56 protein-coding genes, 3 tRNA genes, 1 other RNA gene and 1 other annotated feature are annotated in these 57,252 nt (G+C 53.3%); of the genes, 34 read left to right on the top strand and 26 right to left on the bottom strand.

Annotated elements, in window-relative coordinates; all coding sequences use genetic code 11:
* The first annotated feature begins 107 nt into the window (after positions 1-107).
* Positions 108-233: a sequence feature (Phe leader region), on the top strand.
* The 11 genes from pheM (at position 113) to VH86_RS22925 (ending at position 10,089) form a co-directional block, all read left to right on the top strand.
* Complete coding sequence (pheM, locus tag VH86_RS25815) at positions 113-157, top strand: pheST operon leader peptide PheM (RefSeq protein ID WP_121626058.1); 45 nt, start codon at positions 113-115, stop codon at positions 155-157. Its footprint overlaps the feature before it by 45 nt.
* A 71-nt stretch (positions 234-304) precedes the next feature.
* Complete coding sequence (gene pheS / locus VH86_RS22970; protein WP_038647337.1) at positions 305-1,288, top strand: phenylalanine--tRNA ligase subunit alpha; 984 nt, start codon at positions 305-307, stop codon at positions 1,286-1,288.
* Between the two features lie 14 nt (positions 1,289-1,302).
* Positions 1,303-3,690 (top strand): phenylalanine--tRNA ligase subunit beta, encoded by a 2,388-nt coding sequence (gene pheT / locus VH86_RS22965; RefSeq protein WP_045834217.1) that lies wholly within the window; start codon positions 1,303-1,305, stop codon positions 3,688-3,690.
* Positions 3,691-3,694: 4 nt separating this feature from the next.
* The gene (gene ihfA / locus VH86_RS22960; RefSeq protein ID WP_007892687.1) at positions 3,695-3,997 is read left to right on the top strand and encodes an integration host factor subunit alpha; all 303 of its coding nucleotides are present in this window, start codon (positions 3,695-3,697) and stop codon (positions 3,995-3,997) included.
* Positions 3,998-4,188: 191 nt separating this feature from the next.
* The gene (locus VH86_RS22955; RefSeq protein WP_045813965.1) at positions 4,189-4,560 is read left to right on the top strand and encodes a DUF2502 domain-containing protein; all 372 of its coding nucleotides are present in this window, start codon (positions 4,189-4,191) and stop codon (positions 4,558-4,560) included.
* Between the two features lie 90 nt (positions 4,561-4,650).
* Positions 4,651-5,634, top strand: a complete 984-nt coding sequence (gene btuC, locus VH86_RS22950) for a vitamin B12 ABC transporter permease BtuC (RefSeq protein ID WP_045834216.1) — start codon at positions 4,651-4,653, stop codon at positions 5,632-5,634.
* A gap of 39 nt (positions 5,635-5,673) precedes the next feature.
* On the top strand, positions 5,674-6,219 hold the full coding sequence (locus VH86_RS22945) for a glutathione peroxidase (protein WP_038647329.1): 546 nt from the start codon (positions 5,674-5,676) through the stop codon (positions 6,217-6,219).
* Positions 6,220-6,966, top strand: coding sequence for a vitamin B12 ABC transporter ATP-binding protein BtuD (btuD, locus tag VH86_RS22940; RefSeq protein WP_045834215.1), 747 nt, complete (start codon positions 6,220-6,222; stop codon positions 6,964-6,966).
* A 68-nt stretch (positions 6,967-7,034) separates the two neighbouring features.
* Positions 7,035-7,496, top strand: coding sequence for an NlpC/P60 family protein (locus tag VH86_RS22935; RefSeq protein WP_045813968.1), 462 nt, complete (start codon positions 7,035-7,037; stop codon positions 7,494-7,496).
* Between the two features lie 312 nt (positions 7,497-7,808).
* Complete coding sequence (locus VH86_RS22930; RefSeq protein WP_045834256.1) at positions 7,809-8,552, top strand: EAL domain-containing protein; 744 nt, start codon at positions 7,809-7,811, stop codon at positions 8,550-8,552.
* 97 nt (positions 8,553-8,649) lie between these two features.
* Positions 8,650-10,089, top strand: coding sequence for a protein adenylyltransferase SelO (locus tag VH86_RS22925; RefSeq protein WP_045834214.1), 1,440 nt, complete (start codon positions 8,650-8,652; stop codon positions 10,087-10,089).
* A 5-nt stretch (positions 10,090-10,094) separates the two neighbouring features.
* Here the strand turns inward: VH86_RS22925 and VH86_RS22920 are convergent, their stop codons facing one another.
* Together VH86_RS22920 and VH86_RS22915 are read right to left on the bottom strand one after the other, a co-directional pair.
* Positions 10,095-11,141, bottom strand: a complete 1,047-nt coding sequence (locus VH86_RS22920) for a 3-deoxy-7-phosphoheptulonate synthase (RefSeq protein ID WP_045834213.1) — start codon at positions 11,139-11,141, stop codon at positions 10,095-10,097.
* A 148-nt stretch (positions 11,142-11,289) separates the two neighbouring features.
* Positions 11,290-12,117: a pyruvate, water dikinase regulatory protein gene (locus VH86_RS22915; protein WP_045834212.1), complete on the bottom strand. Its 828-nt coding sequence runs from the start codon at positions 12,115-12,117 to the stop codon at positions 11,290-11,292.
* 449 nt (positions 12,118-12,566) lie between these two features.
* Here VH86_RS22915 and ppsA point away from each other — a divergent pair, with 449 nt between their 5' ends.
* Entirely contained in the window at positions 12,567-14,954 is a 2,388-nt protein-coding gene (gene ppsA, locus VH86_RS22910; protein ID WP_045813971.1) for a phosphoenolpyruvate synthase, read from the top strand.
* A gap of 99 nt (positions 14,955-15,053) precedes the next feature.
* Here ppsA and rprA read toward each other — a convergent pair.
* Positions 15,054-15,161, bottom strand: an RNA gene (gene rprA, locus VH86_RS25325) — antisense sRNA RprA.
* Between the two features lie 316 nt (positions 15,162-15,477).
* Positions 15,478-16,590: an AI-2E family transporter YdiK gene (ydiK, locus tag VH86_RS22905; protein ID WP_034821692.1), complete on the bottom strand. Its 1,113-nt coding sequence runs from the start codon at positions 16,588-16,590 to the stop codon at positions 15,478-15,480.
* A 207-nt stretch (positions 16,591-16,797) separates the two neighbouring features.
* Between ydiK and VH86_RS22900 the strand changes: the two genes are divergently transcribed.
* The gene (locus VH86_RS22900; RefSeq protein ID WP_045834211.1) at positions 16,798-19,851 is read left to right on the top strand and encodes an FAD-binding and (Fe-S)-binding domain-containing protein; all 3,054 of its coding nucleotides are present in this window, start codon (positions 16,798-16,800) and stop codon (positions 19,849-19,851) included.
* 30 nt (positions 19,852-19,881) lie between these two features.
* Here the strand turns inward: VH86_RS22900 and VH86_RS22895 are convergent, their stop codons facing one another.
* Positions 19,882-20,286: a hypothetical protein gene (locus VH86_RS22895; protein WP_045813973.1), complete on the bottom strand. Its 405-nt coding sequence runs from the start codon at positions 20,284-20,286 to the stop codon at positions 19,882-19,884.
* Between the two features lie 390 nt (positions 20,287-20,676).
* Between VH86_RS22895 and sufA the strand changes: the two genes are divergently transcribed.
* From sufA to VH86_RS22860, 7 genes are all read left to right on the top strand, one after another.
* Positions 20,677-21,051: a Fe-S cluster assembly scaffold SufA gene (sufA, locus tag VH86_RS22890; protein WP_038647312.1), complete on the top strand. Its 375-nt coding sequence runs from the start codon at positions 20,677-20,679 to the stop codon at positions 21,049-21,051.
* 5 nt (positions 21,052-21,056) lie between these two features.
* The gene (sufB, locus tag VH86_RS22885; RefSeq protein ID WP_038647310.1) at positions 21,057-22,550 is read left to right on the top strand and encodes a Fe-S cluster assembly protein SufB; all 1,494 of its coding nucleotides are present in this window, start codon (positions 21,057-21,059) and stop codon (positions 22,548-22,550) included.
* A gap of 39 nt (positions 22,551-22,589) precedes the next feature.
* Complete coding sequence (sufC, locus tag VH86_RS22880) at positions 22,590-23,336, top strand: Fe-S cluster assembly ATPase SufC (RefSeq protein WP_034821684.1); 747 nt, start codon at positions 22,590-22,592, stop codon at positions 23,334-23,336.
* Positions 23,311-24,588: a Fe-S cluster assembly protein SufD gene (gene sufD, locus VH86_RS22875; protein ID WP_045834210.1), complete on the top strand. Its 1,278-nt coding sequence runs from the start codon at positions 23,311-23,313 to the stop codon at positions 24,586-24,588. The genes sufC and sufD overlap by 26 nt, the downstream gene beginning before the upstream one ends.
* Complete coding sequence (gene sufS / locus VH86_RS22870) at positions 24,585-25,808, top strand: cysteine desulfurase SufS (protein WP_038647306.1); 1,224 nt, start codon at positions 24,585-24,587, stop codon at positions 25,806-25,808. The genes sufD and sufS overlap by 4 nt, the downstream gene beginning before the upstream one ends.
* A gap of 20 nt (positions 25,809-25,828) precedes the next feature.
* The gene (gene sufE, locus VH86_RS22865; protein WP_038647304.1) at positions 25,829-26,245 is read left to right on the top strand and encodes a cysteine desulfuration protein SufE; all 417 of its coding nucleotides are present in this window, start codon (positions 25,829-25,831) and stop codon (positions 26,243-26,245) included.
* Positions 26,246-26,306: 61 nt separating this feature from the next.
* Positions 26,307-27,344, top strand: a complete 1,038-nt coding sequence (locus VH86_RS22860; protein WP_045834209.1) for a L,D-transpeptidase family protein — start codon at positions 26,307-26,309, stop codon at positions 27,342-27,344.
* Positions 27,345-27,409: 65 nt separating this feature from the next.
* Here VH86_RS22860 and VH86_RS22855 read toward each other — a convergent pair whose 3' ends face one another.
* The 6 genes from VH86_RS22855 to VH86_RS22830 all read right to left on the bottom strand — a co-directional run bounded on the left by VH86_RS22855 (position 27,410) and on the right by VH86_RS22830 (position 31,482).
* A complete protein-coding gene (locus VH86_RS22855; protein ID WP_007374746.1) occupies positions 27,410-27,646 on the bottom strand; it encodes a major outer membrane lipoprotein in 237 nt (78 codons plus the stop codon).
* A gap of 305 nt (positions 27,647-27,951) precedes the next feature.
* Positions 27,952-29,364, bottom strand: coding sequence for a pyruvate kinase PykF (gene pykF, locus VH86_RS22850; protein ID WP_038647298.1), 1,413 nt, complete (start codon positions 29,362-29,364; stop codon positions 27,952-27,954).
* Positions 29,365-29,708: 344 nt separating this feature from the next.
* Positions 29,709-29,785, bottom strand: a tRNA-Val gene (locus VH86_RS22845).
* Positions 29,786-29,797: 12 nt separating this feature from the next.
* Positions 29,798-29,874, bottom strand: a tRNA-Val gene (locus tag VH86_RS22840).
* Positions 29,875-29,877: 3 nt separating this feature from the next.
* Positions 29,878-29,954, bottom strand: a tRNA-Val gene (locus VH86_RS22835).
* 154 nt (positions 29,955-30,108) lie between these two features.
* Entirely contained in the window at positions 30,109-31,482 is a 1,374-nt protein-coding gene (locus VH86_RS22830; RefSeq protein WP_045834208.1) for an MATE family efflux transporter, read from the bottom strand.
* A gap of 198 nt (positions 31,483-31,680) precedes the next feature.
* On the opposite strand from VH86_RS22830, the gene VH86_RS22825 reads away from it, so the two are divergent.
* Positions 31,681-32,331: a riboflavin synthase gene (locus VH86_RS22825; RefSeq protein ID WP_034821656.1), complete on the top strand. Its 651-nt coding sequence runs from the start codon at positions 31,681-31,683 to the stop codon at positions 32,329-32,331.
* 46 nt (positions 32,332-32,377) lie between these two features.
* Here the strand turns inward: VH86_RS22825 and cfa are convergent, their stop codons facing one another.
* Together cfa and punC are read right to left on the bottom strand one after the other, a co-directional pair.
* Positions 32,378-33,526: a cyclopropane fatty acyl phospholipid synthase gene (cfa, locus tag VH86_RS22820; protein ID WP_045834207.1), complete on the bottom strand. Its 1,149-nt coding sequence runs from the start codon at positions 33,524-33,526 to the stop codon at positions 32,378-32,380.
* Between the two features lie 309 nt (positions 33,527-33,835).
* Complete coding sequence (gene punC, locus VH86_RS22815) at positions 33,836-35,038, bottom strand: purine nucleoside transporter PunC (RefSeq protein WP_045834206.1); 1,203 nt, start codon at positions 35,036-35,038, stop codon at positions 33,836-33,838.
* 108 nt (positions 35,039-35,146) lie between these two features.
* Between punC and punR the strand changes: the two genes are divergently transcribed.
* Positions 35,147-36,058, top strand: a complete 912-nt coding sequence (gene punR / locus VH86_RS22810) for a DNA-binding transcriptional activator PunR (protein WP_045834205.1) — start codon at positions 35,147-35,149, stop codon at positions 36,056-36,058.
* On the opposite strand, the gene purR is transcribed toward punR, so the two are convergent.
* Positions 36,055-37,080 carry an HTH-type transcriptional repressor PurR gene (gene purR, locus VH86_RS22805; protein ID WP_038647288.1) on the bottom strand — a complete coding sequence of 342 codons (1,026 nt, stop codon included), beginning with the start codon at positions 37,078-37,080 and terminating at the stop codon, positions 36,055-36,057. The genes punR and purR overlap by 4 nt on opposite strands.
* A 273-nt stretch (positions 37,081-37,353) precedes the next feature.
* Here purR and VH86_RS25810 point away from each other — a divergent pair, with 273 nt between their 5' ends.
* Positions 37,354-37,443 (top strand): YnhF family membrane protein, encoded by a 90-nt coding sequence (locus VH86_RS25810; RefSeq protein ID WP_097119278.1) that lies wholly within the window; start codon positions 37,354-37,356, stop codon positions 37,441-37,443.
* Positions 37,444-37,531: 88 nt separating this feature from the next.
* Here VH86_RS25810 and VH86_RS22800 read toward each other — a convergent pair whose 3' ends face one another.
* The gene (locus VH86_RS22800; protein WP_045834204.1) at positions 37,532-38,317 is read right to left on the bottom strand and encodes a C40 family peptidase; all 786 of its coding nucleotides are present in this window, start codon (positions 38,315-38,317) and stop codon (positions 37,532-37,534) included.
* A gap of 364 nt (positions 38,318-38,681) precedes the next feature.
* Between VH86_RS22800 and VH86_RS22795 the strand changes: the two genes are divergently transcribed.
* The gene (locus VH86_RS22795) at positions 38,682-39,017 is read left to right on the top strand and encodes a Grx4 family monothiol glutaredoxin (RefSeq protein ID WP_197079559.1); all 336 of its coding nucleotides are present in this window, start codon (positions 38,682-38,684) and stop codon (positions 39,015-39,017) included.
* 107 nt (positions 39,018-39,124) lie between these two features.
* Here the strand turns inward: VH86_RS22795 and rnt are convergent, their stop codons facing one another.
* From rnt to eptA, 5 genes are all read right to left on the bottom strand, one after another.
* The gene (rnt, locus tag VH86_RS22790) at positions 39,125-39,793 is read right to left on the bottom strand and encodes a ribonuclease T (RefSeq protein WP_045813980.1); all 669 of its coding nucleotides are present in this window, start codon (positions 39,791-39,793) and stop codon (positions 39,125-39,127) included.
* A 108-nt stretch (positions 39,794-39,901) separates the two neighbouring features.
* Positions 39,902-40,309 (bottom strand): lactoylglutathione lyase, encoded by a 408-nt coding sequence (gloA, locus tag VH86_RS22785; protein ID WP_034821634.1) that lies wholly within the window; start codon positions 40,307-40,309, stop codon positions 39,902-39,904.
* Positions 40,310-40,418: 109 nt separating this feature from the next.
* Positions 40,419-41,516 carry an alkene reductase gene (locus tag VH86_RS22780; protein WP_038647280.1) on the bottom strand — a complete coding sequence of 366 codons (1,098 nt, stop codon included), beginning with the start codon at positions 41,514-41,516 and terminating at the stop codon, positions 40,419-40,421.
* A gap of 50 nt (positions 41,517-41,566) precedes the next feature.
* The gene (locus VH86_RS22775; RefSeq protein ID WP_038647277.1) at positions 41,567-42,163 is read right to left on the bottom strand and encodes a TetR/AcrR family transcriptional regulator; all 597 of its coding nucleotides are present in this window, start codon (positions 42,161-42,163) and stop codon (positions 41,567-41,569) included.
* Positions 42,164-42,202: 39 nt separating this feature from the next.
* Positions 42,203-43,840 carry a phosphoethanolamine transferase EptA gene (gene eptA / locus VH86_RS22770; RefSeq protein WP_045834203.1) on the bottom strand — a complete coding sequence of 546 codons (1,638 nt, stop codon included), beginning with the start codon at positions 43,838-43,840 and terminating at the stop codon, positions 42,203-42,205.
* Positions 43,841-44,067: 227 nt separating this feature from the next.
* On the opposite strand from eptA, the gene VH86_RS22765 reads away from it, so the two are divergent.
* The 4 genes from VH86_RS22765 to VH86_RS22750 all read left to right on the top strand — a co-directional run bounded on the left by VH86_RS22765 (position 44,068) and on the right by VH86_RS22750 (position 46,471).
* Positions 44,068-44,307 carry a DUF1289 domain-containing protein gene (locus VH86_RS22765; RefSeq protein WP_034821614.1) on the top strand — a complete coding sequence of 80 codons (240 nt, stop codon included), beginning with the start codon at positions 44,068-44,070 and terminating at the stop codon, positions 44,305-44,307.
* A gap of 65 nt (positions 44,308-44,372) precedes the next feature.
* Positions 44,373-45,269, top strand: a complete 897-nt coding sequence (locus VH86_RS22760) for an aldo/keto reductase family oxidoreductase (RefSeq protein WP_045834202.1) — start codon at positions 44,373-44,375, stop codon at positions 45,267-45,269.
* Positions 45,270-45,350: 81 nt separating this feature from the next.
* Positions 45,351-45,869 (top strand): superoxide dismutase family protein, encoded by a 519-nt coding sequence (sodC, locus tag VH86_RS22755; protein WP_045834201.1) that lies wholly within the window; start codon positions 45,351-45,353, stop codon positions 45,867-45,869.
* Between the two features lie 134 nt (positions 45,870-46,003).
* Positions 46,004-46,471: a hypothetical protein gene (locus VH86_RS22750; protein WP_038647270.1), complete on the top strand. Its 468-nt coding sequence runs from the start codon at positions 46,004-46,006 to the stop codon at positions 46,469-46,471.
* Here the strand turns inward: VH86_RS22750 and VH86_RS22745 are convergent, their stop codons facing one another.
* The 3 genes from VH86_RS22745 to VH86_RS22735 are packed head-to-tail and all read right to left on the bottom strand — an operon-like array spanning position 46,472 to position 49,580.
* Positions 46,472-48,472 carry an FUSC family protein gene (locus tag VH86_RS22745; protein WP_045834200.1) on the bottom strand — a complete coding sequence of 667 codons (2,001 nt, stop codon included), beginning with the start codon at positions 48,470-48,472 and terminating at the stop codon, positions 46,472-46,474.
* A 7-nt stretch (positions 48,473-48,479) separates the two neighbouring features.
* Positions 48,480-49,337 (bottom strand): HlyD family secretion protein, encoded by an 858-nt coding sequence (locus tag VH86_RS22740; protein ID WP_038647266.1) that lies wholly within the window; start codon positions 49,335-49,337, stop codon positions 48,480-48,482.
* Between the two features lie 6 nt (positions 49,338-49,343).
* The gene (locus tag VH86_RS22735; RefSeq protein WP_038647264.1) at positions 49,344-49,580 is read right to left on the bottom strand and encodes a DUF1656 domain-containing protein; all 237 of its coding nucleotides are present in this window, start codon (positions 49,578-49,580) and stop codon (positions 49,344-49,346) included.
* Positions 49,581-49,732: 152 nt separating this feature from the next.
* On the opposite strand from VH86_RS22735, the gene slyA reads away from it, so the two are divergent.
* On the top strand, positions 49,733-50,170 hold the full coding sequence (gene slyA / locus VH86_RS22730) for a transcriptional regulator SlyA (RefSeq protein WP_034821588.1): 438 nt from the start codon (positions 49,733-49,735) through the stop codon (positions 50,168-50,170).
* Positions 50,171-50,211: 41 nt separating this feature from the next.
* On the opposite strand, the gene slyB is transcribed toward slyA, so the two are convergent.
* On the bottom strand, positions 50,212-50,679 hold the full coding sequence (slyB, locus tag VH86_RS22725; protein ID WP_034821586.1) for an outer membrane lipoprotein SlyB: 468 nt from the start codon (positions 50,677-50,679) through the stop codon (positions 50,212-50,214).
* Positions 50,680-50,964: 285 nt separating this feature from the next.
* Here slyB and anmK point away from each other — a divergent pair, with 285 nt between their 5' ends.
* The 5 genes from anmK (at position 50,965) to pdxY (ending at position 55,426) form a co-directional block, all read left to right on the top strand.
* Entirely contained in the window at positions 50,965-52,086 is a 1,122-nt protein-coding gene (anmK, locus tag VH86_RS22720) for an anhydro-N-acetylmuramic acid kinase (protein ID WP_045834199.1), read from the top strand.
* Positions 52,087-52,096: 10 nt separating this feature from the next.
* Positions 52,097-52,426 carry an MliC family protein gene (locus VH86_RS22715; RefSeq protein ID WP_038647260.1) on the top strand — a complete coding sequence of 110 codons (330 nt, stop codon included), beginning with the start codon at positions 52,097-52,099 and terminating at the stop codon, positions 52,424-52,426.
* Between the two features lie 14 nt (positions 52,427-52,440).
* The gene (gene pdxH, locus VH86_RS22710; RefSeq protein ID WP_045834198.1) at positions 52,441-53,097 is read left to right on the top strand and encodes a pyridoxamine 5'-phosphate oxidase; all 657 of its coding nucleotides are present in this window, start codon (positions 52,441-52,443) and stop codon (positions 53,095-53,097) included.
* A gap of 139 nt (positions 53,098-53,236) precedes the next feature.
* Positions 53,237-54,511 carry a tyrosine--tRNA ligase gene (gene tyrS, locus VH86_RS22705; RefSeq protein WP_045813988.1) on the top strand — a complete coding sequence of 425 codons (1,275 nt, stop codon included), beginning with the start codon at positions 53,237-53,239 and terminating at the stop codon, positions 54,509-54,511.
* A 54-nt stretch (positions 54,512-54,565) separates the two neighbouring features.
* Positions 54,566-55,426, top strand: a complete 861-nt coding sequence (gene pdxY, locus VH86_RS22700) for a pyridoxal kinase PdxY (protein WP_045834197.1) — start codon at positions 54,566-54,568, stop codon at positions 55,424-55,426.
* Between the two features lie 88 nt (positions 55,427-55,514).
* On the opposite strand, the gene gstA is transcribed toward pdxY, so the two are convergent.
* Positions 55,515-56,120 carry a glutathione transferase GstA gene (gene gstA, locus VH86_RS22695; protein ID WP_197079560.1) on the bottom strand — a complete coding sequence of 202 codons (606 nt, stop codon included), beginning with the start codon at positions 56,118-56,120 and terminating at the stop codon, positions 55,515-55,517.
* A gap of 74 nt (positions 56,121-56,194) precedes the next feature.
* Positions 56,195-57,103, bottom strand: coding sequence for a LysR family transcriptional regulator (locus tag VH86_RS22690; RefSeq protein WP_045834196.1), 909 nt, complete (start codon positions 57,101-57,103; stop codon positions 56,195-56,197).
* Between the last annotated feature and the right edge of the window lie 149 nt (positions 57,104-57,252).

Genomic DNA, 57,252 nt, shown 5'->3' with positions numbered 1-57,252 from the left:
AAAAAGGGAGCTTGCTCCCTTTTTTATTGCCTGCAACTCACGCAAAAGATTGACATTTTAACCGCTGGGCTTTTCAATAGTGCGGTTTCTATCAAGACAAGGTAACGCAAGCATGCACGCTGCTATTTTCCGTTTCTTTTTTTACTTTAGCGCCTGACAATCGGGGGCTTTTGCGCATAAGAAAAGAAACGAAAAATCGCGCTGAAAGCCTCCCTCGTGGAGGCTTTTTTGTTTCTGGCGACACTTAATCGGATCTCACGGTCCTTACAAGAACTGACCAGCCCGGCTGGAAGAAGAGGAAATCATGTCCCAACTCGCAGACCTGGTGGCCCGTGCCACGGCCGCTATCGACGAGGCGTCGGATATCGCCGCCCTGGACGCCGTGCGCGTCGAATTCCTGGGTAAGAAAGGGCACCTGACGCTGCAAATGACCACCCTGCGTGAACTGCCAGCGGAAGACCGTCCGGCAGCAGGCGCGGTGATTAACGAAGCGAAGCAGCAGGTACAAGACCGCCTTACCGAGCGTAAAAACACCCTGGAAAGCGCTGAACTGAATGCGCGCCTCGCCGCAGAGACCATCGATGTCTCGCTGCCTGGTCGTCGCGTTGAGAACGGTGGATTGCACCCGGTGACCCGCACCATCGACCGTATCGAAAACTTCTTCGGCGAGTTGGGCTTTGCGGTGGTCACGGGTCCGGAAATCGAAGATGACTATCATAACTTCGACGCACTCAACATTCCCGGCCACCATCCGGCGCGTGCTGATCACGATACCTTCTGGTTCGATGCCACCCGTCTGCTGCGCACCCAGACGTCTGGCGTGCAGATCCGCACCATGAAAAACCAGCAGCCACCGATCCGCATCATCGCGCCAGGTCGCGTGTATCGTAACGACTACGATCAAACGCACACCCCAATGTTCCATCAGATGGAAGGCCTGATTGTTGATAAAGACATCAGCTTCACCAATCTGAAAGGCACGCTGCACGATTTCCTGAACAACTTCTTTGAAGAAGACCTGCAGATTCGCTTCCGTCCTTCTTACTTCCCGTTCACTGAACCCTCCGCAGAAGTGGATGTGATGGGTAAAAACGGCAAGTGGCTGGAAGTGCTGGGCTGCGGCATGGTGCATCCAAATGTTCTGCGCAATGTCGGCATCGATCCGGAAGTTTACTCGGGCTTCGCTTTCGGCATGGGGATGGAGCGTCTCACCATGCTGCGTTATGGCGTGAACGATCTGCGCGCCTTCTTCGAAAATGATTTACGTTTCCTCAAACAATTTAAATAAGGGCAGGTTATCCAATGAAATTCAGTGAACTCTGGTTACGCGAATGGGTAAATCCAGCCCTGGACAGCGCTGCGCTGTCTGAGCAAATCACCATGGCCGGCCTGGAAGTGGACGGCGTGGATCCTGTCGCCGGTGCGTTCCATGGCGTGGTCGTGGGTGAAGTGGTGGAGTGCGGCCAGCACCCGAACGCCGACAAACTGCGTGTGACCAAAATCAACGTGGGCGGCGAGCGCCTGCTGGATATCGTTTGTGGCGCGCCAAACTGCCGCCAGGGCCTGAAAGTCGCCGTGGCGACCGTCGGCGCTGTGCTGCCAGGCGATTTCAAAATCAAAGCCGCGAAACTGCGCGGTGAGCCTTCAGAAGGCATGCTGTGCTCGTTCTCTGAGCTGGGTATTTCCGACGATCACAGCGGCATTATTGAACTGCCCGCTGATGCGCCGATTGGCACGGATATCCGCAGCTATCTGCAACTGGATGACAACACCATTGAAATCAGTGTGACCCCTAACCGTGCTGATTGCCTCGGTATTATCGGCATCGCGCGCGATGTGGCGGTGGTCAACGGTTTGCCACTCACAGAGCCAACGATTGAGCCCGTTAAGGCAACAATCACCGATACCTTCCCGATTCGCGTCGACGCCACAGAGGCTTGCCCACGTTATCTGGGCCGCGTGGTGAAAGGGATTAACGTAAAAGCGGCAACGCCACTGTGGATGCGTGAAAAACTGCGTCGCTGTGGAATCCGTTCTATCGACCCGGTGGTAGATATCACCAACTACGTTCTGCTGGAACTGGGTCAGCCAATGCACGCCTTTGACCTCGACCGCATTGACGGCGGCATTGTGGTGCGCATGGCGGAAGAGGGTGAAGTGTTGACGCTGCTGGATGGCACTGAAGCCAAACTCAGCAGCGATACGCTGGTGATTGCTGACCATCAAAAAGCGCTGGCGATGGGCGGTATTTTTGGTGGTGAGCACTCTGGTGTGAACGAAGAAACCAAAAATGTGCTGTTCGAGTGTGCCTTCTTTGAACCGCTGGCGATCACCGGCCGTGCACGTCGTCAGGGCCTGCATACCGATGCGTCACACCGTTACGAGCGTGGTGTTGATCCGGCGCTGCAATTCAAAGCCATTGAGCGTGCGACCCAGCTGCTGCTCGACATCTGCGGTGGTGAAGCAGGTCCGGTTATCGATCAAACCGACGCCAGTAAATTGCCTGAGCGCGCCACTATCACTTTGCGTCGCGAAAAGCTGGACCGTCTGATTGGTCACGAGATCGCCGATGAGCAGGTCACCGATATCCTGACGCGTCTGGGTTGCGAAGTGAGCGTGGGCAATGGCGAGTGGACAGCCGTTGCGCCAAGCTGGCGTTTCGATATGGCGATTGAGGAAGATCTGGTTGAAGAAGTGGCCCGCGTGTACGGCTACAACAACATCCCAGACGTGCCAGTGAAAGCCAACCTGATCATGACTCAGCATCGCGAAGCGGATTTGTCGCTGAAGCGTGCGCGTAACCTGCTCGTCGATAAAGGTTATCAGGAAGCCATTACTTATAGCTTCGTTGATCCAAAAGTGCAGCAGTTGCTGCATCCGGGTGAAGAGGCCTTGATTCTGCCAAGCCCAATCTCCAGCGATATGTCGGCGATGCGCCTGTCGCTGTGGACGGGTCTGCTCGGCGCGGTGGTCTATAACCAGAATCGCCAGCAGGGTCGTGTACGCCTGTTTGAAAGTGGTTTACGCTTTGTTCCTGATACGCAGGCCGATCTCGGTATCCGCCAGGATCTTATGCTGGCGGGCGTTCTGAGCGGTAATCGCTATGAAGAGCATTGGGATCTGGCGCGCCAGGCGGTTGACTTCTATGATTTAAAAGGCGATTTAGAATCGCTGCTGGATTTGACCGGTAAACTTGAAGAGATTTCTTTCCGTGCAGAAGCCAATCCGGCGCTGCATCCGGGACAGAGCGCGGCAATTTATTTACGCGGCGAACGAATCGGATTTATCGGGGTGGTTCATCCGGAGCTGGAACGTAAGCTGGATCTCAACGGCCGCACCTTAGTGTTTGAACTGCTTTGGAATAAGGTCGCAGACCGCGTCCTGCCTGACGCGCGCGAGATTTCACGCTTCCCGGCGAACCGTCGTGATATCGCTGTGGTAGTGGCTGAAAACGTGCCCGCAGCAGATATCATCGCGGAGTGTAAGAAAGTTGGCGTAAATCAGGTAGTTGGCGTAAACTTGTTTGACGTGTACCGTGGTAAGGGCGTGAACGAGGGCGAAAAGAGCCTCGCGATTAGCCTGATTTTGCAGGATACCAGCCGGACACTCGAAGAAGAGGAGATTGCCGCGACCGTTGCCAAATGCGTTGCGGCATTAAAAGAGCGATTCCAGGCAACCTTGAGGGATTGAACCTATGGCGCTTACAAAAGCTGAAATGTCAGAGTACCTGTTTGAAAAACTCGGGTTGAGCAAACGCGATGCCAAAGAGTTGGTTGAGCTCTTCTTTGAAGAAGTTCGCCGCGCGTTGGAGAATGGAGAACAGGTTAAACTGTCCGGATTTGGTAATTTTGATCTGCGTGACAAAAACCAACGTCCGGGCCGTAACCCGAAGACGGGGGAAGATATTCCTATCACTGCCCGCCGAGTGGTGACCTTCCGTCCGGGACAGAAGTTGAAAAGTCGCGTTGAGAACGCGACACCGAAGGACGCTGACTAATTTCAGTATGACAAAAAGGCCGCTTAGCGGCCTTTTTTATTGGCTGCAAGTTAGCCATTCTGCGCAATTTTTCCATAATGTCAGGATTTCGTAAGTATGCGGAAAATAGGATGAAAATCGGCACTGGCTGATAGTGACTGTCGCAATTCATTTGTTATAACAGCGCCATCACATAACAAGGGGTATTGCTGATGAAAAAGACAGCACTTTTACTGGGCATCCTGTTAGGCATGCCGCTGCTGGCTAGCGCCAATGTTTCCGTTAACATCAACACACCGGGTGTCTCTATTCATATCGGTGATCAGGATAAACGTGGCTACTATTGGGATGGCTACGACTGGCGAGCGCCAACCTGGTGGAAACAGCACCACAATCAGCGTGTTGGCATGAAAGGCCCACACGGTTACTGGAACGGTAACGGCTGGCAGTCACAGCACCCGGGCAATGCGCCGCGCCACGATAACAAACCGCAGCCGCGCGACCAGCATCATGACCCGCGTGATAGCCACGATAACCACGATAAGCGTGATAATCACGGTCAACCGATCCCTCCTCATCAGTAAGCATTGCTCAGCGGCACCCACTCGGTGCCGCTTTCTTTTTGCCACAATCTCACTACAATCAAATCTCTGTTTTCTCAGCCAATCTCATCTATGACTCTGTTGGACCAGCTTGCTTATCAGGCCGATCGTCGCAGCCAGCGCTGGCTAATGCTGCTGAGTGCCACTCTGCTACTGCTGTTTGTACTCAGTCTGTGTGCCGGAGACAGCTGGATTTCCCCAACCCAATGGTTTACATCGAAGGGTGATCTCTTCGTCTGGCAGTTACGCTTACCGCGGACGCTGGCCGTGCTACTGGTGGGCGCAGCACTGGCGGTGTGTGGTGTAGTGATGCAGGCGCTGTTCAACAATCCGCTGGCAGAACCCGGCCTGCTTGGCGTATCAAATGGCGCGGGCATTGGGTTAGTGTTGGGTGTCATGCTGGGCAATGGCTCGTTATGGAGCCTGGCGCTGGCGGCGATGGCGGGCGCATTATTGATCACGCTGATCCTGCTGCACTTTGCCCATCGTCAGCTTTCAGCCAGCCGCTTATTGCTCACAGGGGTCGCGCTCGGCATTATCTGTAGCGCAGTGATGACATGGGCCGTGTACTTTAGCACCAGCCTCGATCTGCGGCAGTTAATGTACTGGATGATGGGCGGCTTTGGCGGTATTGACTGGCGCTATGGCTGGATGATGCTGGCGCTGTTGCCGGTTACTCTGCTGCTTACCGCCACCGCGCGTACGCTGAATTTACTCTCACTGGGGGAGACCTCGGCGCGTCAGCTAGGCCTGCCGTTGTTGTTATGGCGCAACCTGTTAGTGCTGGCGATGGGCTGGCTGGTTGGCACCAGCGTGGCGATGGCCGGTGCCATCGGGTTTGTCGGATTGGTCATCCCTCATCTGTTACGCTTAAGCGGTTTTAGCGATCATCGTTACCTGCTGCCCGCCTCGGCGCTGGCAGGGGCTGCGGTGCTCCTCGGGGCAGATATTATCGCCCGACTGGTGCTGACGTCGGCAGAGCTGCCGATTGGCGTGGTCACCGCCACCCTCGGCGCACCGCTGTTTATCGTGCTATTAGTGAAATCTTCGCGCTAGCAATGGCTGGCATCTTGGTCTCAACAACAGGAATCGACAATGAGCATTTATCAGACAGAACTGGTTACCCTGGACGGCGAAAAAACGACACTGGCACAGTATCAGGACAACGTACTGCTGGTGGTCAACGTGGCGTCAAAATGTGGGCTGACGGCGCAGTATGAGCAACTTGAATCACTGCAGAAAGCCTGGCAGGACAAAAACTTTAGCGTGCTGGGTTTCCCGTGCAATCAGTTTCTGGAGCAGGAGCCGGGCAGCAACGAAGAGATCAAAACCTTCTGTAGCACCACTTATGGTGTGACTTTCCCGATGTTCGATAAAACCGATGTGAACGGTGCAGATCGTCATCCGCTGTATGCGCAGTTAACGGCAGCGCAGCCGGAAGCCGAACGTCCTGAAGGCAGCGGTTTCCTCGAGCGTATGGTGAGTAAAGGTCGTGCACCTAAAGCTGAGGGCGACATTTTGTGGAACTTCGAAAAATTCCTCATCAACAAACAGGGCAAGGTGATTGCGCGTTTTTCTCCGGATATGACGCCTGATGATCCGATCATCCTGAAACGCGTTGAGCAGGCGCTGGCAGAGTAAATGCTGTTGCAGTGTCAGGGAGTCAGCGTCGCGGGACGTCTGGCTCCGGTTGATCTCAGCGTCAATGCGGGTGAATGGATACATCTGGTGGGCCCGAATGGCGCGGGAAAAAGTACTTTGCTCAGTGCGATGTCGGGATTATTACCGGCTCAAGGCGTGATTCAGCTTGCAGGAATGTCGTTGGGCCGCTTAAGCGGGTCCGCGCTGGCTCAGTGGCGTGCCTGGTTACCGCAACAACAAGACGCGTTAGGGACCATGCCCGTCTGGCACTATCTACGATTGCATTTCTCTTCGGCGTCGCCGCAGGCAGATGTCACACTCAATGATGTGCTGACGCAACTCAGCGTACAGGACAAATTAACCCGTAAGCTGACGCAGCTCTCCGGAGGCGAATGGCAGCGCGTGCGGCTGGCGGCGGTGGTGATGCAAATCCATCCAGCGATCAATCCTCACGGCAAGCTTTTAATTCTGGATGAGCCACTGACGGCGCTGGATGTCGCACAGCAGCGAGCCGTGGACAAATTGCTGCTCCAGCTGTGCCGCGCCGGTATCGCGGTGATTGCCAGCGGCCACGATCTTAACCACAGTCTGCGCCATGCTGACCGCGTAGGGTTGATGCATCAGGGGGAAGTGGTCATGCAGGGACGTGCGCGGGAAGTCCTCACCGCCGCCAATCTCTCTCCGCTTTACCAAACCGAGTTTGAACAATTGGATACGCCGCAAGGCCCTTTGCTGTTTATTCCCTGAATAACATTGCCTGTTAAGCAGATTTGCCGCTAAAGTGTCATCCGGGCGACGGATTTAGGGACATTCTGATGCGAATAACGGTATTTCTTCTGATGATGCTGCTGGCTGGGTGTAGTAGCCATCACGCGCCGCCGCCGAATGGCCGTCTTTCTGATTCCATCACCGTGATTGCCCAACTCAATGATCAGTTAGGTCGCTGGCGTGGCACGCCTTATCGCTACGGCGGATTAAGTCGAGGCGGTGTAGACTGCTCTGGTTTTGTTTATCTGACCTTCCGCGATAAATTCGATATGCAACTGCCGCGTTCTACCGTCGACCAGACGGATATTGGCACACGCATTGATAAACGCGATTTGCTGCCCGGTGATCTGGTCTTCTTTAAAACGGGCAGTGGAGAGAATGGCCTGCATGTGGGTATTTACGATACCGATAACACCTTTATCCACGCTTCTACCAGCCAGGGCGTGATTCGCTCTTCACTGGATAACGTCTATTGGCGCAAGGTATTTTGGCAGGCACGTCGTATCTGAGTGATTACCATACCAGTGCTGAATGACCTATTCTCTTCATGGTTTTTTCAGCCGATTTATTATTGAATTCCCCTCAAATTTAACTCTCATTTAAAATGGCACTTTACCTGCGACCGCATTAATACTAAAAATAAGACTGAATTTATTTAATGAGTATGGACAACCACCCCGGTTATTTGGCTTAAGTTTTATTTATGGCTTAAAACGGTTTAATCAGGCACAAAATTGCGTCTCTTCTAACGTTTGGTCCTATTGCCTGACCGTTTTCATTGATATACGATGCGCCAATTGCCACTGCTTCTGGCTGCTAAAATGAAAGTCCATTTATCTGCCGACTATCAGTCGGAAACCTGGTTCTATCCAGTTTATACACTGGCGGGCCAGCTGACTGCGGTCGAGCTGGTGACGCAATTCGTCCACGACAGCGCACCAATTACGCTGCCGCAGGATTTGCTGTTGCCGCAATTAGACGATGCGCAGCAATTACGGTTAATGCAGAGCCAGCTTTCTTTACTGGAAAAGTACCGTGACTTTTTTGAGCTACATCAAATTATCGCTCTGGTTCGTATTGATGATTCGATGGCGTTAACGCTGCTTGAAAGTGAATTTCTGTTAAGGAAATTTAAACAACTTCCTTTTATTATTCTCGATATTAGCGAAACGTTTCCGCAATTAGCGCGCGGAAAAGCGCAGCCACTTTTGGCCACATTACAGCAGGAATTCCGTTTATCGCTTTCCCAATTTGGTGCGGGTAAAGCACCTGCGACCGCAGTTTACGATAATCTCTTTAGTGTACTGAAACTGGATAAAACCTTTATACAAGGCCTGGCTAAACGTGCATCTTTTACACCCTTTATCCAAACGGTCATCGATAATTTCTCAGATTATGCCGATCAGCTCATAATATGTGGTGTTGACGATAACGCCATGCTGGAGAAAGTCAGCACGCTGAGCGGAGCTCAACTGCAAGGCAATTTGTTCCCGGTTGTCAAAGCGGAACGGTTAGGTGATCTTATTTATCCTGATGTGACTTCGCACACCCCTTCACAGCAGTAGTCCTTTCAACTGTCATCCGCTGACGCCCAGCGTTACACTGAACCCTATTCTTTAAACTCACTGTCGGTGCTTTTCGTGTGCACCTTCTGGAGTGGTGATGCAATTTATTAACAGCTGGCAGCAAGAGCTGTCGGGATGCTATACGGCGCTGATGCCAACGCCGTTGGAAGGCGGGCGCCTGTTCTATCATAACGCGCCGCTGGCGACAGAAATGGAACTGGATGTCGGGCTCTTCACTGGGCAGGGGCATGGCGTCTGGAGTGGTCGTGAGCTACTGCCAGGTATGGCACCGCTGGCACAGGTTTACAGCGGACATCAATTTGGCGTGTGGGCCGGCCAACTGGGCGATGGGCGTGGCATTCTGCTGGGCGAACAGCAATTGACGAACGGACGTAAACTCGACTGGCATTTGAAAGGGGCGGGATTAACGCCCTATTCGCGTATGGGGGATGGCCGGGCGGTGATTCGCTCCAGTGTGCGTGAGTTCCTGGCTTCGGAAGCGCTGCATCATTTGGGGATTCCCACCACTCGCGCGCTGGCGCTGGCGATTGGCGATGAGCCGGTGTTGCGTGAAACGCAGGAACGCGGGGCAATGCTGATGCGCATCGCTGAGAGTCATCTGCGTTTTGGTCACTTTGAACATTTTTACTATGGCGGCGAGCAGGATAAGGTCCGGCAACTGGCGGATTACGCCATTCATCATCACTGGCCGCAGCTAAGCGATGACGCTGACCGCTATGTGCTGTGGTTTACCGATATCGTGAAACGCACCGCCAGCCTGATCGCCCAATGGCAGAGCGTAGGCTTCGCGCATGGCGTGATGAACACCGACAACATGTCGATCCTCGGACTGACGCTGGATTATGGTCCGTATGGCTTCCTTGATGATTATCAGCCCGGATTCATCTGCAATCACAGCGATTATCAGGGGCGTTATTCCTTTGAGAATCAGCCGATGATTGGTTTGTGGAACCTCAACCGTCTGGCGCATGCATTGTCAGGGTTGATGAGCACGGAGCAGTTAAAACAGGCGCTCAGCCAGTATGAAACGGAACTGATGCGGGTCTGGGGTGAGAAGATGCGCGCTAAACTGGGTCTTCTGACTGCCAATGCCAATGACAACGCGATTCTGACGCAACTGCTGTCGCTGATGACACAAGAGCGAAGCGATTACACGCTGACCTTCCGCTTACTGAGTGAGACGCAGCAGCATCAACAGCGTTCGCCGCTGCGTGATGAATTTATCGACCGCGAGGCGTTTGACCACTGGTACGACGGCTATCGTCAGCGTCTGCTGCAGGATGAGGCATCAGATGAACAACGTCAGCAGGTCATGAAAGCGGCCAACCCGGCGCTGGTGTTGCGCAATTATCTGGCACAGCAGGTGATTGAAGAAGTCGAGCAGGGTGAGAAGGCGGCGCTGGAGCGGCTCCATCTGGCCTTACAGCAGCCATTTGATGATGCGGCCGTCAGCGCAGAGTTACGCCAACGGCCGCCAGAGTGGGGCAAAACGCTGGAGGTGAGTTGCTCCAGCTAAGGTGATTAAAAACGGCTGTCGACCGCGGCAGCCAGTTTCTCCAGCACTTCGGCGCTGTCTTCCCAGCTCAGGCAGGGATCGGTAATGGACTGACCGTAGTTTAACGGTTCACCGCTCACCACTTTCTGATTGCCTTCCTGCAGGAAGCTTTCAATCATCACGCCTGCGACCGCACGTGATCCCGTACGAATCAGTGCTGCCACATCATCCGCAACATCGCGCTGGCGACGATGCTGTTTCAGGCAGTTACCATGGCTGAAGTCGATGATCAGCTGTTCCGGCAAATTAAAGTCACGCAGATTTGCGGCCGCGGCCGCGACATCTTCGGCGTGGTAGTTAGGTTGACGACCACCGCGCAGAATGACATGACCATGCGGATTGCCGCTGGTCTGATAAATCGTCATCTGACCGTGCTTATCCGGCGAAAGGAACATATGGCTGACGCGTGAGGCGCGAATGGCATCCACCGCGATTTGCACATTGCCGTCCGTACCGTTTTTAAAACCAACGGGGCACGACAGTGCCGAAGCCATTTCTCGGTGGATCTGACTCTCTGTGGTGCGTGCACCAATGGCGCCCCAGCTGATCAGGTCAGCAATAAACTGGCCGATCACCATATCGAGGAACTCGGTGGCGGTCGGCATACCGGTGGCGTTGATATCCAGCAACAGTTTACGGGCAATGGCGATGCCGCGATTAACGTCGAAACTGCCATCCAGATCCGGATCTGAGATCAATCCTTTCCAGCCGACTACCGTGCGCGGTTTTTCGAAGTAAGCGCGCATCACGATTTCCAGACGGTCCTGATAACGTTCGCGTAACACGTTGAGGCGTTCGGCATATTCCAGCGCGGCTTTAGGGTCGTGTAGCGAGCACGGGCCGATAATCACCAACAGGCGTGGATCTTCGCCGGTTAAAATGCGTGCAATACGCTGGCGCGCAGCGGTGACGGTGGCCGCCACCTCCGGTGAAATGGGGTGTTCTTGCGCAAGCGCAGCGGGCGTTAGCAGGCTGCCGATGCGCGCAGTACGCAGTTCATCAGTCTTGTTCATTGGGATTCTCAAAATCTGTTCTTCGCAACGGTGAAATACCGGGAAGTGATGATGGTCACAATAAACCAATAGGCCGCGAATTCAACCCGCTAAAAAGAAAGGTGAGCGAAACAAGACGGAAGCCAGGCTTTACGGCCTGGCGTACAGATTAATACATGCTGCGGCGCAGACCCATAATGTCGAGGATTTTGGTGGCAATCTCCTCGACCGAATAGTTGGTACTGTTAAGGTAACGAATCTGATGCGTGCGGAAGAGCGCTTCCACTTCTCCCACTTCGAGCCGGCACTGGCGCATTGAGGCATAACGGGTATTCTCTGCACGCTCTTGCCGAATCGCCGCCAGACGTTCAGGATCGATAGTTAATCCAAACAGCTTATGTTGATGGGCGCGTAACGCCGGCGGCAATTTTAGGTTATCCATGTCATCGGCGATAAAGGGATAGTTTGCCGCACGTACACCAAACTGCATGGCCAGATAGAGGCTGGTGGGTGTTTTGCCACAGCGAGAGACGCCGAGCAAAATCACCTGCGCATCCTCCAGACCACGCAGTGAGATACCATCATCGTGCGCCAGGGTGTAATCAATGGCGGCAATACGCGCATCATATTTGCCGAGATTGCTCGCCGTCAGACCATGGGTTCGGTGCGCCACTGGCATTGAAGCAACGCCCAGTTCACTTTGCAACGGGCCCACTAATGCCTGCACGATGTCCTGACAAAAGCCTTCGCTTTCCAGAATGATTTCGCGCACATCCGGGGTGACGATGGAAAAGAACACAATCGGACGTACGCCGCTTTGCTGATACAGCGCGTTAATCTGCGCCTTAACCGCCTGAGCTCGCTGAACATTCTCAACAAAGGGCAGGGTCACGCTATTGATGTTCACAGGGAATTGCGACAGAACGGCATGCCCCAATACCTCCGCGGTAATGGCGGTACCGTCTGAAATGTAGAACACACTGCGCTCAGAGCTCATAGGCGAAATCCCCTCTCATTTACTTTTGCGTAACAATGTCATTGCTGATATTTCATTTTAATTAAAAATAAAATGAAATATCCATATCATTAGCGCTTTTGCTGGAATTTGATTTGTGTGATGAACAATATTAGATGAAATGCTGTTTTGAAAACGGCTATTTCCCCGCAATTTTTATCACAAGGTAAAAATAAAGTCTGAATCTGTTGCGCAACAAAAAGCAATGGCTAACCCTCTGAAAAGGGGAAAAATATCGTTGCGAACATGTTTCAGCATTAAATAAGCCCGTTGCGCAACGCGAGTACTAACAGGTACTAGTCCGATTTTGCGTTTCTTTTTCTGCTTTAACGATTCAACACTTAGTCTTTATTAATTGATTGTGCCAGGCTGTTTTGGCGAATAGCAAATTGTTCCATGTGCTCCAATCATTTAAATGAAGGATAATCTCAATGTCCAATCAAGACCAACAGTCGCTAGTGCTCTGGTACAACCAGCTTGGCATGCATGATGTTGATCGGGTGGGGGGCAAGAATGCTTCCCTGGGAGAAATGATTACTAACTTGTCGTCACTGGGCGTCTCCGTGCCCAACGGCTATGCCACGACATCTTACGCCTTTAATCTGTTTCTCGATCAAAGCGGACTGAACCAGCGCATTTATGATTTGCTGGACAAAACGGATATTGATGATGTTGAAGAGCTGGCTAAGGCCGGTAAACAAATTCGTCAATGGGTTGTGGACACGCCATTCCTGCCTGAGCTGGAAGAGGCGATTCGTACTGCCTATGAGCAACTCTCCTCTGATGATGCCGACGCTTCCTTTGCGGTGCGATCATCCGCCACCGCGGAGGACATGCCCGATGCCTCGTTTGCGGGGCAACAGGAGACGTTCCTTAACGTGCAGGGCTTCGATGCGGTGCTGGTGGCCGTGAAGCACGTGTACGCTTCCTTATTTAACGATCGTGCGATCTCCTATCGTGTGCATCAGGGTTACGACCATCGTGGCGTTGCCCTGTCAGCCGGTATTCAGCGCATGGTGCGATCCGATCTCGCCTCTTCCGGCGTGATGTTCACTATTGATACTGAATCCGGTTTCGACCAGGTGGTCTTCATCACCTCGGCGTTTGGCCTCGGAGAGATGGTGGTGCAGGGGGCGGTCAACCCGGATGAGTTCTATGTGCATAAACCGACGCTGGCAGCCAATCGCCCGGCCATCGTTCGCCGCACCATGGGCTCCAAAAAGATTCGCATGGTATATGCCGATTCTCAGGAACACGGTGAGCAGGTGCGCATTGAAGATGTCGATCAGGAGCAGCGAGACCGCTTTAGTCTGACCGATGAAGAAGTGCAGGATCTGGCGCGTCAGGCGGTGTTGATTGAGCAGCACTACAAACGCCCCATGGATATCGAGTGGGCCAAAGATGGTCACACCGGCAAATTGTTCATTGTGCAGGCGCGTCCGGAAACTGTGCGGTCTAACGGTCAGGTGATGGAGCGCTATAACCTGCAAGGGAAAGGCAAGGTGCTGGTCGAAGGCCGTGCCATCGGCCATCGCATTGGCGCGGGTGAAGTGAAAGTGATTCATGACATCAGCGAAATGCACCGCATCGAAAAAGGTGATGTGCTGGTCACTGACATGACTGACCCGGATTGGGAACCGATCATGAAGAAAGCCTCCGCGATTGTCACCAATCGTGGCGGCCGTACCTGCCATGCGGCGATCATCGCGCGTGAGCTGGGCATTCCTGCTGTCGTTGGCTGCGGTGATGCCACCGACCATCTGAAAGATGGGCATAAGGTGACCGTTTCCTGTGCTGAGGGCGACACCGGTTATGTGTATCAGGATCTGCTGGACTTTGAAGTCACCAGTTCGCAAGTGGATACCATGCCGGACCTGCCACTGAAAATCATGATGAACGTCGGTAACCCGGATCGCGCCTTTGACTTCGCCTGTTTGCCGAACGAGGGTGTCGGTCTGGCACGTCTGGAATTTATCATCAACCGTATGATCGGCGTGCACCCGAAAGCCCTACTGGAATTTGACCAGCAGACACCGGAATTGCAGCAGCAGATTCGTCAAATGATGAAAGGTTTCGACGATCCGGTTGAGTTCTACATCGCCCGTCTGACCGAAGGGATCGCGACCCTGGGTGCGGCCTTTGCGCCGAAGCGCGTCATTGTGCGCCTCTCAGACTTCAAATCGAACGAATACGCCAACCTGGTGGGTGGCGAGCGTTACGAGCCAGAAGAAGAGAACCCGATGCTGGGCTTCCGTGGCGCGGGGCGCTATGTGGCGGACAGCTTCCGCGACTGTTTCGCGCTGGAGTGTGAAGCCGTGAAACGTGTGCGTAATGAAATGGGTCTGACTAACGTCGAGATTATGATTCCATTTGTGCGCACCGTTGACCAGGCGGCGGCCGTGGTGGAGGAACTCGGTAAGCAAGGTCTGAAGCGCGGTGAGAACGGCTTGAAAGTGATCATGATGTGTGAAATACCATCAAACGCCTTACTGGCTGAGCAGTTCCTGCAGTACTTCGATGGCTTCTCTATCGGTTCAAACGATATGACGCAACTGGCGCTGGGCCTGGATCGCGATTCTGGTGTGGTCTCGGCGCTGTTTGATGAGCGCAACGATGCCGTGAAGGCGCTGCTGTCGATGTCAATTCAAGCCGCGAAGAAACAGGGTAAATACGTGGGAATTTGCGGGCAGGGCCCTTCAGACCATGAAGACTTTGCAGCATGGTTGATGGAGCAGGGGATTGATAGCCTGTCATTGAACCCGGATACCGTGGTGCAAACCTGGTTAAATCTGGCGGAATTGGATGCTGCTAAGCAGTAATCAGACATCAATTAGGACGCGTTCGGGGTAAATCTGAAGCGTCCTTGATGAAATCATTAAGGCCAGCGCTGCTGGCCTTTTCTTTATCCATAAAAAATACAAAAAAAAAGCCCATCACAGGGGATGGGCAAAGACTACACACAGCAATTCTTCACTTTACTCAGGGGAAAAAGGTTGTTTAAAAATCAGTGGTTTGATCTCAAACATAGGATTCATGTTATTCATCAGGCTTGCTGGCGTCTTTAAGAATCCTCTTATTAGTTTAAAGCTGATAATCTTTTCTGTGCTTTTTTAACGGTTGCGCCTGATGATTCAGTTCGAAAAATAATCATTCCGTTAGCCAAATCCACCTAAAGCGCCTAAATCTGCGTTTTTTCTTAAAAATCGCTTATGAAAAATAAAGGGTGTTGCAGGCAATTATGTGACAGCGATTAAGTTGCTTTCAGCGCGCCAGGTAAGGCAAATCAGGAGTGGGAGAAGAAGGCGGTGCATTTATCTGCACCGCTCGTGGAAAAGGCCTGCTTTAAGGTTGCTCTTCCTCGTGTTCGGCAAGAGCTTCGATGGCCGTTTGCGGGTCATCATCCGGAGCAGGTGCTTCATGCATCCACACGGAAACCAGACGATAGGACACGGCTAATACCACAGGACCAATAAACAGCCCGATCATGCCGAAGGCGATCAATCCACCGATAACACCGGAAAGGATCAGAATCATCGGCAGATCTGCACCCATGCGAATCAGCATCGGACGTAACACGCTATCGAGCGTACCCACCACACAACTCCACACCAGTAATATCGTGCCCCAGGTGGTATCGCCACTCCAGTAGAGCCAGATGATGGCCGGTACCAGCACCACTAACGGCCCCAACTGCACCAGGCATGTCAGAATCATCAGCACGGTGAGCAGAGTGGCGTAAGGGATGCCGGAGATTGCCAGGCCAATACCGCCCAGCACACCCTGCACCAGCGCCGTCACCACCACGCCCAGCGCCACGGCACGAATCGCTTGCCCGGCCAGCAGCACCGCCGCATCGCCGCGACGTCCGCCCATGCGATAAGCAAAGTGGCGAATGCCGTGGCCGACCTGCTCACCGCGCCAATAGAGCAACACGCTAAATAGCAGCATGACGGCGAGGTGAATCATAAAGCGGCCGAAGTGGCCGGCCTGTGCCACAAAGAAGCCTGTGGTGCGACCAATGTAAGGTTGCAGCTGATTCAGAATCGCTGTACCGCCGCCATCGACCATTTTGTGGTAGCTGGAGTAGGTTTTGTTGCCGACATAAGGAATCTCACGCAGCCAGACAAAGTCCGGGAAAACCAGATGGCGTTGCGTTGCCCAGGCGATGACCGGCGCGCTGTTGTCGATCAGGCTACTCACCAGCAGGGCAATCGGAATAATAAACAGCAGCAGTAATAGAATGGTCATGGCGATCACCGCCAGCGATCGTCGTCCCCACAGCAGATGCTGCAAACGGATCATTAATGGCCAGGTCGCAATCACCACCATGCTGGCCCAGGCAAAGCCCAGAATAAAGGGTTGTACCACCCACAGGCAGGCGATGATCATGATGAGAATGAACATCAACGAGAACAGCAGTTGCGGTAGATCCATACCGCGTTGCAGGCTTTTCATCACAACGTTTTGACCTCAATTAATCCTTCGTGGTGGACCGCGGGGGCCCTGATCAATGATGAGCTATTTCCTGAAAATTAAACAGAAAAAAGCAGGGCGCGCGAAGGTCTTTCCTGAAAAAACAGCAGGCGATAAAAAAATATGATAAAACCAATGGTTGAAAAAAAATAACCACGCAAACGTTTACAACATCTCGGTCACGCAATAATGATCCCACAGATTTCCCAGGCGCCAGGCCTCGTTCAACTGGTGCTGACATTCCTGCAGTCATTAAAAGAACAAGGCTTCACCGGCGATACCGCCACCAGTTATGCCGATCGTCTCTCGCTTTCTACCGATAACAGCATTTATCAGCTGTTACCCGATGCCGCGCTATTTCCGCGTTCGACGGCGGACGTGGCGTTAATCGCGCGTCTGGCAGGCGAAACGCGGTTTAACAGCCTGGTGTTTACCCCACGCGGCGGCGGAACGGGTACCAACGGTCAGTCACTCAATCAGGGCATTGTGGTCGACATGTCGCGCTACATGAATCGCATCCTTGAAATCAATCCTGAACAGGGCTGGGTGCGTGTAGAAGCAGGCGTGGTGAAAGATCAGCTCAATGCCTGGCTGAAGCCTTATGGATTCTTCTTTTCGCCGGAGCTCTCCACCAGTAATCGCGCTACCTTAGGTGGCATGATCAATACCGATGCATCCGGGCAGGGTTCGCTGGTGTATGGTAAAACCTCGGATCACGTGGAGGGATTGCGGGCGGTTCTGCTCGGCGGCGATATCCTGGATACCCGCGCGATGCCTACCGAACTGGCTGAGCAATTAGCAACAACACCGACAGCCGAAGGGCGCATCTATCATCAGGTGTTAATTCGCTGTCGTGATCAGCGTGACCTGATTCTGGATAAATTCCCTAAGCTTAACCGCTTCCTAACCGGTTATGACTTGCGTCATGTATTCAGCGATGACATGCAAACCTTCGATCTGACGCGCTTGTTATGCGGTGCAGAAGGGACGCTGGCCTTTATTACGGAAGCGCGTCTGGACATCACGCCGATCCCTAAAGTGCGTCGTCTGGTGAACATCAAGTACGACTCCTTTGACTCTGCGTTGCGTAATGCCCCTTTCATGGTGGAAGCCAAAGCGCTGTCAGTGGAAACCGTGGACTCTAAAGTGTTGAATCTGGCACGAGAGGATATTGTCTGGCACTCGGTAAAAGAGCTGATTACCGATGTGCCGGATAAGGAAATGCTCGGTCTGAATATTGTTGAATTTGCCGGTGACAACGGCGAATTGATCGAACAGCAGGTCAACAGCTTGTGTGCTCGGCTGGATGAGTTGATGGCGCAGCAGCAGGGCGGTGTGATCGGCTATCAGCTGTGTAATGATTTAGGCGGTATCGAGCGCATCTATAATATGCGCAAAAAAGCGGTGGGCTTGCTGGGCAACGCCAAAGGGCGCGCTAAGCCGATTCCGTTTGTGGAAGACACGGCAGTACCGCCAGAACAACTGGCGGATTACATTGTCGATTTCCGTGCTTTGCTCGATAGCCATGGCCTGAGTTACGGCATGTTTGGTCATGTGGACGCCGGTGTTCTGCACGTGCGTCCGGCGCTCGACATGTGCGATCCGCAGCAAGAGATGCTGATGAAGCAAATCTCCGACGAAGTGGTGGCGCTGACCGCGCGCTACGGCGGATTACTGTGGGGTGAACACGGTAAAGGATTCCGCGCGCAGTACAGCCCGGAATTTTTTGGCGAGACGCTGTTCAACGAACTGCGCGCGATTAAAGCGGCCTTCGATCCTGATAATCGCCTGAACCCTGGCAAGATTTGCACTCCGCTGGGCAGCAACGAGCCGATGATGCAGGTGGATGCGGTGAAACGCGGCACTTACGATCGTCAGATTCCGGTCACGGTGCGAACTGACTGGCGCGGCGCCATGGAGTGCAACGGCAACGGCTTATGCTTCAACTTTGATGCGCGTAGCCCGATGTGCCCATCGATGAAGATTACCCGCAACCGTATCCATTCGCCGAAAGGACGCGCGACGTTAACGCGTGAATGGTTGCGTTTGCTGTCAGAGCAGGGCGTTGATCCCTCTCAGCTGGAACAGGCGCTACCGAAACAGGGGGCCAGCCTGCGCACACTGATCCAACGCACGCGTAATTCCTGGCACGCGAAGCAGGGCGAGTATGACTTTTCTCATGAAGTGAAAGAGGCGATGTCAGGCTGTTTAGCCTGCAAAGCCTGTTCGACGCAGTGCCCGATTAAGATTGATGTCCCGGGCTTTCGCTCGCGCTTCTTGCAGCTTTATCACACGCGCTATTTGCGTCCGGTGAGCGATCATTTGGTTGCCACCGTTGAGAGTTATGCGCCTTTGATGGCCAAAGCGCCTAAGGTGTTCAACTTCTTCCTTAAGCAACCGTGGGTACGCGATCTCAGTAAAACCCACATTGGCATGGTCGATCTGCCGTTGCTTTCATCGCCAAGTCTGAAACAGCAACTCGGTGGGCATCCAGCCATGAGCCTGACGCTGGAACAACTGGAAGCGATGGATATCGCGCAGCGTGAAAACTGTGTGCTGGTGGTGCAGGATCCGTTCACCAGCTATTACGAAGCACAGTTGGTGACCGATTTTGTCAAATTGATTGAAAAGCTGGGCTATCGTCCGGTGTTATTACCCTTCTCACCGAACGGTAAAGCGCAGCATGTGAAAGGCTTCCTGCAGCGCTTTGCGCGCACTGCCGGTAAAACCGCCGAGTTTCTAAATCGTGTCGCCCAATTGGGGATGCCGATGGTTGGGGTCGATCCCGCAACGGTGCTGTGTTATCGCGATGAATATCAGGAAGTGCTGGGTGAGCAGCGTGGTGAGTTCAAGGTGCAACTGGTCCACGAATGGTTGCAGCAGGCCCTGAATGCGCGCGCGGTGCAGACTGCCAGCGGCGAGGCCTGGTATCTGTTTGCGCACTGCACTGAAGTCACTGCGCTGCCCTCCACGCCGAATCAGTGGCAGGAGATCTTTGCGCGTTTCGGTGCGAAGCTGGAGAACGTCAACGTCGGGTGTTGCGGTATGGCGGGGACGTACGGACATGAGAGCAAGAACCTCGAAAATTCGCTGGGCATCTACGAACTCTCGTGGCATCCGCAATTACAGAAACTGCCACGTCAGCGTTGTCTGGCGACAGGTTTCTCCTGTCGCAGCCAGGTTAAACGCGCCGAGGGCAACGGCATGCGCCATCCGCTGCAGGCATTACTGGAAATGATGTAAACAAATTGTAGGAGTCGTCACAAAGCTGGATTAGAATATCCAGCCTGCGTGACGGACGAAATCACTCTGCAGGCTGGTGGCTTTATCCCACTCGCCGCTGAGCGCCAGTTGATGACACAAGCGTGTCAACGACAGGCGCGCCAGTTGATAGGCCTGAATACGGAATAAACGGTCGCGATCGGCATTGCCCATCTCCTGCACTAAGCGGTGATGGAGCTTGCCCATGGCATGCAGATAGCTTTGGTCGTCGCCGTTAAGCTCGCAGATTTCTGCCATGTCGAGACAGGTGTCGTTAAAGCGACGCAGTTGGTCAATAGTACAATCGGTGCGGTTGAGCTTAGCCTGAGCCATGTAGAAGTCGACGGTGATATCACGCACTGAAAACTTATATTCATCGATTTTGTGTTGTAACCAGGCTGAGACGGTAAGCGTCATGTCGCTACCCTAAATGGGTTAATGATAATCATTATCATATTCAACCGCGTCAGGAATGCAATTCCCGCAATGAAATTTTATTGATTTCCTTTGCCTGTTACTAAAATCGGCAATAACAATCTCTTTACATTGAAGAAAGGCGTAACCTATCAATCATGACGATGTCGTAAAGTTGAATTTCTAAATTTTACGTCATTTTAACGGGTTACGCTGGCGTGGCGCGCACGGGAATGCCGCTCACAAGCTCGATTGAAGAGACTATGCTTAATAAAGCCACAGTAAAAAACAGCACGAGATGATTATCCCTGCAAAACAAGAGGTTGAAGTGGTATCTGATATCACTACCATAGGGGGATAGCCTGAAAAGGCCCAGACTTACGAGGTAGCACTATGTCATCAGTAAATGCAGCTTCCTTTTCACCCGACGATTTCGTCTGGAAAGGGCTTACGCTGACCGAATCGGCAGCGAAACAGATTCTTAACCTGGTTGAGGCGGATCCTGAAGTTAAGGGCCTTAGATTGGGTGTGAAGCAGTCCGGCTGTGCCGGTTTTGGGTACGTTATGGATCTGACAAAAGAGCCAGCCGATGACGACCTGACGTTTGAGCAATTCGGCGCAAAATTATTTGTGCCTCTTCAGGCTATGCCGTTTGTTGACGGTACCGAACTGGATTATGTCCGTGAAGGCCTGAACCAGATTTTTAAATTCAACAACCCTAAAGCTCAGCACGCCTGCGGGTGCGGTGAGAGTTTTGGCGTCGAGTAAGTAAAATGTCACGACACAGCGAAGCATCTGACGATGTACAAACGTGGGAAGGTAGCCTGAATTATAAAGAAGGCTTCTTTACCCAGTTGCAAACCGACGAATTGGCACACGGCATCAATGAAGATGTGGTGCGTGCCATTTCGGCCAAACGTAACGAACCTGAGTGGATGCTGGAATTCCGCCTCAAGGCCTTCCGTGCCTGGTTAGAGATGGAAGAACCACATTGGTTGAAAGCCAACTACGCCTCACTCGATTATCAGGACTACAGCTACTATTCCGCGCCGTCTTGCGGCAATTGCGATGATAGCTGCGCGTCTGAACCGGGTGCGAAGCAAACATCTGGCAGCGTAGCGTCAAGCGATTACCTGACGAAAGAAGTGGAAGACGCTTTCAATCAGTTGGGTGTTCCGGTACGTGAAGGACGTGAAGTCGCCGTTGATGCGATTTTTGACTCTGTTTCCGTATCCACCACCTATCGTGACAAACTGGCTGAGCAAGGCATTATCTTCTGCTCATTCGGTGAAGCGATTCACGATCATCCAGAGCTGGTGCAGAAGTATCTCGGTACTGTGGTTCCCCACAACGATAACTTCTTCGCAGCATTGAACTCTGCTGTGGCTTCAGACGGTACTTTTGTTTACATCCCTAAAGGCGTGCGTTGCCCGATGGAGCTGTCGACTTATTTCCGTATCAACGCGGCGAAAACCGGTCAGTTCGAACGTACCATTCTGATCGCCGATGAAGACAGCTATGTCAGCTATATCGAAGGCTGCTCCGCGCCGGTGCGTGACACCTACCAGCTGCACGCCGCAGTGGTTGAAGTGATCATTCACAAAAACGCCGAAGTGAAATATTCCACCGTACAGAACTGGTTCCCGGGCGGTGAAGGCGAGGGCGGTATCCTCAACTTCGTGACCAAGCGTGCGCTGTGTGAAGGCGACCACAGCAAGATGTCCTGGACACAGTCAGAGACGGGATCAGCCATCACCTGGAAATATCCAAGCTGTATCCTGCGTGGTGATTACTCTGTGGGTGAATTCTACTCTGTCGCACTGACCAGCGGCCGTCAGCAGGCGGATACCGGTACCAAGATGATCCACATTGGTAAAAACACCAAGTCGACCATCATCTCGAAAGGGATCTCTGCCGGTAAGAGTGAGAACACTTATCGTGGTCTGGTAAAAATCATGCCAACCGCGACCAACGCGCGTAACTTCACCCAGTGTGACTCGATGCTGATTGGTGCCGAGTGCGGTGCGCACACCTTCCCTTATGTGGAAACGCGCAACAACACAGCACAGCTGGAACATGAAGCCACCACCTCGCGTATTGGCGAAGACCAGATGTTCTACTGCCTGCAGCGCGGCATTAGCGAAGAAGATGCGATCTCAATGATCGTCAACGGCTTCTGCAAAGATGTTTTCTCCGAGCTGCCACTGGAATTCGCCGTGGAAGCGCAAAAACTGTTGGCTATCAGCCTTGAGCACAGTGTGGGCTGATGCCACACGCGTTGCCGGAAGCAATGTGAAGGAAAGAGTATGTTAAGCATTAAAGATTTACAGGTTAGCGTTGAAGACAAAGAGATTTTGCGCGGCCTGAACCTTGAAGTGAAGCCGGGCGAAGTCCACGCCATCATGGGCCCTAACGGCTCGGGTAAAAGTACCCTGTCTGCAACGCTGGCAGGTCGTGAAGATTACGAAGTGACCGGTGGTTCGGTCAGCTTCCATGGCAAAGATCTGCTGGAACTCGAGCCAGAAGAGCGCGCGGGCGAAGGCATCTTCATGGCGTTCCAGTATCCGGTCGAGATTCCGGGCGTCAGCAACCAATTCTTCCTGCAGACTTCTGTGAATGCGGTGCGCAAATACCGTGAGCAGGAAGAGCTGGATCGTTTTGATTTCCAGGACTTCATCGAAGACAAAATTAAACTGCTGAAGATGCCTGAAGATCTGCTGACCCGTTCAGTGAACGTTGGCTTCTCCGGTGGTGAGAAGAAGCGTAACGACATTCTGCAGATGGCCGCTCTTGAGCCAGAACTGTGCATCCTGGATGAAACCGACTCCGGTCTGGATATCGATGCGCTGAAAATCGTCGCTGAAGGCGTTAACAGCCTGCGTGACGGCAAGCGTTCATTCATTATCGTGACCCACTACCAGCGCATCCTGGATTACATCAAGCCAGATCACGTGCACGTGCTGTATCAGGGCAAAATCGTTAAGTCTGGCGATTTCTCGCTGGTTAAACAGCTGGAGGAGCAAGGCTATGGCTGGCTTACCGACGAAGAGTGATAACGCCCTGCAACAGTGGCATCACCTGTTTGAATCGCGCGGTGAGGTGCGTTCTCTGCAGGCTCAGCAGCACTGGCAGCAATTAATGCGTGTCGGCTTGCCGACCCGTAAGCATGAAAACTGGAAATACACCGCGCTGGATGGCCTGTTCGCCAACCAGTTCGTGCTGCCAGAAGCGCAGACCGTTACGGCGGAGCAGGTAGCTGCATTGGCGCTGCCGGTGGATGCGGTGCGTCTGGTGTTTGTTGATGGCCGCTTCCAGCCTGAGCTGAGCGCGCGCGACACCGATCTGTTTGACGTGCAGCACAGCCGTGCGGCTGAACGCCGCCCGTTGCCGGCTGCGGTGCAGCCAGAAGTGTTCCTGCATCTGACCGAAAGCCTGGCGGAAGAAGTGACTTCCATTCGTCTGGCGCGCGGCAAGTCGGCGGCACGTCCGCTGTATTTACTGCACATCACCAGCGGCAAAGCCGATGCGTTGAACACCGTTCATCACCGCCATCATCTTGAGCTGGAGCAGAGCGCCGAAGCTGAAGTGATTGAGCATTACGTGACGCTGAACGGTGCGGCACACTTTACTGGTGCTCGCTTTACCTTTGCTGTCGCCGACAATGCCCAACTGAAACACATTAAGCTGGCGTTTGAAGAGAGCAGTAGCTATCACTTTGCACACAATGACATCGTGATTGGTCGTGATGCGCAGGTCAGCAGCACCAGCTTCCTGCTGGGGGCCGGCTTGTCTCGTCACAACACCAGCGTGCAGCTCAACGGTGAAAACACCCAGCTGTCACTGAACAGTCTGGTGTTGCCGATCAACGCTGAAGTGGCGGATACCCGCAGCTATCTGGAACACAACAAAGGCTACTGCCTGAGTCGTCAGCTGCACAAAACCATCTCGCGCGATAAGGGCCGTTCGATTTTCAACGGTCACATTAAAGTGGCGAAGCATGCACTGAAAACTGACGGACAGATGACCAACAACAACCTGTTGCTCGGTCGCCTGGCGGAAGTGGACACCAAGCCGCAGCTGGAAATCTATGCGGATGATGTGAAGTGCAGCCATGGCGCAACGATTGGTCGTATCGACGATGAGCAGATGTTCTATCTGCGCTCGCGTGGTATCCCTGAAGATGCCGCACAGCAGATGATTATCCATGCGTTCGCAGCTGAATTGACCGAACTGCTGGAAGAAGAACCGCTGCGCCAGCTGGTGCTGGAACGCATTAGTGCGCGTTTCCCTGGAGTTGAGTTATGACTTTCGATCTCGAACGAATCAGAGCGGAATTTCCGATTCTGAAACGTGAGGTCAACGGACATCCGCTGGCCTACCTTGATAGCGCGGCCAGCGCTCAGCGCCCGCTCGCGGTTATCAATGCGGAAAGTTATTTTTACCAGCACGGCTATGCCGCCGTGCACCGTGGCATCCACTCGCTCAGTGCGCAAGCCACCACCGATATGGAAAACGTGCGTACACAAGCCTCGCGTTTTCTCAATGCGGCATCGCCAGAAGAGATTATCTTCGTTAAAGGCACCACTGAAGGCATCAATCTGGTGGCCAACAGTTGGGGCGGCAGTCAGCTGCAATCGGGCGATAACATCATCATCACGGAGATGGAGCACCACGCTAATATCGTGCCGTGGCAGATGGTGGCGCAGCGTACCGGTGCAGAGATTCGCGTTCTGCCGCTTAACGAGCAAGGTGAATTAGCCCTTGAGCAACTGAGTGGGTTGATCGACAGCCGCACACGCCTGTTGGCGGTGACGCATGTTTCCAACGTGCTCGGTACCGTAAACCCGGTAAAAGCCATCGTCGCACAGGCGAAAGCCGCTGGCGTGATCACGCTGGTCGATGGTGCTCAGGCGGTGATGCATCACAAGGTGGATGTGCAGGATATCGATTGCGATTTCTACGTCTTCTCGGGCCATAAAATTTATGGCCCGACCGGCATCGGCGTACTGTATGCGCGTAAAGCACTGCAGGAGATCATGCCACCGTGGGAAGGCGGTGGTTCGATGATCGATCAGGTGATGCTGCCAACTGGCACCACCTGGAACAGCACGCCATGGCGTTTTGAAGCCGGCACACCGAATACCGGTGGCATTATCGGCTTAGGCGCGGCGCTGAACTGGATCAGTGAGCTGGGATTGGATGTCATCAACGAACGTGAGACGTCACTGATGCGTTATGCATTAGATAAGCTCGCGTCGGTGCCAGACCTGATTATCTACGGTCCTGCACAGCGCAGTGGCGTGGTGGCATTCAACCTTGGTAAGCATCATGCATTCGACGTCGGGAGTTTCCTCGATCAATACGGCATCGCGATCCGCACCGGACATCATTGCGCTATGCCTCTGATGCGCCATTATGCGGTGCCCGCGATGTGTCGTGCCTCGTTTGCACTGTATAACAGTGAAGAAGAAGCCGATCGCCTGGCAGCAGGTTTGACGCGTATTCATCGTCTGCTGGGCGGTTGAGCAGATTTCAGGAGTTATCCATGGCGAATTTGCCAGAGAAAGAGAAGCTGGTGCGCAACTTTAACCGTTGCGCTAATTGGGAAGAGAAGTATCTCTACATCATTGAACTCGGTGCGAAATTACCAGAATCCTCTGAAAGCTTACAGCAGCCAGAGTATGTGATTTCCGGTTGCCAGAGCCAGGTGTGGATCCGCATGACCCCACAAGCTGATGGCACCATCGCCTTTGAAGGGGACAGTGATGCCGCCATCGTTAAGGGCTTGATTGCGGTGGTATTTAGCCTCTATCAGGGCTTGCAAGCGCAGGAGATTCTCGCGCTGGATGTCGGTCATTGGTTCGCAGAATTAGAGTTGACTCAACACCTCACTCCTACACGTTCTCAAGGATTGGAAGCGATGATTCGCGCGATCCGTCATAACGCTCAAAGCCTCAGCTAAGTTACACTCTCCAGACCCCGGCATGACCGGGGTCTGTTCCATCCGACAAAGAGAAAATTGCATGAAACCAGCGTTACGTTTAGCCGGTGCATTGCTGTTGTCCTGCTTCGGACTTTCTGCACCTGCATTTGCAACGGAATATCCCCTGCCAGCCGATAACAGCCGTTTAATTGGCGAGAATACCCTGACCACTGTCCCTGACGACAAACGGCCCTTAGAGAGCATCGCAGCGCATTATAAGATTGGGATGCTCGGCATGCTGGAGGCCAATCCTGGTGTCGATCCCTGGCTGCCGAAAGCGGGGACGCAACTGACGGTTCCATTACAAATGCTGCTGCCTGATGCTCCTCGTGAAGGCATCGTCATCAACCTTGCGGAGCTGCGTCTCTACTACTATCCGAAAGGGGAGAATAGCGTGGTGGTGTATCCGATCGGGATCGGCCAGTTGGGCGCTGCGACACCCAGCATGGTCACCAGCATCAGCCAGAAAATCCCCAATCCCACCTGGACGCCTACCGTCAATATCCGCAAACGCTACGCGAAAGAGGGCATCACCTTACCGGGTGTCGTTCCGGCCGGGCCAGACAACCCGATGGGGCTGTTTGCGATGCGTCTGGCGCGCGGGACCGGCCAGTACTTGATCCACGGCACCAACGCCGATTTCGGTATTGGGATGCGCGTGAGCTCGGGCTGTATTCGTTTGCGTCCGGATGATATCGAAGCGCTGTTCAACAGCGTGCCGAAGGGAACGAGGGTGCAGATCGTTAACGAGCCGATCAAGTATGCGGTGGAACCGGATGGCAAGCGTTACGTAGAGGTGCATCAGCCGTTGTCGCGCAATGAGAAGGACGATCCGCAAACGATGCCGATTGCGTTGACCGCAAAATCTAAGGCGTTTATCAATAGCCAGAAGAGTGACACGGCACTGATCAAAGAGGCGATGGCGCGTCGTTCAGGGATGCCCGTACTGGTGAGCAGCGGCGAACCCGTTACGCAGGACACGGCGTTACCGGATGTACTGCAAACGCAGCAGAGTGGCGCTGGGGCAGGACAAGCGACCATCAGTCAGGCGATGGGTGAGAGCGGCGCGAAACCCTGATTCAGAACCAAAATCAGGACAAAAAAAATGGTGCCACATGGGCACCATTTTTCAAACCAGAACTCTTACTTACGGTAAGAGTGAGCCTGGTTGTCCAGACGCTGGTTAGCGCGAGCTGCGTCATCTTTAGCAGCCTGAACGTCAGAACGGATTGCGTTCACGTCGTTGCTCAGCTGGTCAACTTTAGCGTTCAGAGTCTGAACGTCTGAAGACAGCTGGTCGATTTTAGCGTTGCTTGAGCAACCAGCCAGCAGAGTTGAACCCAGAATTACCGCGCCCAGTACCAGTTTAGTACGATTCATTATTAATACCCTCTAGAATTGAGTTAATCTCCATGTAGCGTTACAAGTATTACACAAAGCTTTTTGAGTTGAGAATAAATTTTTGATGAGAACATGCTTAAATTTGATCGTTCGCTCAAAGAAGCAGCGTTTCGCAGAAGATGATGAAAATATTTAGCTAAAACAGAGAGATTTAATCGGACTAACCTTAATTGTGCGGGATATTGAATAGTTATTATCGATTGGAAAAATCTGGATTTTGTATTAGCGCAAGAATAAAAAAAGCGCCCCAAAAAGGCGCTTTTAAATAAAACTTCAGGCAAAACTCAGAGTACGTGGACTGAAGCGGTGTTGGTCGTGCCACTTGGAACCAGCGCACCTGATACCATCACCACAACATCGCCTTTCTGTGCATAGCCACTTTCCAGCGCCATTTCCTTGCCAATACGGTAGAAATCATCCGTTGAGGCAATTTCAGTCACCAGACGCGTCTCTACGCCTTTGCTCAGAATCAGCTGACGTGCGGTGGTCGCATTGGTGGTCAGCGCCAGAATGGTGGCATCCGGGAAGTATTTACGAATCGCTTTGGCAGACTTACCGCCTTCGGTCGCCACCACAATAACAGGGGCTTCCAGCTTTTCTGCTGTTTCCACTGCGCCGCGACAAACCGCTTCAGTGATGCGCATTTTGCGTGAATCCTGCAGCTCACCGATGCGTGATTTCATTACGCGGTCGGTACGCTCACAGATGGTTGCCATGATAGTCACGGATTCCAGCGGGTAACGACCCTTAGCACTTTCACCCGACAGCATTACCGCATCAGTACCATCAAGGATGGCGTTCGCCACGTCGCCTGCTTCCGCGCGGGTAGGGCGTGGGTTCTTGATCATGGAATCCAGCATCTGCGTCGCAGTGATAACCACTTTGCGTGCTTTATTACATTTCTTGATCATCATCTTCTGCGCGAAGATCACTTCTTCAACCGGGATCTCAACACCCAGGTCACCACGTGCAACCATGATGCCGTCAGAGGCTTCCAGAATCTCGTCGAAGTTGTTCAGGCCTTCCTGGTTTTCGATTTTAGAGATGATCTGGATATGCTCGCCGCCGTGGGCTTTCAGGTGCTCGCGAATTTCCAGTACATCCGAACGTTTGCGGATAAAGGAAGCCGCCACGAAGTCAACGCCTTGCTCGCAGCCGAAGATCAGGTCACGTTTGTCTTTTTCAGCCAATGCTGGCAGCTGGATAGAAACACCTGGCAGGTTAACGCCTTTGTTTTCACCGAGGTCACCGTTGTTCAGCACATGACAGACGACAGTGTTTTCTGTCACTTCAGTCACCTGCATACCAATCAGGCCATCATCGACCAACACGGTGTTGCCGATTTTCAGGTCTTCGGTGAAGCCTGCATAGGTCACAGCAACACGTTCGCTGTTACCAATCACTGACTGATCGGTGGTGAAAGTGAAAGTCTGGCCGGCTTTCAATGCAACATCGTTGCCGCCTTCCAGCTTCATGGTACGAATTTCAGGACCTTTGGTGTCCAGCAGAATCGCGGCCTGACGACCGGTTTTTTCCATGACGGCACGCATGTTAGTGATGCGCTGACCATGTTCGGCATAATCCCCGTGAGAGAAGTTCAGGCGCATGACGTTCATGCCCGCTTCCAGCAGTTGAGTCAGCATCTCTTCAGATTCGGTTTTCGGACCGATAGTACAAACAATCTTGGTCTTTTTCATGTCAGGTTTTCTGTAAGTTGTGATGGATGATAGAGGTCGGGATTCGCCGCGCAAGGCAGCGAAGTGAAAATGTGTATGGTGTTGGTTTGGATCGTACAGGAGTAAGAATAGGTGACAGAGGCTAAGCGTGCAGAGAAGTTATGCAGTACGCGAGGGAACTGGCAGAGCAGTGTTGCGCAAATCATTTGAGTTGTTTGCATAGGCACGTTAGAGCTGAAACCTTTCAGGTGGACAACGCGGCATAGTATAGACGCTAAGTATGCGAAAACCAATATAAAAGCTGAGAGAGAAAACGATACAGATCAAGGAAAGGGGTGTTGCGCAAAGAGAGGGAAAACAAAGAGTGGTGCGCTCTAATGGACTCGAACCATCGACCCCCACCATGTCAAGGTGGTGCTCTAACCAACTGAGCTAAGAGCGCATTTTAGAAATTTGGTGCGTCCGAGTGGACTCGAACCACCGACCCCCACCATGTCAAGGTGGTGCTCTAACCAACTGAGCTACGGACGCACTTGGTGCGCTCTAATGGACTCGAACCATCGACCCCCACCATGTCAAGGTGGTGCTCTAACCAACTGAGCTAAGAGCGCAACATGCTGTCAGGGCGACAGCGGGGACGAATATTAACGGCAGGCCGCGATGCTGGCAAGGGAAAAAATGATTTTCCATGACGACTGACCAGCATCTGTGCGACCCGCTGTTTTTTTAGGCATTGCGGGAGCAAATAACGGCCTGTTCAGCCACTTAGCGGGCCGCGCGCGCCAAAATTATCTGCGCCGGCAAACGTTGCAACCGAAGAATACGCCAAATCATCATCACGGCAGCAGACGTCAGGCCGACAATAAATCCGCACCAGAATCCTGCTGGACCGAGTGGCGGTACCACCCAGTCGGTAAGCGCCAGAATATAACCCACCGGCAAACCCAGCACCCAATAGGCAATCAGGGTGATAAAGAAGATTGAGCGCGTATCTTTGTAGCCGCGTAGAATCCCGCTACCTATGACCTGAATGGAATCGGAGAACTGATAGATGGCAGCAAGCAGCATAAGCTGGGCGGCCAGCGTAATCACTTTTGGATTGGCGGTGTAAAGTGCGGCGATATGTTCACGGAAGGTGACGGTGAAGATCGCTGTGATAGCGGCCATGCTGATACCGACACCTTGTCCCGTCCATGCTGCCACGCGCGCCTGTTCAGTTGAGCCCTGCCCAAGACGATAGCCGACGCGGATGGTGGTCGCGACACCGAGTGACAGTGGCAGAACGAACATCAGCGAACTGAAATTAAGCGCAATCTGATGACCCGCGACTTTGACGATCCCCAATGGCGAAACCAGCAGTGCCACCACCGCAAACAAGGTGACCTCAAAGAACAGTGCCAGCGCAACCGGTAACCCGAGGGAAAACAGCCGAGACAGGATGACGCGTGAGGGTGGTGACCAGCGGCTGTTCATGCGAATATCGCGCATGCTCGCCATGCGTTTAACCCAGAAACGCATCACAATAAACATCACCCAGTAAACCGAGGCGGTGGCGACACCACAGCCTACGCCCCCGAGAGCGGGCATACCGAAATGACCATAAATGAACACGTAGTTCAGCGGAATGTTAACCAGCAAGCCCAAAAAGCCCAGCAGCATGGCTGGCTTGGTTTTTGATAATCCATCGCACTGATTACGTGCCACCTGGAAGAACAGGTAACCGGGTGCACCCCACAATAATGCATGCAGGTAGCCTTCGGCTTTCGCGGCCAGTTGCGGATCGATATCGTGCATGGCATGAATCAGATACCCTGCATTCCACAGCACCAGCATAATCAGCAAGGCGACTGCCAGCGCCAGCCAGTAACCCTGACGCACTTGTTCCGCGATGCGTTCGCGCCGTCCTGAGCCGTTGAATTGTGCAACGGTGGGCGTCAACGCCAGCAGAAGACCATGACCAAACAGAATGGCGGGAAGCCAGATAGAGGTGCCGACAGCAACGGCGGCCATATCCGTGGCGCTCACCGCACCGGCCATAATGGTATCCACAAAACCCATCGCCGTCTGAGCCACCTGAGCAAGGATGACCGGGATCGCGAGGGCCAGCAATTGACGCGCTTCTGTTAAATACTTCTGCACGTAACACCTGCTTGAATTAAGAAGAGAAGAGGGGGATATCCCCAAAGAATGCGCGGCATAGTGTAGCGGTAGCGCTGCGTTCCACCAAACTTTGATCGCATTTTGTTAAGTTAATTGTGTAAAGTTTGAACTCCGGCAAATTAAACCGCGCAACCCAAGCTGTGATAAACTGGGGCAAACTTCGCAGAGGCTGAAAGTATGTTTACTGGAATTGTGCAGGGCACGGCCGAAATTATCGCCGTGGAAGAAAAAGAGTTGTTTCGTACCCATATCGTTCGTCTGCCGGAAGAGCTCTTACCGGGATTAGCGTTGGGGGCATCGGTGGCGCACAACGGTTGCTGCCTGACGGTGACGGCGATTGAGGGCGATCGCGTGAGCTTCGACCTGATCAAAGAAACCCTGCGCATTACCAACCTGGGAGAATTAGCGGTTGGCGATGTAGTGAATATTGAGCGCGCGGCGAAGTTCAGTGATGAAATTGGCGGACATTTAATGTCTGGCCATATTATGACCACTGCAGAAATCTGCAAAATCATTCAGTCAGAAAATAACCGTGAAGTGTGGTTTAAATTGCAGGATGCTTCTCAGATCAAATATATCCTGCATAAAGGTTTCGTCGGTATCGATGGCATCAGCCTGACCGTGGGTGACGTCACCAAGAGTAAATTCTGCGTGCATCTGATTCCAGAAACCCTGGAGCGCACCACGCTGGGCGCGAAAAAACTGGGGCATAAGGTGAATATTGAGATCGATCCCCATACTCAGGCGATTGTCGAGACGGTGGAACGCGTGCTGGCTCAGCGCGAAGCTGCGGCCATTGCGCTGGCGCAAGCCGCAGACGCAGAGTAATCCAATAAAAAAGGCGCCGCGGCGCCTTTTCTCTTGCTGTCATTGATTAACGCGCAACGCGTAAACCCCCTTCTTTACCGCGACTAAAGACCACCTGCCACAATTGGATGTCACGCGCGCGGAAAGCGCCGGCGCAAGCATTGAGGTAATAACTAAACATCCGTTTGAAGCGCTCGCCGTATTTTTCTTCAAGCTGCGGCCAGGACGCCAGGAACCGTTCATGCCATGCCATTAATGTGGTGTCATAATCCGCACCAAAATTATGCCAGTCTTCCATAATAAAATGTTTTTCGCTGGCATCCGCAATCTGGCGCACGGACGGTAAACATCCATTGGGGAAGATATATTTATCAATCCAGGGATCCACATTCATGTCGGTGGTGATGGCGCCAATGGTATGCAGTAAAAATATGCCGTCTGGTTTGAGATTGCGATCGGCAACATCAAAATAAGTGGCATAGTTTTTCGGCCCCACGTGTTCAAACATCCCGACAGACACGATGCGATCAAACTGCAAATTCAAATCGCGGTAATCCTGCAGCAAGATGGTGACGTCCAACCCTTCGCAGCGTTGCTGTGCCAACTTCTGCTGTTCTGCAGAAATGGTCACACCCTGCACTTTAACACCGTAGTTGCGTGCGGCAAATTCCGCCAATCCGCCCCAGCCGCAACCGATATCCAGCAGCGTCATGCCAGGTTCAAGCTGCAATTTACGGCAGATCATATCCAGCTTGGCAGACTGAGCCTGTTCCAGTGTCTCTGCGTCTTTCCAGTAACCGCAGGAGTACTGCATAAAGGGATCGAGCATCAGTGAAAAAAGATCGTTACCGAGGTCGTAATGCTCTTTCCCGACAATCCAGGCACGTTTTTTCGACTGTAAATTGGTTAAACGCGCGGCCGCAATACGCAAGGTATCTTTAAAATGACGCGGGAGTTGTTTATCCAGATGGTGTTGCAGAACGCGATGGAAAAAGACATCTAATTGTTCGCATTCCCACCAGCCATCCATATAACTTTCGCCCAGACCTAGCGATCCTTCCTGCAAAACACGTTTGAAAAAATCCGGATGCTTGACCTGAATATCCCAGGGGCGTGTGCCATTGACTGCAACATCAGCGCGTTCCAGTAATTCGTTGACGATGCGAAACCAGTGGTTTTCTTCAAGGCTCACTTCTTCTATACACGATGAACTCATAGCTTCTCCATCACCCTTCCGATTTGAACCTGTGGAAATAATAGTCAATTTCCTAAGGCCTGTGAGAGAACTCACGGAAAATCCGTGCGCCAGATATCCGACGTTTTACAGAGGTATGAATCTGAATAGAAATGTCTGTCATCAATCAGGAGAGGAAGATCGTGCAGACGCCATCCCAGCGACAGAGTCGCTTAAAATTAATGCAATTATGTTATTGATTTGTTGCAGAAATGCTGACCCACTGAGTATATGCTCACGTGGGTCAATATTCAACGAGTTATCGTTAGTTTGCTAACGATAATCGTTGCATCAGTGATTATCTTCGCAGGGACGGGAGGTGTGAGCAATATCACTTTGTGCGTTTAGGCTGCGTTGCCAGATGAAACCGGCCCATGCCAGAACTACCGTGGCTACCATCACCAGCGTGGTGTTGTAAAGCGCTTGTTGTAATCCGGCCGAGACCAGCAGGCTGGCAATAAAGCATAAGCCCAGTTGCAGCAGGTTTTGAAGTCCTGCCGCCTTACCTGTGGCATGTGGGAAGGGCGCTAATGCACTGGCCACCACAACCGGATAGATAGCGCCATTCGCCAGTGCCATGCCGCAGAAGGGCAGCAGCAGTGCAATCAAAGAGGGCGCGGGCATCATCGCGACGACAAACAGACTCAAAATGCTCAGGCTGTAGAGCACCAACAGCCATGGCAGCAGTTGTGACCCTTGATAACGGCTCAGCATCGCACGGCAACCAAAGCCACCAATCAGAAACGCAATGGTCTGCGGAATATAGCTCAGACCAATATCGGCGGGGGTTAAACCCGCTGACGCCAGGATAAAGGGCGAACCGGTTAACCAGGCAAAGAAACTGGCAGAACACGCCGAGTAAATCAGCACGTTGCCGCTGTAAACACGCGTGGTGAGCAGATTCAGCCAGCCGGGTTGCGGGGTATGATCGGCTTTGGTTTTTTTAGGCGCAGCAAGTTGCAAGGTTCCGATGATCAGCAGCACGGTGATGATCGTCAGCGCGATAAAGATGCTGCGCCAGTGGAAATGGCCCATCAGCCACGCTCCCAGTAAAGGGGCCAGCGCGGGGGAAAGGGCAACCAGCGGCATAATGGTGGCGAACACTTTGTTAGCCTGGGCTTTGGGATAGCGATCGACCACCAGTGCCTGCCAACTGACCGCAGCGGCGCACACACCAACAGCCTGCACAAAGCGCAGTGCCAGCATCATGTTGACGTCCGTCACCCATAACATTCCCAGGCAACCCAGGGCAAAAATCGTCAAACCTGCCAGTAAAATCGGTTTACGTCCAAAACGGTCTGACAGCGGTCCCCAGAATACCTGCGCGCAGGCAAATCCACCGAGAAACAGACTGAGGCTGGCGCTGATGGTACCCGGTGCGGTGGCGAAGTCGCGTTGCATGTCCCCAAAAGCGGGCAGATACATATCCGTAGCGAGGAAACCGAGCATACTGAGCACGGCAAGGTAGGGAATAAATCCTTTTGACGACAACATAGTGATTCTCATTGGCAGATTGAACGCCGGGGAGTGTAAAAGAGTGCGTCATTCTTTGTGAAACGCTAATATTTGCGCAGTGCTGTTAAAATTTTTGAAGGCAGAAATATGTGGTCTGAATATGCGCTGGAAGTGGTGGACGCTGTCGCGCGCAATGGCAGTTTTAGTGCTGCGGCCCAGGAGTTGCATCGCGTGCCCTCTGCCGTCAGCTACACGGTGCGTCAGCTGGAAACCTGGTTGGCCGTTCCGTTGTTTGAGCGTCAGCACCGTGAGGTGGTTTTAACCCCTGCAGGCGAGCATTTTGTGCGGGAAGGGCGATCTGTTATCAAAAAAATGCTGGCAACCCGCAGGCAGTGCCAGCAACTGGCGAATGGCTGGCGCGGACAGCTCAGTATTGCCGTGGATTGCATTGTAAAACCACAGCGTACCCGGCAACTGGTAAAGGACTTTTACCGTCATTTCCCTGATATGGAATTGATTATCAGCTACGAGGTATTTAACGGTGTATGGGATGCCTTAGCGGACGGGCGGGTCGATGTGGCGATTGGCGCCACTCAGGCGATCCCTGTAGGCGGACGTTTTGCGTTTCAGGACATGGGTGCCCTTAACTGGCGTTGTGTGGTCAGTCCCGACCATCCTCTGGCCGCGCATGCTGAACTTAATGAAGAAGCGCTGCGTGCCTGGCCATCGCTGGTATTGGAAGATACCTCTCGCGCATTACCACGACGCATGACCTGGACATTGGATAATCAGCGGCGTTTGGTGGTGCCAGAGTGGGAAACGGGAATGGACTGTTTGCAGGCGGGATTGTGCGTGGGCATGGTGCCAGGCCACCTCGCGCGACCTTTACTCGACAATGGCGCGCTGGTGGAGTTATCACTGCCGCAGTCGTTTCCGGAAAGCCCCTGCTGCGTCAGCTGGTCAGAACAGCGCGCGTCACCCGCGCTGGAGTGGTTACTCGCCTATCTCGGCGATGCTGAAACGCTGAACCACGAATGGCTCAGCGAAAATCAGCATTAACGGCGGTAGTCGCGGAATGGACCGTCCGCCACAGAGCGCCGCTCAATCAATGTTGGTTGCACTTCTATGGTTTGCGGCTCTTCGCGTTTGCTGGTGATACGATCCAGTAACATTTCCAGTGCTTTCTCGCCCAACTGAGCCTTCGGCTGGTGGACCGTGGTCAGCGCCGGGGTGAAATAGCGCGCGTTGCGCACGTTATCATAGCCAATAACGGAGATATCCTGCGGCACGCGCAGCCCCATCTCATCGGCGGCACAAATCGCGCCCATCGCCATAATATCGCCACCACAGAACACGGCGGTCGGACGCTGTTTCTGATTAAGGATCTGCTGCATCGCCTGATAACCCGATTCTGGCTCGAAGTCGCCCTGAACTACCCATTCCGGCCGCACGGTCACACCGGCTTCGCTCATCGCCTGCAGGAAGCCCGCATGGCGCCCCCCGCCGGTGTTGCGCTCCATTTGGCCCGGAATGGCACCAATATCACGGTGGCCGCGCTCAATCAGGTAACGACCCGCCAGATAACCGCCGTGGAAGGCGTTATCCTGCACGGTATCGGTGAAGTCGCCGCGAGAGGCACCCCAGTCCATGACCACCATCGGGATATTGCGGTTCTCTTCCAGCATCTGCAGCAAATCGTCAGGATACTCGGAGCACATGACTAACAGCCCATCCACACGCTTTTGCGCCATCATCGAAAGATAAGCGCGCTGCTTTTGTAAATCGTTGTGCGCATTGCCCAGAATCAAGGTATAGCCGCGTTCGAAACAGTGGTTCTCAACGGCTTCAATAATTTCGGCAAAATAGGGCGCTTCACTGGAGGTGGCCAACAGTCCCAGCGTTTTGGTGTGATTCACCTTCAAACTGCGCGCAACGGCGCTCGGCGAATAGTGCAGCTCTTTGATCGCTTCCCATACGGCGTTACGCGTTTCCTCTGCGACAAAACGCGTTTTGTTGATGACATGCGAAACGGTGGTAGTAGATACACCGGCGCGTTTCGCTACATCTTTAATTGTTGCCATGAAAAAGGTACTCCCCGGCTTATCGCAACTTACTGATAAGTATATTGTTAAACGTTTGCGTCTGCGAAGGGTTTTACGCCCTAAAAAGGGGGCAAATCTGCCGTTTCAGGCAGGGAAAATCACTTCAGCAGGCTGTAAATACAGCATGCGCAAAATCAGTTGCGCAACGAAAGGCGGCGATTCTAGCAAGCCAACGCGGATAAGACGAGATTTTTGCCCACCGCTGTGCGAAAATTGTTTTAACCCTAATAAATGTGTGACTAAGGAGTAGTGATGAGTACAGATTTAAAGCTGGCGCTAATGACCACGGTTGGCGCACTGTTGATGATTATTGCGTTTAGCTTCACTGCCATTCTTCATTGATTCAAAACGCATCAATAAAAAAAGCCGGCACTGATTAAGCGTCCGGCTTTTTTTGTGGCGAGAGCCACAGGATGTTGTTGCGCAACAATCAGCGAATAGTTTTTGGTGTCATCATACGGCGCGCACCCACATAGTGTTTCTGCCAGTAGTCTTCGCCTAATGCACTAATTTGAATGTCTTTACCGGTGCGTGGAGACTGGATGAATTTACCGTTGCCGAGGTAAACGCCCACATGATCGGCAGTCCCGCGATTATTGATGCGGAAGAATACCAAATCCCCTTTCTCCAGCATCTCACGCTTAATAGGTGCGGCATCGTGCAGGTGATACATCTCATTCGCCGTGCGCGGGAATTTGTATTTCACCAAATCCTTATACGCGTACCACACTAAACCACTGCAATCGAAACCGGTATGAGGTGAGGTGCCCCCCCACTGGTAAGGCTTGCCCAGTTGTCCCATCAACTTCGTCATCGCGGTTTCGCGTGCCTTTTGGTAGCGCAGGCGGTGGGATTTGCTCATCTTGATACCGGTGAGTCCCTGAACTTCATCGTCCACATCAGGGGACTTTTTCGCGAGACGTTGATGGCCATACTTTTTCAATGGCGACTTCAGCAGGGATTTTTTGCGGCTGGATTTGTTTAAGGCGGTTTCGGTTTTACTCTGCTTTTTCAGCTTGAGCTTCTGCACGGTAGTCAGGCGAGACTTTTTAGCCGTTGTTTTAACCGGGCGTCGCTTGCGGCGCTCATCTTCGCGCGCACTTTTTTTCTCGGCGTTATGCAAACTGGCATTAATCGGGGCATGCTGGGAAGCAGAAGCCACGTTAAAGAACAGTTGGGCAAAGGCCAGTATGAAAAGCGTAATCAGTAAACGCATAGTCCGGTTACAGGTTAAGCAGTCTGGCAAAAAGCAGGCTGCGGCAGAGTAAGAGAAATCTGATCAACGATCAGCGCCGAAGCAATTCTAATCCACTTTTTTTCCAAAAGGTAAGGCCTTTTTCCATTAATCTGTTACCAGGCAGATAATGTCGCTAAATTGAGCGATTTCAGCTGTTTAACGCAGCGAAATTATTGCTAATTATTAATTTGTTCATGCTTATTAATGATAGGAAAATGTTATCTATCCTGTTTGCACTTAACAAACATGGCGATCAGCCGGTCGGTAACGCAAAATCCCGTTTTCAGTGTGGGGCTGAAGTCGCTACAATAAACAAACACGAAGTGAAGGATTAAGGAAGGCAATAATGAGTACTGTTGAAAAAATTCAGCGCCAGATCGCAGAAAACCCGATTCTGTTATACATGAAAGGTTCCCCGAAACTGCCAAGCTGCGGTTTCTCTGCACAGGCTGTGCAGGCGCTTTCTGCCTGTGGTGAGCGCTTCGCGTATGTTGATATCCTGCAGAACCCGGATATCCGCGCTGAAATGCCGAAATTCGCTAACTGGCCAACCTTCCCGCAGCTGTGGGTCGATGGTGAGCTGGTGGGCGGTTGCGACATCATCGTTGAGATGTTCCAGCGTGGCGAATTGCAGCCGCTGGTAAAAGAAACCGCTGAGAAGTATAAAGAAGCGGAATAATTGCGAAGGCCGACAAATGTCGGCCTTTTCTTTGAAAATCTATCGTTCAATCAGCCAATCAGCCAATCAGCCAATCAGCCAATCAGCCAATCAGCCAATCAAGCCCATCAGGCAGAGGCGTCGTCTTCCGTCTGTTCTTCACTGAAAGCCAGTGGCCAACCTCCCAAACGTTTCCAGCGATTGACCAGCTCACAGAACAGCGTGGCTGTTTGTTCAGTGTCGTAGAGCGCCGAGTGCGCCTGTGTGCTGTCAAACTCCATTCCTGCCGCTTTACAGGCTTTCGCCAGCACGGTCTGTCCCAATACTAAGCCGCTCAGTGCTGCAGTATCAAAGGTCGCAAAAGGGTGGAAGGGATTTCGCTTCAGGCTGGCGCGTTCGGCCGCTGCCATCACAAAATTCAAATCGAAGGTGGCATTGTGCGCCACGATAATCGCGCGATTGCAGCCATGATCTTTGGTGCCTTTACGTACCATCTTGAAAATGGCATGCAGCGCCTCGTACTCGCTTACCGCACCACGTAAAGGGTTGGAGGGATCGATGCCCGTAAACGCCAGTGCCGCAGGATTGAGGATCGCGCCTTCGAACGGCTCAACGTGAAAGTGCAGGGTTTCATCACGGTGTAACCAACCGTCCTCATCCATCTTAAGCGTGGTCGCTGCAATTTCCAGCAGTGCATCGGTTTGCGCGTTAAAGCCGGCAGTTTCGACGTCAATAACCACAGGATAAAAACCACGGAAGCGTTGATGAAGAGCGTTTAAGGCGTTCGATTCAGACATCAGGATCTCATAGCAAGAAATGGGGCAGCGCGCATTATGGCAAAAATTACGGGAGGGTGCAGCAGGAGAGGGAAGTCAGCCTGCAAATTAGCAGACTGACTAACGGCATCAATGACCGAGGCCGTGACCAGCGTGTTTGTTTTCGATCAGCTCGATTTTGTAACCATCGGGATCTTCAACAAAAGCAATGATGGTGGTGCCGCCTTTAACCGGACCGGCTTCACGCGTTACGTTGCCACCGACACTGCGGATACGTTCACAGGTCTCTGCAACGTTATCGACGCCCAGCGCAATATGGCCATAAGCATTGCCGAGGTCATACTTATCAACGCCCCAGTTGTAGGTCAATTCGATCACCGCGCCTTCACTCTCTTCGGTGTAACCCACGAAAGCCAGGGTGTATTTGTATTCGGTGTTTTCGCTTTGACGCAGTACGCGCATGCCCAGCACACGAGTATAAAAATCGATAGAACGTTGCAGATCGCCAACGCGTAACATGGTGTGAAGTAAACGCATAACATCCTCTTTTGAAAAGTCATCAGGGAATGACAAAGACTAGCAAGTATAGCCAGTTAATGCCCTGAAGAAACAGCACTGCCGCACATCCGGTGCGGCAGCCTGGTTCTTACAGGGTTGGGTAATCCGTATAGCCCTCAGCGCCGCCGCCGTAGAAGCTTTCCGGGCGCTGTGGATTCAGCGGTGCGTCTTGCTGCAGACGCTCAACCAAATCCGGGTTAGCAATAAAGTCGCGACCAAAGGCCACAGCATCGATCAAGCCGCGCGCAATCAGGTCGTCGGCTTTTTCAACGGTGTATGCACCCGCACCGATGATCACGCCCGGGAACAGCGCACGAACTTTAGCACGGAAAGCATCGCTGTAAGGCTGGCCACCGGCCCAGTCTGGTTCGGAAAGGTGCAGATACGCCAGGCCACGCTGCCCCAGTTCGGAGATGTACCACAGCGCTGCTGCTTCTTCGTCTGCACCATTTTCCAGATTCTGGAAGGCACCAATTGGCGAAATACGGATGCCGATACGATCGGCAGACCAGTTCGCAATCGCCGCATCCACCACTTCCAGCGCAAAACGACCACGCTTCTCGATCGAGCCGCCGTATTCATCGGTACGCTGGTTAGAACCCGGCGCCAGGAACTGGTGCATCAGGTAGCCGTGGGCAGAATGCAGTTCCAGCAGGTCGAAATCGGCTTCACGCGCGTTCGCTGCCGCCTGGCCGAAATCTTTAACGATCTGCTGAATTTCTGCCACGCTCAGTTCACGTGGCAGTGAGGTGTCTTCACGGTAAACGGTGCCATCTTCAGCGCGCAGTGAAGTACGAGTTCCGGCAGCAATAGCTGAAGGCGCTACGGGCGCTTTGCCTTCAGGCTGAACGCTGTTGTGCGAAATGCGGCCGGTGTGCCACAGTTGCACCGCGCTGTGCCCCTTCGCGGCGTGAATGCTTTCGTTGATCACTTTCCACGCGGCGATTTGCTGCTGAGTATGCAAACCCGGTGCGCCAGCATAACCTTTCGCCTGGAAAGAGATCTGCGTTGCTTCAGTAATGATCAGACCGGCGCTGGCGCGCTGCTGATAATATTCCGCCATCAGCGGAGTAGGAATGTCGCCGGGCTCGATGCTGCGCAGACGCGTCAGCGGTGCCATGAAGACACGGTTAGGTACGGTAATCGCGCCCACTTTAAGTGGGGAGAACAGCTGTTTACTCGCCATGATGACTCCTGTAAGTAGACCGGTCGTCTAGAAACTGCGGTTTTTAAAAATCAGTGGCCATTCAGCCACTGTTCAATGGTTTCAAGTGCCAGGCTTATCGGCCCTGGCTCTCGTGAAATTTTGCTTTGTAAACTGGCACCCAGCCATAATAAATAACAGCGCTGGGCCAGTTGCTCGGGCGTTTGTCCGTAAGGTAGCGCCTGTTCAGCAGCGACCTCACTCAGACAGCGGGCGTAAATTGCGATAGTCGCGCTGGCACCGTGTTGTAACGCATCGCGCATCGGCTCTGACAAATCACACACTTCCGCTGATAACTTGACGCCGAGGCAGCCTACTATATGACCCTGCTCGATAAACAGCGTTGCGCCATAGCGGAAGTGCGCCAGCAAACGTTCCCGTGCCGATAACCCCGGCTGACTTAACTGCTGTTCAATCTGTTGCAGATAGTGAACGAAATAGCGCTCCAGCAACGCGACGCCAAAAGCTTCTTTGGAGCGGAAGTAGTGATAAAACGAGCCTTTTGGCACTTCCGCCAGCGCCAGCATTTCGCTGAGCCCCATTCCGGTAAAACCGCGTTGCAGACAAACCTGCTCGCCAGTAGCGAGCAGATGTTCACGGGTTTCGTTGCGTTGCACAGTCTTGTTCATGGGTCACACAGTATTAGACCAGTCGGTCTAATGCAAACCTTATCCGGCATTTTGGCACGATCTGATCATGTCCAGTTGCGGTTGGTACTCTTGTGTCTGGATGTTGAACATGCCCAAAACCGTATGGAAAAGATTGTCTTGCGACACTTTTTCACTCGCAGCCTGCTGGCGTAAACAGGACTCATTAATGTGGAACGCCGACGCATAGCCGGGTGACATCCACATCAGCAGTGGGATGTGCGTCTGCTGTGAAGGGGCAAACAGATAGGGCGCACCGTGAAGATACATACCATGTTCACCCAATGATTCACCGTGATCCGAGAGATACACCAATGCGACGTTAAAGCGATCGCTTAATGCTTTGAGTTTATCAATGGTGCGGCTCACCATATCGTCGGTATACAGCAAAGAGTTGTCATAGGTGTTTACCAGCGCCTGATGATCGCAATCCTGAATCTGGTTGCTATCGCAGGTAGGCGTGAAGCGACGAAATTCTGCCGGATAGCGCTGATAATAGGCCGGGCCATGGCTGCCCATTTGATGCAAAACGATAATCCCGTCATTGTGCAGGCTGTCCACGTAGTGATCAAAACGATGCAGCAGAACATCATCCAGACAGAAACCATCGTGACAATATTGCGACAAATTCCACTGCGTCATATCCGTGTGCGGCACGCGATCGCAGGCACCTTTACAACCGCCATCGTTTTCACGCCACAGCACGCTCACCCCGGCATGTGCCAGAATATCGAGTACGCCTTCCTGGTGATGGGCCAGATTGGCATCATAATGTTCACGCGGCATGTTAGAGAACATGCAGGGTACGGAGATGGCCGTTTCCGTGCCACACGAACTGGCATCGGGATAGTAGATAACCTGCTGCTTTTTCAGCTCAGGGTTGGTTTCACGTGCATAGCCGCCAAGAGAAAAGTTCTCAGCACGTCCGGTTTCGCCTACCACCAATACCACCAGCGTTTTCTTCGGTTCAGCCGCGATCAGCGGGCCTTTTTTGGCATCCTGGCCAATTTTGACCAGCGCCTGGCTGCCTTGCAGATAACGCTGATCGACGTAATGACCGGTACCGCTGACGATATTGGCTGGGGTGATCATCTTCACCAGCCCTTTATTGTTACGAATGAGCGAGGCGTAATCTTTGTAGAACAGCACCGCCATCAGCAGAATCAGCAGAATGGCGCCCAACGCCCCGGCCAAACGTTGCAGCAGGCTCCACCACCAGCGTTGTCCGGTTTTAATCCGCACCATGCAGATGGCGGCGACGGGCACCAACCCCATCAAAATCATCCACACCACGTAGCTGCTGCTGATCAGCGCACCGGCCTCCTGAGCATCCGATTCAAACACGTTTTCAATCATGTTGGTGTCGATCACCGTGCCGAAACTGTGCATAAAGTAGTTAGCGGCGGCGCTGACCAGCACCAATAGAATCAGCAGCGGCTTGCGCGCATAGGGCCATGCCAGCAGTGAGAAAATCAGATAGAAAGCTGAGGCCAAAACCACCGGAATGCTGGCCGCAAACAGATAATCGTGCAGGCGATCGTAAGGGATAATTTCCCATGCGCGTAGCAGAAACAGGGCGTTGAGCACGAAGGTAAAAAACAGGGCGGCAATCAGATTAAAACTGCTGGTGTGGCACTGTAACTTGTTCGGGAATTTCATGAAAACTCAATGGCTGGATGGAATGTGACAATCGTATGAATACAACATGAGGAAAACCTTAACGCTTATTAAACAGTACCCAACCAAAGGTTTCTGCGCTGGCTTCAATGGTAAATATCCGTTTCCGTGGCAATGGCTGGATGAAATGTGGGCGAACTGCGTATACGCTTTGCACAATGTCACTATGCTGTTATCAATATGAAGCTTGTTGTTAAACCGGAGTGGATGTGGCCGAGCAATTAGAGTTCTTCCCTGTTCCCAGCCCGTGTCGCGGCATTTGCCAGAGTGACGCACGGGGCTACTGTCGTGGCTGCCTGCGAAGCCGAGAGGAGCGTTTTAACTGGATGAAGTTTACCGATGCGCAAAAACGCGATGTGCTACGGCTTTGTCGCCAGCGTTGGTTGCGCCTGCACCGACAACAAAAAGTCGATGAAAATCATGATCCGGAACAACCCTCCCTGTTTTAAGAAAACGATGATTTGCCTTTCCGTTATACTCCCAGATTCGCTTTCGTGTTCAAGGGAGTTAACCGATGTTACAACCGCAAACTATCGCCCCGCAGGGACCTCAATTCTCACCGTTGATCGTCGGATACTGGCGTCTGCTGGAGTGGGGCATGACGCCGCAGCGGTTGGTCGCTTTTATCGAGCATCATCTGTCGTTGGGCATCACCACGGTCGATCACGCGGATATCTATGGTAACTATGGTTGTGAAGCCGCCTTTGGTGATGCGCTGCGCCAGGCGCCCGGGCTACGTGAAAAACTGCAGATTGTCACCAAGTGCGGCATTGCGACGCGTGCTAAGCCTGAACATAAAATCGGCCATTACATCACCGAGGCCAGCCACATCTTGCACAGCGCAGAAAATTCGCTGCGTTACTTCAACACCGATTATCTCGATCTGCTGCTGATCCATCGTCCGGACCCGTTAATGGATGCAGATGAAATTGCCGAAGCCTTTATGGCACTGCATCAGAGCGGCAAAGTGCGTCATTTTGGGGTATCGAACTTTACTGCCTCCCAGTTTACGCTGTTGCAATCACGTTTGCCGTTCAGCCTGGTCACTAACCAACTGGAAATCTCGCCATTGGAGCAATCAACGTTGCTCGATGGCACGCTCGATCAATGCCAGCAGGTGCGTATCCGCCCAATGGCCTGGTCATGTTTAGGGGGCGGGCGCCTGTTTAACGATGCGCAATATCAGCCGCTGCGTGATGAGCTTGAGCGGGTAAAACAGGAAATCGGCGCGAGTAGCATTGAACAGGTGGTGTACGCGTGGGTGATGAAATTGCCAAGCCGGCCATTGCCCATCATCGGATCCGGTAAAACCACGCGCGTCAGCGAAGCGGCAGGTGCTTGCCAACTCACGCTTGACCGTCAGCAGTGGTTCCGCATTCGCAAAGCGGCGATCGGTTTTGATGTGCCCTGAAGCGTAAAACTACGTCAAATTACGGCAGCCTGGTCCATTCCGGTCCAGGCTTACAAAGCATTTCAACCGTAAGGAGACGTTATGAAGAAAATCCTCATCGCCACGCTGGCGTTGGTTTGTGCTGCTGGGGCACAGGCCGCCTCTGAAGAGGTGACCTTGCATGAGGTCACCGCACAGGGTATCGGGCCAGCCATTGGTAAAGTCACTATCAGTGAAACGCCGTATGGTTTGCAGTTTGCTCCCGCGCTGACGGGCCTTAAACCGGGTATCCACGGTTTCCATGTGCATGCCAAAGGCAGCTGTGAGCCAGGGCAATCGGATGGCAAAACCGTTGCGGCCGGCGCAGCGGGTGGGCATCTGGATCCACAAAATACCGGTAAACATCTTGGACCTTACGCCGATGGCCATTTGGGCGATCTGCCTGCCCTGTATGTCACTGATGATGGCAAGGCCGATTATCCCGTGGTTGCGCCACGAATTAAATCGCTGAGCGAAGTCAAAGGTAAGGCATTGATGGTCCATGTGGGTGGCGATAATCATGCTGACCATCCACAACCGTTAGGCGGAGGCGGTGCCCGATTTGCCTGCGGTGTGATTTAACGTTCTGGACGGCAGGCCATCTGCCGTCTGCCTCTTTTCAATGCCGGAAAAATTCTGACCCACTTTCCCGCTTCACTCCGCGCGATATCCGTCCTAGGATGTTGATTCAGGAATAGAACCTCTCAGGGGCAGGAATGAAAACGCGTGGGATTTTGCTGTTATGTGTATTACTCGCGGGATGTGATCAACCCAACGAAACGCAGTTGAGATTAGATACCAGCCGCCAGTTACAGCGCACCATTGACACCAACCCACTGCGTGCAAGTTGCGAAGATATCGCCCGCGGTCGGGAATGGCTGACCCCGCACACGCTTGAGCGTTTACAGGCGCAGGGTTGTCAGAATGTGTTGCGCAGTGCCACTGAAACCAATTTCCTGCACACCGAATTTTTTCATCGTTCGTTAACCACCGTGTGTGGCTCAATCCGCGGCAAAAGCTTCACCGGTACGTTTCTCGATCGTCGCTTTATCTATTCGTATGAAGAGCGATACCTGGTGATTGAGCCGATGACCGAGCAAGATAAAACCCGTTTTGAAGGGCACAAAACCTTGCAGCAGCTGCAGGATGATTTTAACCGTCAGACCACGCAGTATTGCCAGTAATCAATCCGGCACCGCCTGACTCAGTTGCGCCAATGAGCAGCGCAGACGCCATAAAATGCCCGCCAGTGTATTGGCCTCGCTATCAGGCTGCTGCTCAAGTTGCGCAATCATACCCTCCAGCTCATCGAGCGTGGCCTGCAACGAGGTGTGGCGCACGCCGCGCAGGCTCATAATCCGTTGTAAATCCTGCAAGCTACTATCGCGCATTTGCGCCAGAGTGCCTGAAGCGGGTCGCCATTCGCGTAATTGCCAAACGATGTGAGAACAGTTGAGCAATACCACGCCCCAGCGCAGCAGCCAGACACGCGCCTGTTCATCACGACTATTGCTCAACTGACTGATGTGATGATAAATCTGCGATTCAAAGTGGCTTTCGCTCCTGCGAGGATGTCGTCGCAGCTGGTCCAGAAACGCATCACGTAACGCGCGAATATGCCGACGGCTGCGGCGTGCATCGGAGCTGGGACGCAGTATCTGAAAAGCCATCCATGCCAGCAGTACGCCACACACTTTTGCCAGGTTATCATTGAGGAAGCTTTGATAATCCCAGTCTGGCGGATTGGTGACGGCAATAAAGGAACCCATAAAAACAATAAATTGCCCCCACATTCCCGCGCGTTTTTTCTGCTGTAGCTTAAACAGTTGCAAGGTCATCAGCAGCGGAAACAGCACCAGCAGAAATTGCCACAGAGCGCTGATCTGCACCATCAACCCGTATTGTAATAAAAAACTGAACAGCGACAGCCACAACAGGGTTTTCAGCAGCAGTGATACGCTGCCGCTGGGAGAGGGTGCGGAAGAGTAAAGCACGCAGGCAATGGCCGTCAGCGTTAATGCTGCCGCGCCTGCATCCCATTGCGTGCCAATCCAGAATGCGCAGCCCAGCATGATGACGCTGAAAGTGCGCAACGCACTCCAGCCGGCCTCGGCGCTGTCACTTTCACGTGCCAGTGAGGGCACTTTCGGGGGTTGAAAGCGTGTATCGGCATCAGCGCGTTCAATCAAACGTATCCAGCGATTGACGTTGAGGTAAACCCAACAGAAGTAGCGCAGACGCTGAACAAAGGCGCGCTGACGATAATCGCCGGTGGCTTCTGGTGTCACGCTGCGCAATATCCGCGCCAGGCGATATTTATCACACTGCGGTAATGCCAGTTCATGTAACAACTGCTGAATGGCGGTGTAGAGTTCCGGGGGCGCGTCCGGCCAGTTAAGCAGCATGCGGCGCAGACTGGAGAGGACACTGGTCAACCGTAACTGCTGGTGCAAAACGTAATTAAGCACGTTGTTCTGACGGCGATAGCGGTAGTGGCTCCAGAATGCCTGAATACGCAATAGGTTCATGGTAAGAATCTGGCTGATAACATTCTCATGTGCGGTGCGTACGTTGTCAGTACTGCTTTGCTGCAACAGTAACACCGCATGATCGAGCAGACGGGCGTGCATTTGCCGCAGTGAAGTCATCAAGGTATTGCCATCTGATGTACTGGGCAACACCATCATCATCAGCCCGGCACAAAGAATCCCTGAAATCACCTCGCAAACGCGCGCCTGAGTGATATCCCACAACTGGGTGACATCGGTAATGTTCACGCTGCTGAAGGCGATAATTGCAGCCGTGTACCCGGCCAGTGAGAAGGCGTACGCAACGTTGTTTTGATAGTGGTTGGCGATCCAGGTACAAAACGCCAGCCAGCCGGCCATGAAAAAGGCAAACAACCAGGGCTCGTTGAGCGTATGCCCGGCAATCAGCAGTGCGGCAGTGGCACCGAGCAGGCTGCCCACAATTCGGCCCAGGCTTTTACTGATCGCCCCGCCCACGGTCGGGAAACTCACCACGGCAGCGGACGTCATCGCCCAATAAGGTTCATCCAGTTGCAGCGCGTACGCGATCGTCAGTGCCAGGCACATCGCAATCGCATTACGCAAGGCATAACGCCATTGGCCGCCGGTTGCTTTAATCCACGGCAGATTTTGCCAGGCCAGCCATTGCAAATTCATGGCGGCCTCAATGCGCGATGGAAATCGTGCAGGTGGTACCCGCCACCAGCGGAACATCATCCGGTATAGCCGCTAATCGAATGCGCACCGGCACGCGCTGGGCCAGACGCACCCACGGCACATTGGGTTTAATGTCCGGTACTAATCCGCTGTCCGTCGCAACGCTCTGATCGTAGATGGCGCGCCCGATGCTCTCGACTTTGCCCTGCAAGCGAGCACCGTTGCTGTAAAGCACGATTTGCGCGTCTGCGCCGGGCTGAATGTGACGCAGTTTGGTCTCTTCGAAGTAGCCCATCACATAGTAGGAGTGACTATCCACCAGTGCGAACAGCGGCGTTCCGGCGGTGGCGTAGTTACCGGGACGCAGCGTCAGGTTGCTGATCCAACCGTCGGTGGGCGCGGTCAGGGTGGTTTGTTGCAGATTCCAGCGCGCCTGATCCAGACTCGCCTGCGCAGCTTTAGCGGTGGCTGCGGCGGCGTTCGCCGTCAGTCGCGCCGCGTCCATATCTTCTGCTGAGATCACATTACGTGGCAGGCTGGCACGGCGATTGGCCTCATGTTGAGCTTTAGCCAAATCGGATTGGGCCTTCGCCAACTGGGCATCCGCATTATCGAGGGCGATTTGCCAGGGAACCGGATCAATCTTCAGTAAGGTGTCACCTTTATGTACAAACTGGTTGTCTTGTACCTTCAGATCAATGATGCGTCCTGAGACTTCAGGAGTGATATCCACCAGCTCCGCGCGTACTTTCCCATCACGCGTCCACGGTGATTGCATGTAGTAGTTCCACATCCACCAGCCGGCAATCAGGGCCAGGGCAAACACCACCAACGTTGAAAAATATTTAAAAGGGTTGAATTTCATGGTGATTTATCCGAGGCTCAGTATCCACAGTGCGCCCGTGACGCACAAAACAAACAGGGAAAGATCCATCAAGGTGGGATGCCAGATGTCGCCGGAATACATCCAGCCGCGCAGCAAGGGGTGAATCAGTAACCAGAAAAAGAATCCCAGCAGCACAGCTTTAAACAGCGGCGGAAAGAACAGCGAGGCACCGAATACCAGGTCGGTTAGCGGAGCAGTGGCGGAAAGTGCGGTAATGGACACGTGTCTTCATCCTTCATTGTCCCAGGTTCTCTCTCAAACTAGCGTAGAAGAGAGCGTGCCGTCTGGCCTGGGATTTGTAATTTGTCCTGTAAACTCGCAGAATAGTGTAAAATCTGGCTTGATAGCTAGCAAGCTAATTATAAGGAGATGAAATGGATACGCCCCTCGGTACAGACCTGTCTCGGCTGGTACGCATCTGGCGTGCCTTGATTGACCAGCGTTTGAAGCCGCTTGAGTTGACACAAACGCATTGGGTGACGTTACACAATATTCATCAACTTCCGCCAGAGCAGTCGCAAATCCAGCTGGCAAAAGCCATTGGTATTGAACAACCTTCATTAGTGCGTACGCTGGATCAGTTGGAAGAGAAGGGATTAATTACGCGTGCCACCTGCGCTAACGACCGTCGTGCCAAACGCATTAAGCTGACGAAGCAGGCCGAGCCGATTATCGAGCAGGTTGAAAATGTGATTGATGCTACCCGCGATGACATCCTTTCAGGCATCAGCCTCGAAGAGATTAATCAAATGGTTACGCTGATTGCTCGACTGGAAAAAAACATTCTCGAGTTCCAGAACCGCGAGAAATAAAAAAACCGACGCGCTGGCGTCGGTTTTTTTTATCTGTTCGCTTAGCGTGGTGAAACGGTCACCTGGCTGCCATTCGACGCCATGACGACGCGTTGACCCACTGAGTAACGGGTTGCGGCCTGCTTCTGCACCACCATGATGGTGTTGCCATCGTCTTTACGGATTTCCAACTCAACACCGTCAGACTTGTTGACCGCACCCTGCACGCCCTGGCCTGCTACGCCGCCGAGTACTGCACCACCTGCCGTAGCCAGACTACGACCGGTACCGCCACCAATGGTGTTACCGAGGAAACCACCCAGTACCGCACCACCAATCGCGCCAATCACGTTATTTTCATCGCCACCCTGGATTTTAACCGGGCGAACCGACACCAGAGTACCGTATGAGACACTTTGTACTTGTTTGGCTTCATTGGCGCTATACACATCACCGGAAAGGGTGTCATTGCTGACACAACCTGCCAGCGTCAGGCCGGTCAGTGCCACGGCTACAAAACGCTTAATCATCAGAAAGCTCCTTAATGCAAAAAAACGCCATGTTCTCGTCCTCTACAGCAAGAGTATAAGACAGAAAGCTGGCAATTGACTCTATGTCCAAATAATACGCGGCTGAGGCGAAGGATAGACCATTGCCCCTCAACAAAAATTCAATTTCGTGCTGAAAATATTTTATCGCTGAAATGCCGTGTGCTGAGCGGTTGAAAAGCGGAATTTTATCATAGAATTAGCCGCTGATATTTGCCAGGCTAAACAGAATCATATTGCAGACTCGCGCGTGGGTAAGGAACCGCTATGAAATCAGGACGCTATATTGGTGTGATGTCCGGCACCAGCCTCGACGGGGTAGATGTCGTACTGGCGGTCATTGATGAGCATATGGTGGCGCAGCAGGCCAGCTATTGCCACCCCATGCCGCAGGAAATTCGTCAACAGGTGCTGGCGATCTGTCAGGGTCAATCGCTGACCCTGTCGCAACTGGGTCAGTTGGATACCCGGCTAGGTAAACTGTTTGCAGAAGCGGTGTTAACGCTGATGCAGCAGCAATCGCTGGAAGCCAATGACATCATGGCCATCGGTTGCCATGGGCAGACCGTGTGGCATGAGCCGCAAAGCGACGCCCCGAATACGCTACAGATTGGGGACAGCAATCAAATCGCCGCAGCCACGGGGATTACCGTGGTGGCCGATTTTCGTCGTCGCGACATGGCCTTAGGCGGACAAGGCGCGCCACTGGTTCCCGCGTTCCATCAGGCGCTGCTGATGGACAGCGTTGAACGGCGTATGGTGCTCAACATTGGCGGTATTGCCAATCTGTCATTGTTGATTCCCGGCCAGCCGGTGCGTGGGTTTGATACCGGGCCTGGCAATATGCTGATTGATGCCTGGATTTGGCGCCATCAGGGCTTGCCCTATGATAAAGATGCCAACTGGGCGCGCAGTGGTCAGATCGTGCCTGCATTGCTGGATGAAATGCTTAACGATCCCTGGTTCGCGCTGCCGCCACCGAAAAGTACCGGTCGTGAATATTTCAATCTCGGCTGGGTTGAACGTCAATTGCAGCGTTTCCCGGCGCTGGCACCGCAGGATGTGCAGGCCACACTCAGTGAACTCACCGCCCTGACCATTGCCCAGCAAGTTCAGCTCAATGATGGCTGCGATCGCCTGCTGGTGTGTGGTGGCGGCAGTCGCAACCCATTGCTGATGGCACGGCTGGCGGCGCATTTGCCGGGAACAGAAGTGGGGACGACGGATGACGCCGGGATCAGTGGTGATGATATGGAAGCGTTGGCCTTCGCCTGGCTGGCGTTTCGCACCTTGTCCGGTTTGCCAGGCAATTTGCCTGCCGTCACCGGTGCACGGGAAATGAGTGTATTGGGTGCCATTTATCCGGCGAATGCCCGATTGACACGTTAAGGAGTGAAAGATGAAAAAAATCGTTATCCTGTTGAGCTGTGTCGTCACGATGAGTGGCTGCGGCATGATGCACAAAGAGCAGCCGACACCACAGACATTGCGCTATCAGTGCGGCACGTTACCGTTAACGGTGACACTCGACAATCCGAAGCAGCAGGTTAGCTTTATTCTGGATGGTAAACCGCTCACCTTAACCCAAACCGTATCGGCCTCGGGCGCGCGTTACAGCGACGGCACTTATGTCTTCTGGTCTAAAGGCAATGGCGCTTTTGTTGAGCGTAATGACAAAATCGTGATTAATGACTGTGAATTGCAAAATGCGGATGCGTCCGCCCAGTAACGAAGAGAATCAGCATGAGCGACAGTGACAGCTTGCAAAACATTGCCCATTTACGTCGTGAGTACACGCGCGGCGGGCTTAGACGTAACGATCTGCCAGACAATCCGCTGGCGTTGTTTGAACATTGGCTCAAGCAGGCGTGCGATGCCCAACTGCCCGATCCAACAGCAATGACCGTCGCCACCGTTGACAGCAGCGGCCAGCCTTATCAGCGTATTGTGTTGCTGAAACATTACGATGAACAAGGCATGGTGTTTTACACCAATCTGGGCAGCCGCAAAGCGCTGCAGTTGGCGGACAATCCGCGCATCTCGCTGCACTTCCCATGGCACTTTCTTGAGCGCCAGGTGATGGTGTTAGGGGAAGTGGAAAAACTGTCGCCACTGGAAGTGCTGAAATACTTTAGCAGCCGCCCACGTGATAGCCAGATCGGCGCCTGGGTGTCAAAGCAGTCGAGCCGAATTTCGGCGCGCGGCGTGCTGGAAGGCAAATTCCTCGAGCTGAAGCAGAAATTCCAGCAGGGTGAAGTGCCTTTACCCAGTTTCTGGGGCGGATATCGCGTTAAATTCCACACCGTGGAGTTCTGGCAGGGCGGCGAACATCGCCTGCACGATCGCTTCCTCTACCAACGTGAAGGCAACGGCTGGACGATTGACCGTTTAGCGCCGTAAAACTGCGTTTTACCCCCTTTCAACGCTGGCGCAGTTGGCGTCAGCGCTTTATGCTATAGCCCTCATTTTTTTCGTATCCGCATCTCAGCGGAAAGCTGTGTACCAGCCTAGGTGCAGTCTGATCAATTTGGAGTCAGTGATGACCAGCAGTAACCTGATACAACAATTGCAAGAAAGGGGCTTAGTCGCCCAGGTAACGGACGAGGAAGCGTTAGCAGAGCGACTGGCGCAAGGGCCAATTGCACTCTATTGCGGCTTCGATCCGACCGCTGATAGCTTGCATTTGGGCCATCTGGTGCCGCTGCTCTGCCTGAAACGTTTTCAGGACGCCGGACACAAGCCGGTCGCGCTGGTGGGTGGTGCCACCGGTCTGATTGGCGATCCCAGCTTTAAAGCAGCAGAACGTAAACTCAACACCGCTGATACCGTGGGCGAATGGGTTGAGAAGATCCGCAACCAGGTTGCGCCTTTCCTCAGCTTCGACTGCGGCGATAATAGTGCTATCGCAGCGAACAACTACGACTGGTTTGGCGGCATGAACGTGCTGACCTTCCTGCGTGACATCGGTAAGCACTTCTCGGTGAACCAGATGATCAACCGCGAAGCGGTGAAACAGCGTCTGAACCGTGAAGATCAGGGCATTTCTTACACCGAGTTCTCCTACAACCTGCTGCAGGGTTACGACTTTGCGGAACTGAACAAGCGTCACGATGTGGTGCTGCAGATTGGCGGTTCCGACCAGTGGGGCAACATCACGTCAGGTATCGATCTGACGCGCCGTCTGCATCAGCAGCAGGCATGGGGCTTGACCGTTCCGCTGATCACCAAATCTGATGGCACCAAATTCGGTAAAACCGAAGGTGGCGCAGTGTGGCTCGATGCGAAGAAAACCAGCCCATACAAGTTCTACCAGTTCTGGATTAATACCGCAGATGCTGACGTCTATCGCTTCCTGAAGTTCTTCACCTTTATGAGCATTGAAGAGATCAATGCGCTGGAAGAGGAAGACAAGAACAGCGGTAAAGCGCCACGCGCGCAGTATGTGCTGGCAGAGCAGGTGACGCGTCTGGTGCACGGTGAAGCCGGTCTGACAGCTGCTAAGCGTATTACCGACAGCCTGTTCTCCGGCAGCCTGACCGAGATGACTGAAGCGGACTTCGAACAGCTGGCGCAGGACGGTATGCCGGTGATCAATCTGAATGCAGAAGATGACCTGCAACAGGCGTTGGTGGCGGCTGAGCTGGTGCCTTCGCGCGGTCAGGCTCGCACCATGATCGGTTCCAACGCCGTGTCTCTCAACGGTGAAAAACAATCTGACGCCGAGTATCGTTTCAGCGACAGCGACAAACTGTTTGGTCGCTTCACGCTGTTGCGTCGCGGTAAAAAACACTACTGCCTGATTAACTGGCAGTAAGGTTCGAGGGCCGGTTTCCGGCCCTTTTTTATGGCAAGGCAGTACAGGGCAATAATGAAAAATATCCTCGCAATCCAATCACATGTGGTTTACGGCCACGCCGGTAACAGCGCCGCCGAATTCCCGATGCGTCGTATGGGCGCAAACGTTTGGCCGTTGAACACCGTACAGTTCTCCAATCACACGCAATATGGTCACTGGACCGGCACTGTAATGCCTGCCACGCATCTCACCGACATCGTCAAAGGCATTGCGGCGATTGACCGTCTGAAGACCTGTGATGCGGTGCTGAGCGGTTATTTAGGGTCTGCGGAGCAGGGCGAGCAGATTCTGGAGATCGTGCGTCAGGTGAAAGCCGCCAACCCGAACGCCTGGTTCTTCTGCGATCCGGTGATGGGCCATCCCGAGAAGGGCTGCATCGTGGCGCCTGGCGTCGCGGAATTCCATTGCAAGATGGCGATGCCGGCCAGCGATATCATCGCACCGAATCTGCTGGAGCTGGAAATGCTCAGTGGCCATGAAGTGGCAAATGTTGAGCAGGCGGTAGTGGCGGCACGCGCGTTAGTGGCGCAAGGGCCGAAAGTGGTGCTGGTGAAGCATCTGGCGCGTGCTGGTCGTCGCAGCGATCGGTTTGAAATGCTGCTGGTCACCGCTGATGAGTGCTGGCACATCAGCCGTCCGCTGGTGGACTTTGGCGTCCGTCAGCCGGTGGGCGTGGGCGATTTAACCAGTGGTATACTGCTGGTCGATCTATTGCACGGCAAATCGTTGCAGGATGCGCTGGAGCACGTTACCGCAGCGGTTTATGAAGTGATGCTGAAAACCCATGAGATGGGCGAGTACGAGTTGCAACTGGTCGCGGCACAGGACGCGATTGCGCAACCGACTCAGCACTTTGCCGCCGAGAAGCTGTAAAGCATACACCGCGCAGATCAAGCGGGCGACCACCCGGTTGCCTGCTGACAGCATGAATAACAGGCGCACAGGGTGCGCCTGTCTATTGTTAAACCAAACCTTCCGCTTTCAACGCCGCTTGCACCGCTGGACGTTCTGCCACACGGTTGAACCAGGCTTCCAGCGCGGCTAACCCGCTCAGATCCAGCTTGATGGCTTTTGCCCAACGTGTAACCACAAACAGATAGACATCGGCCACGGTATAACGCAGACCCATCAACCACTGCTTGTCTTGCAGCGCTTCATTCACAACCTGATATTTCTTCTCTAACTGCGCCCGCACAATGGCTTTGTACTCTTCCGGGGTATCCGGACGGAACAGCGGTGAGAAGGTTTTATGCAGTTCACTGCTGACAAAGCTCAGCCATTCAATGGTGTGGTAGCGCGTCAGGCTGCCGGTGGGTGCCAGCAGATTGCGGTCTGGCTTCAGATCCGCCAGATACTGCACAATAGCAACGCCTTCGGTTAACAAACTGCCGTCATCAAATTGCAGCGCAGGAACCTGTCCTTTGGGGTTAATCTGCCAGTAATCGTCTCCCTGCTCGGTGACCTTTTTCTGCAGGTCAACATTGACCTGGGTAAAGTCCAACCCGCATTCACGCGCAACAATATGCGGTGACAGCGAACAGGCACCGGGCTTGCAATAGAGTTTCATCATGGCTTCTCCTGGAAGTGTGGTTGTGATCGAAACAGCATAAAACTGCTAAATAAAAATACCAGTGACAGTGATCAGGAATCCGGCGCTGCCTTTAGCTTATCTGCAACGAAGCAGGGTAGCGAAGGCAGCTGTTCAAGCGCAAATTCCCAGAACTGTCGTACTTTCGGCGTCATATTTTTCACCCGCTGAGTCACCAGTTGCACCGGTAGCGGTGCAGGTTCCCACTCGGGTAATAAGTGGATCAGTCTGCCCTCGCGTAGATCTCCCAGCACCTGATATGACAGCAAACGGCCAATCCCCTGGCCGCCGCGCAGCGTTTCCAGCTGGCTTTCAATGTCGTTGACGCGCAATCGCGGCAGGATCCGCACGCGCAAGTCCTGGGCAAAGCGCCATTCTCGCGTGTGCCGCAGGCTGGTGATCACTGCATGCTGAGTGAGTTCACTGGGATGTGAGGGGGCCCCGGCGCGTTGTAAATAATCGGGACTGGCCACCAGGGTAGAACGTACGCTGCCCACCTTACGTGCCACCATCGAGGAGTCCTGCAGTTCGCCGATGCGCAGGGCGATATCCAGGCCATTTTCAATTAAATCCTGATAGCTGTCGCTCAACACCACTTCAATCTGCATCTCGGGATGTTGCTGTAAGAAGGCATTCACCAGCGGCATGATGTGAAGGCGGCCGAATGGCACGGGGGCGGTAATGCGCAGGAGTCCTTGTAAGCCGCTGTGATGCGCGCTGTCCAGTGCGCTGTGGTAATCACTTAATAACTGTCGCGCCTGTTCGAACAGACGCCAGCCCGCTTCTGTGGGTGCCAGCTGTCGTGTCGTGCGCTCTATCAGGGTGGTGCCGAGACGGGATTCAAGTGCGCTTAATGTGCGGGTAATCACCGGTGGGGATCGTTGTAACAGACGTGCGGCGCCCGCCAGGCTGCCTTGCTGAATCACTGCGACAAACACCTGAAGTTCTTCGAATCGATCCATGACGATGACCGCTTGCTTAACAAGAAGCCGTCATCATGCGGGTTATGGGATGAAAAGCGAAGCACTGACCGCAGGAAACGTTAAAGCGAGGGAAAGAAATGCGTTACAGGAAATAAAAAAGCCGGGCGTTGGCCCTAATGCCAGTCAGT

The organism is Pantoea sp. BL1 (assembly GCF_000963985.1).
GTDB classification, from domain to species: Bacteria; Pseudomonadota; Gammaproteobacteria; order Enterobacterales; family Enterobacteriaceae; genus Pantoea; species Pantoea rwandensis_B.
This window is presented reverse-complemented; position numbering and strand designations above follow the sequence as displayed.

Coding starts and splice junctions, on each gene's coding strand:
- pheS (WP_038647337.1), top strand. CDS start 305: ATGTCCCAACTCGCAGACCTGGTGGCCCGTGCCACGGCCGCTATCGAC.
- pheT (WP_045834217.1), top strand. CDS start 1,303: ATGAAATTCAGTGAACTCTGGTTACGCGAATGGGTAAATCCAGCCCTG.
- ihfA (WP_007892687.1), top strand. CDS start 3,695: ATGGCGCTTACAAAAGCTGAAATGTCAGAGTACCTGTTTGAAAAACTC.
- VH86_RS22955 (WP_045813965.1), top strand. CDS start 4,189: ATGAAAAAGACAGCACTTTTACTGGGCATCCTGTTAGGCATGCCGCTG.
- btuC (WP_045834216.1), top strand. CDS start 4,651: ATGACTCTGTTGGACCAGCTTGCTTATCAGGCCGATCGTCGCAGCCAG.
- VH86_RS22945 (WP_038647329.1), top strand. CDS start 5,674: ATGAGCATTTATCAGACAGAACTGGTTACCCTGGACGGCGAAAAAACG.
- btuD (WP_045834215.1), top strand. CDS start 6,220: ATGCTGTTGCAGTGTCAGGGAGTCAGCGTCGCGGGACGTCTGGCTCCG.
- VH86_RS22935 (WP_045813968.1), top strand. CDS start 7,035: ATGCGAATAACGGTATTTCTTCTGATGATGCTGCTGGCTGGGTGTAGT.
- VH86_RS22930 (WP_045834256.1), top strand. CDS start 7,809: ATGAAAGTCCATTTATCTGCCGACTATCAGTCGGAAACCTGGTTCTAT.
- VH86_RS22925 (WP_045834214.1), top strand. CDS start 8,650: ATGCAATTTATTAACAGCTGGCAGCAAGAGCTGTCGGGATGCTATACG.
- VH86_RS22920 (WP_045834213.1), bottom strand. CDS start 11,141: ATGAACAAGACTGATGAACTGCGTACTGCGCGCATCGGCAGCCTGCTA.
- VH86_RS22915 (WP_045834212.1), bottom strand. CDS start 12,117: ATGAGCTCTGAGCGCAGTGTGTTCTACATTTCAGACGGTACCGCCATT.
- ppsA (WP_045813971.1), top strand. CDS start 12,567: ATGTCCAATCAAGACCAACAGTCGCTAGTGCTCTGGTACAACCAGCTT.
- ydiK (WP_034821692.1), bottom strand. CDS start 16,590: ATGAAAAGCCTGCAACGCGGTATGGATCTACCGCAACTGCTGTTCTCG.
- VH86_RS22900 (WP_045834211.1), top strand. CDS start 16,798: ATGATCCCACAGATTTCCCAGGCGCCAGGCCTCGTTCAACTGGTGCTG.
- VH86_RS22895 (WP_045813973.1), bottom strand. CDS start 20,286: ATGACGCTTACCGTCTCAGCCTGGTTACAACACAAAATCGATGAATAT.
- sufA (WP_038647312.1), top strand. CDS start 20,677: ATGTCATCAGTAAATGCAGCTTCCTTTTCACCCGACGATTTCGTCTGG.
- sufB (WP_038647310.1), top strand. CDS start 21,057: ATGTCACGACACAGCGAAGCATCTGACGATGTACAAACGTGGGAAGGT.
- sufC (WP_034821684.1), top strand. CDS start 22,590: ATGTTAAGCATTAAAGATTTACAGGTTAGCGTTGAAGACAAAGAGATT.
- sufD (WP_045834210.1), top strand. CDS start 23,311: ATGGCTGGCTTACCGACGAAGAGTGATAACGCCCTGCAACAGTGGCAT.
- sufS (WP_038647306.1), top strand. CDS start 24,585: ATGACTTTCGATCTCGAACGAATCAGAGCGGAATTTCCGATTCTGAAA.
- sufE (WP_038647304.1), top strand. CDS start 25,829: ATGGCGAATTTGCCAGAGAAAGAGAAGCTGGTGCGCAACTTTAACCGT.
- VH86_RS22860 (WP_045834209.1), top strand. CDS start 26,307: ATGAAACCAGCGTTACGTTTAGCCGGTGCATTGCTGTTGTCCTGCTTC.
- VH86_RS22855 (WP_007374746.1), bottom strand. CDS start 27,646: ATGAATCGTACTAAACTGGTACTGGGCGCGGTAATTCTGGGTTCAACT.
- pykF (WP_038647298.1), bottom strand. CDS start 29,364: ATGAAAAAGACCAAGATTGTTTGTACTATCGGTCCGAAAACCGAATCT.
- VH86_RS22825 (WP_034821656.1), top strand. CDS start 31,681: ATGTTTACTGGAATTGTGCAGGGCACGGCCGAAATTATCGCCGTGGAA.
- cfa (WP_045834207.1), bottom strand. CDS start 33,526: ATGAGTTCATCGTGTATAGAAGAAGTGAGCCTTGAAGAAAACCACTGG.
- punC (WP_045834206.1), bottom strand. CDS start 35,038: ATGTTGTCGTCAAAAGGATTTATTCCCTACCTTGCCGTGCTCAGTATG.
- punR (WP_045834205.1), top strand. CDS start 35,147: ATGTGGTCTGAATATGCGCTGGAAGTGGTGGACGCTGTCGCGCGCAAT.
- purR (WP_038647288.1), bottom strand. CDS start 37,080: ATGGCAACAATTAAAGATGTAGCGAAACGCGCCGGTGTATCTACTACC.
- VH86_RS25810 (WP_097119278.1), top strand. CDS start 37,354: ATGAGTACAGATTTAAAGCTGGCGCTAATGACCACGGTTGGCGCACTG.
- VH86_RS22800 (WP_045834204.1), bottom strand. CDS start 38,317: ATGCGTTTACTGATTACGCTTTTCATACTGGCCTTTGCCCAACTGTTC.
- rnt (WP_045813980.1), bottom strand. CDS start 39,793: ATGTCTGAATCGAACGCCTTAAACGCTCTTCATCAACGCTTCCGTGGT.
- gloA (WP_034821634.1), bottom strand. CDS start 40,309: ATGCGTTTACTTCACACCATGTTACGCGTTGGCGATCTGCAACGTTCT.
- VH86_RS22780 (WP_038647280.1), bottom strand. CDS start 41,516: ATGGCGAGTAAACAGCTGTTCTCCCCACTTAAAGTGGGCGCGATTACC.
- VH86_RS22775 (WP_038647277.1), bottom strand. CDS start 42,163: ATGAACAAGACTGTGCAACGCAACGAAACCCGTGAACATCTGCTCGCT.
- eptA (WP_045834203.1), bottom strand. CDS start 43,840: ATGAAATTCCCGAACAAGTTACAGTGCCACACCAGCAGTTTTAATCTG.
- VH86_RS22760 (WP_045834202.1), top strand. CDS start 44,373: ATGTTACAACCGCAAACTATCGCCCCGCAGGGACCTCAATTCTCACCG.
- sodC (WP_045834201.1), top strand. CDS start 45,351: ATGAAGAAAATCCTCATCGCCACGCTGGCGTTGGTTTGTGCTGCTGGG.
- VH86_RS22750 (WP_038647270.1), top strand. CDS start 46,004: ATGAAAACGCGTGGGATTTTGCTGTTATGTGTATTACTCGCGGGATGT.
- VH86_RS22745 (WP_045834200.1), bottom strand. CDS start 48,472: ATGAATTTGCAATGGCTGGCCTGGCAAAATCTGCCGTGGATTAAAGCA.
- VH86_RS22740 (WP_038647266.1), bottom strand. CDS start 49,337: ATGAAATTCAACCCTTTTAAATATTTTTCAACGTTGGTGGTGTTTGCC.
- slyA (WP_034821588.1), top strand. CDS start 49,733: ATGGATACGCCCCTCGGTACAGACCTGTCTCGGCTGGTACGCATCTGG.
- slyB (WP_034821586.1), bottom strand. CDS start 50,679: ATGATTAAGCGTTTTGTAGCCGTGGCACTGACCGGCCTGACGCTGGCA.
- anmK (WP_045834199.1), top strand. CDS start 50,965: ATGAAATCAGGACGCTATATTGGTGTGATGTCCGGCACCAGCCTCGAC.
- VH86_RS22715 (WP_038647260.1), top strand. CDS start 52,097: ATGAAAAAAATCGTTATCCTGTTGAGCTGTGTCGTCACGATGAGTGGC.
- pdxH (WP_045834198.1), top strand. CDS start 52,441: ATGAGCGACAGTGACAGCTTGCAAAACATTGCCCATTTACGTCGTGAG.
- tyrS (WP_045813988.1), top strand. CDS start 53,237: ATGACCAGCAGTAACCTGATACAACAATTGCAAGAAAGGGGCTTAGTC.
- pdxY (WP_045834197.1), top strand. CDS start 54,566: ATGAAAAATATCCTCGCAATCCAATCACATGTGGTTTACGGCCACGCC.
- gstA (WP_197079560.1), bottom strand. CDS start 56,120: ATGAAACTCTATTGCAAGCCCGGTGCCTGTTCGCTGTCACCGCATATT.
- VH86_RS22690 (WP_045834196.1), bottom strand. CDS start 57,103: ATGGATCGATTCGAAGAACTTCAGGTGTTTGTCGCAGTGATTCAGCAA.